This is a genomic window from Sphingomonas sp. P4_D12, assembly GCF_056401895.1.
On record NZ_JBFUIL010000003.1, the window covers coordinates 226,346 to 282,469 of the forward strand.

The 56,124-nt window shown below is 65.0% G+C and carries 56 protein-coding genes and 1 pseudogene (1 of these 57 running past the window's edge); 17 read left to right on the forward strand and 40 right to left on the reverse strand.

Annotated features, from left to right (window positions below):
* Both AC1DSD_RS07020 and tpiA read right to left on the reverse strand, forming a co-directional pair.
* Positions 1-275, reverse strand: partial view of a cupin domain-containing protein gene (locus AC1DSD_RS07020; RefSeq protein ID WP_478029225.1) — the 5' end (the start) only. 283 nt of this gene lie to the left of the window's left edge; the window shows 275 of its 558 coding nt (coding positions 1-275); the start codon lies at positions 273-275; its stop codon lies beyond the left edge, outside the window.
* Positions 272-1,024: a triose-phosphate isomerase gene (gene tpiA / locus AC1DSD_RS07025; protein WP_478029226.1), complete on the reverse strand. Its 753-nt coding sequence runs from the start codon at positions 1,022-1,024 to the stop codon at positions 272-274. Before tpiA ends, AC1DSD_RS07020 begins: the two co-directional genes overlap by 4 nt.
* A gap of 121 nt (positions 1,025-1,145) precedes the next feature.
* On the opposite strand from tpiA, the gene AC1DSD_RS07030 reads away from it, so the two are divergent.
* Both AC1DSD_RS07030 and AC1DSD_RS07035 read left to right on the forward strand, forming a co-directional pair.
* The gene (locus AC1DSD_RS07030; RefSeq protein ID WP_478029227.1) at positions 1,146-3,122 is read left to right on the forward strand and encodes a peptidylprolyl isomerase; all 1,977 of its coding nucleotides are present in this window, start codon (positions 1,146-1,148) and stop codon (positions 3,120-3,122) included.
* Between the two features lie 4 nt (positions 3,123-3,126).
* Positions 3,127-4,635 (forward strand): anthranilate synthase component I family protein, encoded by a 1,509-nt coding sequence (locus AC1DSD_RS07035; RefSeq protein WP_478029228.1) that lies wholly within the window; start codon positions 3,127-3,129, stop codon positions 4,633-4,635.
* Positions 4,636-4,638: 3 nt separating this feature from the next.
* On the opposite strand, the gene AC1DSD_RS07040 is transcribed toward AC1DSD_RS07035, so the two are convergent.
* Positions 4,639-5,061 (reverse strand): hypothetical protein, encoded by a 423-nt coding sequence (locus tag AC1DSD_RS07040; RefSeq protein ID WP_478029229.1) that lies wholly within the window; start codon positions 5,059-5,061, stop codon positions 4,639-4,641.
* Positions 5,062-5,204: 143 nt separating this feature from the next.
* On the opposite strand from AC1DSD_RS07040, the gene AC1DSD_RS07045 reads away from it, so the two are divergent.
* The 4 genes and pseudogenes from AC1DSD_RS07045 to moaC form a co-directional block, all read left to right on the forward strand.
* Entirely contained in the window at positions 5,205-5,789 is a 585-nt protein-coding gene (locus AC1DSD_RS07045) for an anthranilate synthase component II (protein ID WP_066824862.1), read from the forward strand.
* On the forward strand, positions 5,786-6,781 hold the full coding sequence (trpD, locus tag AC1DSD_RS07050; protein ID WP_478029230.1) for an anthranilate phosphoribosyltransferase: 996 nt from the start codon (positions 5,786-5,788) through the stop codon (positions 6,779-6,781). The genes AC1DSD_RS07045 and trpD overlap by 4 nt, the downstream gene beginning before the upstream one ends.
* Positions 6,778-7,566, forward strand: a complete 789-nt coding sequence (gene trpC / locus AC1DSD_RS07055) for an indole-3-glycerol phosphate synthase TrpC (RefSeq protein ID WP_478029231.1) — start codon at positions 6,778-6,780, stop codon at positions 7,564-7,566. The genes trpD and trpC overlap by 4 nt, the downstream gene beginning before the upstream one ends.
* Positions 7,567-7,674: 108 nt before the next feature.
* A pseudogene (moaC, locus tag AC1DSD_RS07060) lies at positions 7,675-7,995 on the forward strand (cyclic pyranopterin monophosphate synthase); the annotation flags it as partial.
* Positions 7,996-8,021: 26 nt separating this feature from the next.
* Here the strand turns inward: moaC and AC1DSD_RS07065 are convergent.
* Positions 8,022-8,447: a hypothetical protein gene (locus AC1DSD_RS07065; protein ID WP_478029232.1), complete on the reverse strand. Its 426-nt coding sequence runs from the start codon at positions 8,445-8,447 to the stop codon at positions 8,022-8,024.
* Positions 8,448-8,643: 196 nt separating this feature from the next.
* On the opposite strand from AC1DSD_RS07065, the gene AC1DSD_RS07070 reads away from it, so the two are divergent.
* From AC1DSD_RS07070 to lexA, 3 genes are all read left to right on the forward strand, one after another.
* The gene (locus AC1DSD_RS07070) at positions 8,644-9,123 is read left to right on the forward strand and encodes a hypothetical protein (protein ID WP_478029233.1); all 480 of its coding nucleotides are present in this window, start codon (positions 8,644-8,646) and stop codon (positions 9,121-9,123) included.
* A gap of 62 nt (positions 9,124-9,185) precedes the next feature.
* Positions 9,186-10,373 (forward strand): molybdopterin molybdotransferase MoeA, encoded by a 1,188-nt coding sequence (locus AC1DSD_RS07075; protein ID WP_478029234.1) that lies wholly within the window; start codon positions 9,186-9,188, stop codon positions 10,371-10,373.
* A gap of 56 nt (positions 10,374-10,429) precedes the next feature.
* Positions 10,430-11,101 (forward strand): transcriptional repressor LexA, encoded by a 672-nt coding sequence (gene lexA, locus AC1DSD_RS07080; RefSeq protein WP_084238460.1) that lies wholly within the window; start codon positions 10,430-10,432, stop codon positions 11,099-11,101.
* On the opposite strand, the gene AC1DSD_RS07085 is transcribed toward lexA, so the two are convergent.
* Positions 10,992-13,328, reverse strand: a complete 2,337-nt coding sequence (locus AC1DSD_RS07085; protein ID WP_478029235.1) for a ComEC/Rec2 family competence protein — start codon at positions 13,326-13,328, stop codon at positions 10,992-10,994. The two genes, lexA and AC1DSD_RS07085, sit on opposite strands and share 110 nt — an antisense overlap.
* A gap of 28 nt (positions 13,329-13,356) precedes the next feature.
* Between AC1DSD_RS07085 and gltX the strand changes: the two genes are divergently transcribed.
* Genes gltX through AC1DSD_RS07100 form a run of 3 tightly spaced genes read left to right on the forward strand, consistent with a single transcriptional unit; the run spans position 13,357 to position 16,270 of the window.
* Positions 13,357-14,790, forward strand: coding sequence for a glutamate--tRNA ligase (gene gltX, locus AC1DSD_RS07090; RefSeq protein ID WP_478029236.1), 1,434 nt, complete (start codon positions 13,357-13,359; stop codon positions 14,788-14,790).
* A gap of 17 nt (positions 14,791-14,807) precedes the next feature.
* The gene (locus tag AC1DSD_RS07095; RefSeq protein WP_478029237.1) at positions 14,808-16,085 is read left to right on the forward strand and encodes a citrate synthase; all 1,278 of its coding nucleotides are present in this window, start codon (positions 14,808-14,810) and stop codon (positions 16,083-16,085) included.
* Positions 16,085-16,270, forward strand: coding sequence for a hypothetical protein (locus tag AC1DSD_RS07100; protein WP_478029238.1), 186 nt, complete (start codon positions 16,085-16,087; stop codon positions 16,268-16,270). Before AC1DSD_RS07095 ends, AC1DSD_RS07100 begins: the two co-directional genes overlap by 1 nt.
* Positions 16,271-16,521: 251 nt before the next feature.
* On the opposite strand, the gene AC1DSD_RS07105 is transcribed toward AC1DSD_RS07100, so the two are convergent.
* From AC1DSD_RS07105 to AC1DSD_RS07120, 4 genes are all read right to left on the reverse strand, one after another.
* Positions 16,522-17,892 carry a sensor histidine kinase gene (locus AC1DSD_RS07105; RefSeq protein WP_478029239.1) on the reverse strand — a complete coding sequence of 457 codons (1,371 nt, stop codon included), beginning with the start codon at positions 17,890-17,892 and terminating at the stop codon, positions 16,522-16,524.
* On the reverse strand, positions 17,889-18,971 hold the full coding sequence (locus AC1DSD_RS07110; RefSeq protein WP_478029240.1) for a DUF2336 domain-containing protein: 1,083 nt from the start codon (positions 18,969-18,971) through the stop codon (positions 17,889-17,891). The genes AC1DSD_RS07105 and AC1DSD_RS07110 overlap by 4 nt, the downstream gene beginning before the upstream one ends.
* Before the next feature lie 66 nt (positions 18,972-19,037).
* Positions 19,038-20,216: a hypothetical protein gene (locus AC1DSD_RS07115; protein WP_478029241.1), complete on the reverse strand. Its 1,179-nt coding sequence runs from the start codon at positions 20,214-20,216 to the stop codon at positions 19,038-19,040.
* A gap of 76 nt (positions 20,217-20,292) precedes the next feature.
* Entirely contained in the window at positions 20,293-20,583 is a 291-nt protein-coding gene (locus tag AC1DSD_RS07120; protein WP_478029242.1) for an Hpt domain-containing protein, read from the reverse strand.
* 81 nt (positions 20,584-20,664) lie between these two features.
* Here AC1DSD_RS07120 and AC1DSD_RS07125 point away from each other — a divergent pair, with 81 nt between their 5' ends.
* Positions 20,665-22,461, forward strand: a complete 1,797-nt coding sequence (locus AC1DSD_RS07125; RefSeq protein ID WP_478029243.1) for a coiled-coil domain-containing protein — start codon at positions 20,665-20,667, stop codon at positions 22,459-22,461.
* Positions 22,462-22,546: 85 nt separating this feature from the next.
* Here AC1DSD_RS07125 and secD read toward each other — a convergent pair whose 3' ends face one another.
* The 28 genes from secD to AC1DSD_RS07265 all read right to left on the reverse strand — a co-directional run bounded on the left by secD (position 22,547) and on the right by AC1DSD_RS07265 (position 50,528).
* Entirely contained in the window at positions 22,547-25,045 is a 2,499-nt protein-coding gene (gene secD, locus AC1DSD_RS07130; RefSeq protein WP_478029244.1) for a protein translocase subunit SecD, read from the reverse strand.
* 861 nt (positions 25,046-25,906) lie between these two features.
* A complete protein-coding gene (locus tag AC1DSD_RS07135; RefSeq protein ID WP_478029245.1) occupies positions 25,907-26,185 on the reverse strand; it encodes a DUF1467 family protein in 279 nt (92 codons plus the stop codon).
* A gap of 9 nt (positions 26,186-26,194) precedes the next feature.
* On the reverse strand, positions 26,195-27,835 hold the full coding sequence (locus AC1DSD_RS07140) for a ribonuclease J (protein WP_478029246.1): 1,641 nt from the start codon (positions 27,833-27,835) through the stop codon (positions 26,195-26,197).
* A 123-nt stretch (positions 27,836-27,958) separates the two neighbouring features.
* Positions 27,959-28,735 carry a type III pantothenate kinase gene (locus AC1DSD_RS07145; RefSeq protein WP_478029247.1) on the reverse strand — a complete coding sequence of 259 codons (777 nt, stop codon included), beginning with the start codon at positions 28,733-28,735 and terminating at the stop codon, positions 27,959-27,961.
* Positions 28,736-28,761: 26 nt separating this feature from the next.
* Positions 28,762-29,457 (reverse strand): biotin--[acetyl-CoA-carboxylase] ligase, encoded by a 696-nt coding sequence (locus AC1DSD_RS07150; RefSeq protein WP_478029530.1) that lies wholly within the window; start codon positions 29,455-29,457, stop codon positions 28,762-28,764.
* A 20-nt stretch (positions 29,458-29,477) separates the two neighbouring features.
* Positions 29,478-30,935: an NADH-quinone oxidoreductase subunit NuoN gene (nuoN, locus tag AC1DSD_RS07155; RefSeq protein ID WP_478029248.1), complete on the reverse strand. Its 1,458-nt coding sequence runs from the start codon at positions 30,933-30,935 to the stop codon at positions 29,478-29,480.
* Entirely contained in the window at positions 30,935-32,452 is a 1,518-nt protein-coding gene (locus AC1DSD_RS07160) for an NADH-quinone oxidoreductase subunit M (RefSeq protein WP_478029249.1), read from the reverse strand. The genes nuoN and AC1DSD_RS07160 overlap by 1 nt, the downstream gene beginning before the upstream one ends.
* Positions 32,449-34,497, reverse strand: a complete 2,049-nt coding sequence (gene nuoL / locus AC1DSD_RS07165) for an NADH-quinone oxidoreductase subunit L (RefSeq protein WP_478029250.1) — start codon at positions 34,495-34,497, stop codon at positions 32,449-32,451. Before nuoL ends, AC1DSD_RS07160 begins: the two co-directional genes overlap by 4 nt.
* 166 nt (positions 34,498-34,663) lie before the next feature.
* Positions 34,664-34,969, reverse strand: a complete 306-nt coding sequence (gene nuoK, locus AC1DSD_RS07170) for an NADH-quinone oxidoreductase subunit NuoK (protein WP_066592512.1) — start codon at positions 34,967-34,969, stop codon at positions 34,664-34,666.
* A 100-nt stretch (positions 34,970-35,069) separates the two neighbouring features.
* Entirely contained in the window at positions 35,070-35,681 is a 612-nt protein-coding gene (locus AC1DSD_RS07175) for an NADH-quinone oxidoreductase subunit J (RefSeq protein WP_478029251.1), read from the reverse strand.
* A gap of 132 nt (positions 35,682-35,813) precedes the next feature.
* Positions 35,814-36,299: an NADH-quinone oxidoreductase subunit NuoI gene (gene nuoI / locus AC1DSD_RS07180; RefSeq protein ID WP_478029252.1), complete on the reverse strand. Its 486-nt coding sequence runs from the start codon at positions 36,297-36,299 to the stop codon at positions 35,814-35,816.
* Positions 36,300-36,684: 385 nt separating this feature from the next.
* Positions 36,685-37,731 carry an NADH-quinone oxidoreductase subunit NuoH gene (gene nuoH / locus AC1DSD_RS07185; protein WP_478029253.1) on the reverse strand — a complete coding sequence of 349 codons (1,047 nt, stop codon included), beginning with the start codon at positions 37,729-37,731 and terminating at the stop codon, positions 36,685-36,687.
* A gap of 4 nt (positions 37,732-37,735) precedes the next feature.
* Positions 37,736-37,891, reverse strand: coding sequence for a hypothetical protein (locus tag AC1DSD_RS07190; RefSeq protein ID WP_478029254.1), 156 nt, complete (start codon positions 37,889-37,891; stop codon positions 37,736-37,738).
* 3 nt (positions 37,892-37,894) lie between these two features.
* Entirely contained in the window at positions 37,895-39,895 is a 2,001-nt protein-coding gene (nuoG, locus tag AC1DSD_RS07195) for an NADH-quinone oxidoreductase subunit NuoG (RefSeq protein WP_478029255.1), read from the reverse strand.
* Between the two features lie 9 nt (positions 39,896-39,904).
* Positions 39,905-40,510, reverse strand: a complete 606-nt coding sequence (locus tag AC1DSD_RS07200; RefSeq protein ID WP_478029256.1) for a hypothetical protein — start codon at positions 40,508-40,510, stop codon at positions 39,905-39,907.
* Positions 40,507-41,811 (reverse strand): NADH-quinone oxidoreductase subunit NuoF, encoded by a 1,305-nt coding sequence (nuoF, locus tag AC1DSD_RS07205; protein WP_478029257.1) that lies wholly within the window; start codon positions 41,809-41,811, stop codon positions 40,507-40,509. Before nuoF ends, AC1DSD_RS07200 begins: the two co-directional genes overlap by 4 nt.
* Complete coding sequence (locus AC1DSD_RS07210; RefSeq protein ID WP_296611198.1) at positions 41,812-41,979, reverse strand: hypothetical protein; 168 nt, start codon at positions 41,977-41,979, stop codon at positions 41,812-41,814. It abuts the gene before it with no gap.
* Positions 41,979-42,644, reverse strand: coding sequence for a complex I 24 kDa subunit family protein (locus AC1DSD_RS07215; RefSeq protein ID WP_478029258.1), 666 nt, complete (start codon positions 42,642-42,644; stop codon positions 41,979-41,981). Before AC1DSD_RS07215 ends, AC1DSD_RS07210 begins: the two co-directional genes overlap by 1 nt.
* Positions 42,637-42,879 (reverse strand): hypothetical protein, encoded by a 243-nt coding sequence (locus AC1DSD_RS07220; protein WP_478029259.1) that lies wholly within the window; start codon positions 42,877-42,879, stop codon positions 42,637-42,639. Before AC1DSD_RS07220 ends, AC1DSD_RS07215 begins: the two co-directional genes overlap by 8 nt.
* Positions 42,876-44,111 (reverse strand): NADH-quinone oxidoreductase subunit D, encoded by a 1,236-nt coding sequence (locus AC1DSD_RS07225; RefSeq protein ID WP_478029260.1) that lies wholly within the window; start codon positions 44,109-44,111, stop codon positions 42,876-42,878. Before AC1DSD_RS07225 ends, AC1DSD_RS07220 begins: the two co-directional genes overlap by 4 nt.
* 117 nt (positions 44,112-44,228) lie before the next feature.
* Positions 44,229-45,134, reverse strand: a complete 906-nt coding sequence (locus tag AC1DSD_RS07230) for an NADH-quinone oxidoreductase subunit C (RefSeq protein ID WP_478029261.1) — start codon at positions 45,132-45,134, stop codon at positions 44,229-44,231.
* Positions 45,135-45,143: 9 nt separating this feature from the next.
* Positions 45,144-45,671 carry a NuoB/complex I 20 kDa subunit family protein gene (locus AC1DSD_RS07235; RefSeq protein WP_478029531.1) on the reverse strand — a complete coding sequence of 176 codons (528 nt, stop codon included), beginning with the start codon at positions 45,669-45,671 and terminating at the stop codon, positions 45,144-45,146.
* 41 nt (positions 45,672-45,712) lie between these two features.
* Positions 45,713-46,087, reverse strand: a complete 375-nt coding sequence (locus tag AC1DSD_RS07240) for an NADH-quinone oxidoreductase subunit A (protein WP_066804807.1) — start codon at positions 46,085-46,087, stop codon at positions 45,713-45,715.
* A gap of 102 nt (positions 46,088-46,189) precedes the next feature.
* The gene (locus AC1DSD_RS07245) at positions 46,190-47,386 is read right to left on the reverse strand and encodes a GGDEF domain-containing protein (protein WP_478029262.1); all 1,197 of its coding nucleotides are present in this window, start codon (positions 47,384-47,386) and stop codon (positions 46,190-46,192) included.
* Between the two features lie 133 nt (positions 47,387-47,519).
* Positions 47,520-48,332 carry an inositol monophosphatase family protein gene (locus tag AC1DSD_RS07250; protein ID WP_478029263.1) on the reverse strand — a complete coding sequence of 271 codons (813 nt, stop codon included), beginning with the start codon at positions 48,330-48,332 and terminating at the stop codon, positions 47,520-47,522.
* A 161-nt stretch (positions 48,333-48,493) separates the two neighbouring features.
* Positions 48,494-49,057: an elongation factor P gene (gene efp, locus AC1DSD_RS07255; protein ID WP_478029264.1), complete on the reverse strand. Its 564-nt coding sequence runs from the start codon at positions 49,055-49,057 to the stop codon at positions 48,494-48,496.
* A 35-nt stretch (positions 49,058-49,092) separates the two neighbouring features.
* Positions 49,093-49,791 (reverse strand): thiamine phosphate synthase, encoded by a 699-nt coding sequence (gene thiE, locus AC1DSD_RS07260; RefSeq protein WP_478029265.1) that lies wholly within the window; start codon positions 49,789-49,791, stop codon positions 49,093-49,095.
* Positions 49,792-49,844: 53 nt separating this feature from the next.
* Complete coding sequence (locus AC1DSD_RS07265; protein WP_478029266.1) at positions 49,845-50,528, reverse strand: O-methyltransferase; 684 nt, start codon at positions 50,526-50,528, stop codon at positions 49,845-49,847.
* 149 nt (positions 50,529-50,677) lie between these two features.
* On the opposite strand from AC1DSD_RS07265, the gene AC1DSD_RS07270 reads away from it, so the two are divergent.
* The gene (locus AC1DSD_RS07270; protein WP_478029267.1) at positions 50,678-51,151 is read left to right on the forward strand and encodes an SRPBCC domain-containing protein; all 474 of its coding nucleotides are present in this window, start codon (positions 50,678-50,680) and stop codon (positions 51,149-51,151) included.
* A 4-nt stretch (positions 51,152-51,155) separates the two neighbouring features.
* Positions 51,156-51,473 carry an ArsR/SmtB family transcription factor gene (locus AC1DSD_RS07275; protein ID WP_478029268.1) on the forward strand — a complete coding sequence of 106 codons (318 nt, stop codon included), beginning with the start codon at positions 51,156-51,158 and terminating at the stop codon, positions 51,471-51,473.
* Here AC1DSD_RS07275 and AC1DSD_RS07280 read toward each other — a convergent pair.
* Entirely contained in the window at positions 51,470-52,369 is a 900-nt protein-coding gene (locus AC1DSD_RS07280) for a fructose bisphosphate aldolase (RefSeq protein WP_478029269.1), read from the reverse strand. The two genes, AC1DSD_RS07275 and AC1DSD_RS07280, sit on opposite strands and share 4 nt — an antisense overlap.
* Before the next feature lie 218 nt (positions 52,370-52,587).
* Between AC1DSD_RS07280 and AC1DSD_RS07285 the strand changes: the two genes are divergently transcribed.
* Positions 52,588-53,112: a TlpA family protein disulfide reductase gene (locus AC1DSD_RS07285; protein WP_478029270.1), complete on the forward strand. Its 525-nt coding sequence runs from the start codon at positions 52,588-52,590 to the stop codon at positions 53,110-53,112.
* 1 nt (position 53,113) lies between these two features.
* Positions 53,114-53,584, forward strand: coding sequence for a TlpA disulfide reductase family protein (locus AC1DSD_RS07290; protein WP_478029271.1), 471 nt, complete (start codon positions 53,114-53,116; stop codon positions 53,582-53,584).
* Here AC1DSD_RS07290 and AC1DSD_RS07295 read toward each other — a convergent pair.
* A complete protein-coding gene (locus AC1DSD_RS07295) occupies positions 53,581-54,771 on the reverse strand; it encodes a phosphoglycerate kinase (RefSeq protein ID WP_478029272.1) in 1,191 nt (396 codons plus the stop codon). The genes AC1DSD_RS07290 and AC1DSD_RS07295 overlap by 4 nt on opposite strands.
* A 124-nt stretch (positions 54,772-54,895) precedes the next feature.
* Entirely contained in the window at positions 54,896-55,903 is a 1,008-nt protein-coding gene (gene gap / locus AC1DSD_RS07300; RefSeq protein ID WP_478029273.1) for a type I glyceraldehyde-3-phosphate dehydrogenase, read from the reverse strand.
* Positions 55,904-56,124: the final 221 nt, after the last annotated feature.

A 56,124-nucleotide genomic window follows, 5' to 3' on the forward strand; every position in this document is an offset into this window, starting at 1 on the left:
TGTTCCGGCGTCGCGTCGCCGATCGGCGGGAAGTCGATCACGCGCAGCACGGTGCCGCTGCTCGGCGGCAGCACGCCGCGATGCTCGGCAATGTCATCTGGCGCGTCGATCGCGCCCGGTGCCGCATGCGTCCGCCACATATTGGTGCTGCGATAGGTCGAGCCGGGCAAGACGAACTCGGCTGGGCTGGCGCCGTCCTCGGCGATGTACGAGCGCCCGTCCGCGTCAATCGCGGTGACAACGCGGCGTGGCGCCGGTAGCGGCGTATCGCTCATGCTGACAGAGCCTTGGCGGCCTGGATGATCGGGACGAACTTGTCCGCGGTCAGGCTGGCGCCTCCGACCAGGGCGCCGTCGACATTGTCGAGCGCGAGGATCTCGCCGGCATTCGTTCCGGTCACCGATCCCCCGTAGAGAATCCGCACGTCGAGCGCCGGGTCGCCGATCATCTGGCGCAACTTGGCTCGCGCGATCGCATGCATCGCCGCGATCTCCTCCATCGTCGGCGTGCGGCCGGTACCGATCGCCCAGCGCGGCTCATAGGCAAGCGTCAGCCAGTCGGCACGCGCATCGTCGGGCAAGGATTTCTCGATCTGCGCTTGGACCACGCGTTCGGCGCGGCCCGCGTCACGCTCGGCCTGGGTTTCGCCGACGCAGAGGATGACGCCCAATCCGTGACGGTGCGCCGCCGAGGACTTCATATAGGCGTCGTGGCTAGTCTCGTGCTGGTCGCCGCGGCGTTCGGAATGGCCGACAATGGTGAAGACAGCACCGGCTTCCTTGACCATCGGGGCTGAGATGCAGCCAGTATGCGCGCCGCTATCCGCCTCGTGCACGTCCTCCGCCCCGATCGCGAGGGAAGGCAGGCGTGCATGCGCAGGCGCGATCAGGGTAGCCGGGACGGCAACCGCAACATCCACTCCCGGCGCCGCGGCGGCGGCGGCCGCGATGCCGTCGAGCTCGGCGAGCGTCGCCAGGCTGCCGTTCATTTTCCAATTGCCCGCGATCAGCTTGCGCCGTGTCATGTTTCCTCCCGCTTTCGCTCCCCGATAGCGCTCGCGGTGGCACGTGCAAGCGTTGCGCTTGATGCATGGCTCGGCGGACCCTAAAGCGGCGGCTCGTTTTCAGGACCAACGATCGGCCCCCATGCTCACTTTCATTCGCAAGATCATCTTTTCGCGCATCGGCGCGCTCGTCACGCTGATCATCGTCGGCCTGATCGGCGTGGCGTTCGGGCTGGGCGACGTCACCGGCCTGCGGTCGAACGCGCTGGGCGGGCAAAACGCCGCGACCGCCGCGACCGTTGGCAACGATACTGTCTCGGTGACCGATCTGCGCAATGCCACCGACGGCATGCTCAACATGTACCGCAATCAGGCGCCGCAGCTCACCATGGCGGAGTTCATCAGTCGCGGCGGATTCGATGGCCCGCTCGAAAGCCGGCTGACCTCGATGGCGATGGAGCAATTCGGCCACAGCCAGGGCATCCGCGTCGGTAAGTCGTTGATCGACAATCAGATCGCGAATATCCCCGGCGTCCGCGGGCTCGACGGCAAGTTCGACAAGGACAATTACAACCGCTTGCTGGCGATGCTGAAGTCCAACGACCAGCAATTCCACGATCAGATGGGCCACGACCTGATGACCCAATTGATGCTCGGTCCGATCGCGGCGAACGCGACCGACAAGCTGAAGGGTCCCGCGGGCGTCGCAACCTCCTACGCGTCGATGCTGCTCGAAAAGCGCAACGGCACCGTCGCCTTCGTCGATACCAAGAAAATGCCCGCCGGCGCGCCGGTCACCGACGCCGAAGCGAACGCATATTACACCCGCAACCTTGCGCGCTATACGATTCCCGAGCGCCGCTCGGCCCGCTATGCGCTGATCACGCTCGACGAGCTCAAGAAGCGCGCCACCCCGACCGACGACGAAATCGCCAAGGCCTATCAGGCGCAAAAGGCGAAGTTCGACGCGGGCGAGAACCGGTCGCTGAAGCAGGTCGTGTTGCAGGACCAGAAAGCGGCGGCCGATCTCGCGGCCAAAGTTCGCGCCGGCACGGCGATCGAGGCCGCGGCCAAGGCGCTGGGGCTTGAGGCCGCAGCGGTCAACGACGTCAACAAGACCGCTTATGCCGGCCAGGCGACGCCCGCTTTGGCCGACCAGGTGTTCGGCGCCGCGCAAGGGGCGGTGATCGGTCCGGTCAAGACGCCGCTCGGCTGGGTGGTCGCGCATCTCGACAAGATCACCAAGGTCGCGGGCAAAACGCTCGACCAGGCCAAGCCCGAGCTGGTCAAGGAACTCACCGACCAGAAACTGGCGGCCATTGCGCAGACCCTTCGCGACCAGATCGAGGATGCGATCACCAATCGCCAGACGCTCGATCAGATCGCAGCCAAGCTCAACCTGACCGTCCAGGCGACGACGCCGCTGACCGTCAATGGCACCGATCCGACAGCGGCGACTCCGGTCAAGCCCGATCCCAATCAGACGACGCTCTATCAGCTCGCCTTCCAGTCCGAGGCCGACGACGATCCCCAGTTGGTGCCGTACGGCCAGGACGGCAGCTTCGCGGTTGCCAAGCTCGACAAGGTCATTCCGGCCGCCCCACAGCCGCTGGCGACGATTGCCGACCAGGTGAAGAAGGACGTCGTCATCGACCGCCAGGTCAAGGCGGCGCGCGACGTCGCCAACGCGATCACCGGCAAAGTCAACAAAGGCGTCCCGCTCGCCCAGGCGATGGCCGAATCGGGCATCAAGCTCGATGCGACCAAGCCGATGTCGGCCAATCGCGCCCAGCTGTTCGCGACCAAGCAGCCGCCTGCCCCGCTCGTCTTGCTGTTCAGCAAGCCCAAGGGCAGCGCGTCGCTGGTCGAGGCGCCGTACAAGGGTGGCTGGTTCGTCATCGTCGTGGACTCGATCGACAAGGGCAATGCCGCCGGCAACGCCCAGTTGATCGACAAGATGCGCGGCGATCTCGGCGCGAGCATGGGCGACGAATATCGCCAGCAATTCGCCAGCGCTGTGCGCAACAAGGTCGGCGTAAAGAAGAACGACGCCGCAATTACCGCGCTGCGCCGCGACCTGCTCGGTCAGGGCAGCGACGGCGGCGACCAGCCGCAATAAGGCGATGATCGAAGGAGCCGATGCCGCGCTGACCGCGCTCGCGGCCGAACGTCCGGCCCTCGTCTGGCGGCGTCAGGTCGCTGACACCGAGACGCCGGTCGCCGCGGCACTCAAGCTGATCGAGCCCGGGCGGGGCGACTTTCTGCTCGAATCGGTCGAGGGCGGCGCGGTGCGCGGACGTCACAGCCTGTTGGGTCTCGCGCCCGATCTGGTGTTCCGCGCGGACGGCGAGCGCGCGGCGATCAACCGCCATTGGCTGACCGATCGCGCCGCGTTCGAGCCCTGCGCGGATCCCACGCTGGCGGCGTTCCGCTCACTCGTCGCCTCGTGCCGGATGGAAGACGTTCCGCCCGAACTGCCGCGCGCGCTCGCCTGTCTGGTCGGCTATTTCGGCTATGAGACCGTTGGACTGGTCGAGGACTTGCCCCGCCCCGCAGATCCCGGGCTCGGCCTGCCCGATATGATCTTCGTGCGGCCGACCACGGTGCTGATCTTCGACCGGCTGGCCGATCAATTGTTTCTGGTTGCGCCGCTCTGGCCCGATAGCGGGCTCACGCCCGAGGCAGCGCTGGCTCTTGCCGAGGAGCGGATCGATGGCGTCGCCGCCAAGCTGGCGAACGCACCGATCCCGGCGGCGCCGCGCGGCGACCCGAGTGATGTCGCGCTGACCCCGGTGCTGCCGGACGGCGCGTATCGCGACATGGTATTGAAGGCGAAGGACTATATCGCGGCGGGCGATATCTTTCAGGTCGTCCTGGCGCAGCGTTTCACCGCGCCCTTCGCACTGCCACCGATCGAGCTCTACCGCGCGCTTCGCCGGGTCAACCCCTCGCCGTTCCTCTATTTCCTCGATTTGCCCGACTTCGCGCTGTCAGGCTCCAGTCCCGAAATCCTGGTGCGCGTGCGCGACGGTGAAGTGACGATCCGCCCGATCGCCGGCACGCGCCCGCGCGGCAAATCGGCGACCGAGGACGAAGAGAATCGCCGCTCGCTGCTCGCTGATCCCAAGGAACGGGCCGAGCATCTGATGCTGCTCGATCTCGGCCGCAACGACGCCGGCCGCGTCGCCTCGCCGGGCACGGTCAAGGTCACCGACAGCTATACGATCGAGATGTACAGCCATGTGATGCACATCGTGTCGAACGTGGTCGCCGAACTCGACGGCAGCAAGGACGCGGTCGATGCGCTGTTCGCGGGATTCCCCGCCGGGACGGTATCAGGCGCGCCCAAGGTTCGCGCTTGCCAGGTGATCGCCGAGCTCGAGCACGAGGCGCGCGGCGCTTATGCCGGCGGGGTCGGCTATTTCTCGCCCGACGGATCGATGGATTCGTGCATCGTGCTGAGGACGGCGGTGGTCAAGGACGGCGTCATGCATGTCCAGGCCGGTGCCGGCATCGTCGCCGACAGCGATCCGGTCTACGAACAGCGCGAGTGCGAGGCGAAAGCGGGCGCGCTGCTCGCCGCCGCCCGCGAGGCGATCGCCCGGGCGGGCGACGCTCGCTTTGGGCAATAGGCTCTACTGGTCGTCCGACTGGCCGTTGGCCTTGGCGCGGCGCTCGGCCGCCCAGGCCCGCGCTGCCGACCGCGCGCAGCCAGTTTGACCGCCCGACCCGACCGGCGAGCAGGTATCGGGCAGGCCCGCGGCCTCGCGGCTGGTCTGCTCATCGGCCGCAACGCGATTGACCCAACTCTGCCGCGCGGGCGGGATCGGTCCGGCGCCGCGCAGCGCCTTGGGGATGCGATAGGGATCGTCGACCGTCGTGCACACGACGATCTCGTCTCCGGTAGACGGCGGACATTTCTGGTCGGGTTCCACGACCACCGAGCGAATCCGTTTGACGGGCTGGCCGGTATCGGCCTGCTTATCGGACTTGTCCTGCGCCATTGCGCCCATGGGCACGGCAAGCAAGGCCAGGGCTGCGAACGCGGTACGGATCATCGGTGCGACCTTTCTTTGGGCACTTCAACGCCCCCCAGATAGGATCGATCCCGTATCATTCCAGCGCTTGGCAGGCCGAAACACGGCGAAACGAGGGCGCAACGACGATTGTCGCGGTGCAGCGAACGCGCTAGCGGGCGGCAATGATTTTGGTGATCGACAATTACGACAGCTTCACCTGGAACCTGGTCCATTATCTGATGGAACTCGGACAGGATGTTCAGGTCGTGCGCAACGACGCGTTGACCGCGCGCGACGCCTTGGCAAGCAACGCCGAGGCGTTCCTGATCTCGCCCGGCCCCTGCACGCCCAACGAAGCGGGAGTCAGCCTGGATCTGGTCGCCGCCGCCGCCGACGCCGGACGGCCGCTGCTCGGCGTGTGCCTGGGGCATCAGTCGATCGGCCAGCATTTCGGCGGGCATGTCGTTCGCGGCGGGCTGATGCACGGCAAGACGTCGGCGATCACCCATGACGGGACCGGGTTGTTCAAGGGCGTGCCCTCGCCATTCCAGGCGACCCGCTATCATTCGCTGGTGGTCGAGGATGTCCCGGCCGAACTGATCGTCAATGCCCGCGCCGAGGATGGCTTCGTGATGGGGTTCCGTCACGCAACCTTGCCAATCCATGGCGTGCAATTCCATCCCGAGAGCATCGCCACCGAACATGGGCATCAACTTCTCGCCAATTTCCTCGAGCTTGCCGGGCTGAAGGCGAAGGCGCTGGCGTGACCAGCTTTGTGCCGCTGCCCGATCCATCGGCTCCGTTGTCGCGCGAATCGGCGGCACAGGCATTCGCCGACATTCTCGACGCCAAGACGTCCGAAGACGCGATCGCCGAGTTCTTGATCGCACTGACCGACCGTGGCGAGACTAGCATCGAGATCGCCGAGGCCGCGCGTGCCCTGCGTGCCCGGCTGATCCCGATCGACGCGCCGACCAATGCGATCGACGTCTGCGGCACCGGCGGCGATGGCCATCACACGCTCAACGTCTCGACCGCCGTCAGCTTAGTGGTCGCTGCCAGCGGTGTACCCGTCGCCAAACACGGCAACCGTGCCGCCAGCTCCAAGGCAGGCGCCGCCGACACGCTGGAGGTGCTGGGGCTCGACATGGAACGTGCCGGGGCGCTCGCCCAGGCGACGCTCAACGATCTCGGCATCTGCTTCCTGTTCGCCGCCAACCATCATCCGGCGATGAAGCGCATCACCCCGATCCGCCGCCGGATCGGACGGCGCACGATCTTCAACCTGATGGGTCCGCTCGCCAACCCGGCGCACGTCACGCGCCAGCTGATCGGCATCGCGCGGCCCGATTACACCGACACCTATGCCGAGGCGCTCGAGCAGCTCGGCACCGAAGCGGCGCTGGTCGTGTCGGGCGAGGAAGGGCTGGACGAGGTGTCCGGCGCCGGTCCGACCGTCGCGGTCAGCGTCGGCCGATTGTCGTTGCCCGCGCATATCACCCCCGAGGATGCCGGCCTGCCGCGCCATCCAATCGCGGCGATCCATGGCGGCGACCCCGCCTATAACGCCGCGGCGCTGCGCCGATTGCTCCAGGGCGAGCACGGCGCGTATCGCGACGCGGTGCTGATCAACGCCGCTGCCGCGTTGGTCGTCGCAGGCGCCGCCGACACGCTCACCGAAGGCGCCGAGGAAGCTGCGGAGACGATCGACAAGGGTCTTGCCAACGCGCTGCTCGATTGCTGGATCGCCTATAAATGACCAATATCCTCGACCGTATTCTCGAAACCAAGCGCGCCGAAGTGGCGGCGAAGAAAGCGACCACCTCGCTCGCCAGCCTGGAAGCGATGATCAGCCGCCGCGACACGCCGCGCGGGTTCAGAAAGGCGCTCGACAAGAAGGCGAAGAGCGGCCCGGCATTGATCGCCGAGGTCAAGAAAGCGAGCCCGTCCAAGGGCGTGATCCGTGAGGACTTCGATCCGCCGGCACACGCGCTCGCCTATCTCAAGGGCGGTGCCACTTGCCTGTCGGTGCTGACCGACGAGCAATATTTCCAGGGCGACGATTCCTATCTCGCATTGATCCACGAGACCGTGCCGCTGCCGCTGCTGCGCAAGGACTTCATGATCGATCCGTGGCAGGCGCATGAAAGCCGTGCGCTCGGCGCCGACGCGATCCTGATCATCGTCGCCGCGCTCGACGATGCGCGGATGGCCGAGATCGAGGCCGCGGCGATCGATTGCGGGCTCGACGTTCTGGTCGAGGTCCATGACGAGAAGGAACTCGATCGGGCGCTCAAGCTAAAGTCGCGACTGATCGGCGTGAACAATCGCGACCTGCGCGATTTCTCGATCAGCTTCGCTGGTACTTATGAATTGGTCGGCAAGGCGCCGGCGGGATGCACCTTCGTCGCCGAAAGCGGCCTCACCTCGCGCGCCGATCTCGAAGCCATGCGCGCACATGGCGTCAACTGCTTCCTAGTCGGCGAGAGCCTGATGCGGGCGGAGAATATCGCCGCGGCGACCAAGGAGCTGCTGGGGGCCTAATCTCCCCTCCCGCTTGCGAGAGGGGAAGCTTGGGCCGGCCGTCCCCCGGACGGCCTGAAGCAAGCCGGGGGCTTGCTTCACCCAAGCTTGGGAGGGCATGTCTCGATAATGCCCGAGGCCGACACTCCCTCCCCTAACCCCTCCCGCGAGCGGGAGGGGAATCTTACCCACCTCGACGAAACCGGCGCGGCGCGAATGGTCGACGTTTCCGGCAAGCTGGAAACCGAGCGCCGAGCGATCGCAACCGGACGCATATCGATGTCTCGTGAAGCGGCAGCCGCGATCGGCGCGGGCGACGTTCCTAAAGGCGACGTGCTCGCCGCCGCACGGATCGCCGGCATCATGGCCGCCAAGCGCACCGGCGAGCTGATCCCGCTGTGCCACCCACTCCCGATCACCAGCGCCGCCATCGACCTTTCGGTCGATGGCGGCAAGTCGGGCGACTGGCAGGCGCCCTAGTCGAGCGGCATCGTTATCGCGATCCAGGCGATATAGCCGGCCACCACGACGAACATCAGCCCGCAGCATCCGCCTTTGACGTCGCGCGGCGTGTCCTTCGCATCCGCCGCGCGCGCGCCGAAGAACTCGAGCCCGACCGAGAACAGGACCAGACCGCACAACCCCAATACCGCGCCCCAAAACAGGCGCCACAGCCAGCCGCCGATCCAGTTCAATGTCGCGCCATGCGCATCGAACCACGCGCTCAACTCGGACGGCGAGATGCCGAACATCCAGGCGACGGCGAAGACGATGCAGAGCAGAAGGAACAGGAACGTCCACAACGTCCCCGCGCCGCGGAACATCTGCCCCGAGCCGGCGAACGGCCAGACGATCCGCGCCAATGTCCAAAGCCACCGGAAAAAACCCGCGATGAAGCCCATCAGCCAAATCCCCCATCCTGTGTCATAGCACGAAAGGCCAGCCGGCCTGCTCTCCGAGACTCGCGGCAAGTCGGGGTGACCGGCGGAAGCCCTGAACGACCGGACTATTCCGGAAGATCACAGCGTCTTGTCCGGCGCGCGTTGACCACCCGTCTCGCCAGGCTCACGCTTGCGTGCATTCCGAGGGGGGAAGCCAATGAAAAAACTGTTTCTGCTGCCGCTTGCGGTATTGTTGATCGCGCCGATTACGGCCGCCGCGCCCGCCGCCGATAGCGAACTGACCAAACCGATTCGTCAGTTCATCGACGGCTTCAACACCGGCGACACCAAATCGGCTTATGCCGCTTACGTGCAGGGCGACGTGTCGATCATCGACGAATTCGCGCCGCACCTCTGGATTGGCCCCAAGGCGCCGCAGCTATGGGCGGCCGATTACGACAAGCACGCGAAAGCGACCGGAATATCCGACGGATCGGTCAAATATGGCGCCCCGACACGCCGCGAAATCGACGGTGCCAGGGCCTATGTCATCATTCCGACGGTCTATGCCTACCGGGAAAAGGGCGCGCGGATTGCCGAGGAAGGCGAGATGACCTTCGTGCTGTCAAAGGGCAAAGCGGGCTGGAAGATCAAGGCCTGGACCTGGTCGGGCGTCAAGCCGCATCCGGCGGGCTGACGGGGTKCGCCGCGCGGCGAACCGCTGGCGAAAGCGCCACGGGCTGTGGCATGGCGTCAAGGATGACCTCGCTGCTTCTCGTCGCCGATGCCCAGGCGCGCCTGTTTGCGATGGCACCACGCGTCGCGACCGAGCGTATGCCACTGACCTCGGCAGCCGGGCGTTGGACCGCCGAGCCCGTCATCGCCCTGCGTGCGCAGCCCGGCGCCGATCTGTCGTCGATGGATGGTTATGCGATCCGGTTCGACGACTTGCCCGGCCCCTGGCGCGTGATCGGCGAAAGCGCGGCGGGGCGCGCCTTTGGCGGTGCGACGGAGCGCGGCGAGGCGGTGCGGATATTCACCGGCGCGGCGATGCCCGCGGGCGCCGACAGCGTGCTTGTCCAGGAAGAGGCCGAGCGCGCCGGCGGCAAGCTGCTCCTCGCCGGCGAGGGACCACCGCGCCGCGGCATGAGCGTGCGGCGCAAGGGTCTCGATTTCGAGCGGGGCGCGGTGCTGATCGGCGCCGGTATGCGCCTGACACCGGCCGCCATCGCGCTCGCGGCGACCGGCGGGCATGGTGCGCTCAACATCAATCGCCGCCTGCGCATCGCCATCCTGGCGACGGGCGACGAGCTCATTGCGCCCGGCACGGCCAGCGACGATCCGCTGGCACTCCCTGAAGGCAATAGCGCGATGCTGGCGGCGATGCTCGCCGATCTGCCGGTCGACGTGACTGTAGCAGGGATCCTCCCCGACCGGCTCGACGCGCTCGTCGCGGCGTTCTCCGGCGCGAATGCCGATATTATCGTCACGACTGGCGGCGCCTCGGTCGGCGATCACGATCTGGTACGCCCGGCGCTCGAAGCGGCAGGTGGAGAGGTGGATTTCTGGCGCATCGCGATCCGGCCGGGCAAGCCGATGCTCGCGGGGCGCCTCGGCGAGGCGATAATGCTGGGTCTGCCAGGCAACCCCGTATCGGCATTCGTCACCGCCACCTTGTTCCTGCGGCCATTGATCGCCGCGATGGCCGGCGCGGCGAATCCGTTGCCGCGGATGCTCCGCGCGGAACTCGCCGACCCGCTTCCCGCCAACGACCACCGCCAGGATTATCTGCGCGGAACGTTAGTCGACGGCCGCGTCTCGGCCGCCGCCATGCAGGACAGTTCGATGCTCGCCACACTGGCGCGCGCGACGTGTCTGATCGTGCGGCCGCCGCACGCGCCGCCAGCCGCGATCGGCGATACTGTGGACATCTTGCCGCTCGCTTGACTTGATCCGCAACGTTCCGTAAAAGTTCCGCGTCTGTTCTGGACGGAGGAACGTCGATGCTCACCAAGAAGCAGCATGAGCTGATCTGCTTCATCAACGATCGCTTGAACGAAACCGGCGTGTCGCCGTCGTTCGAGGAGATGAAGGAGGCGCTCGACCTCAAGTCGAAGTCCGGCGTGCATCGCCTGATCTCGGCGCTCGAGGAGCGGCAGTTCCTACGGCGCCTGCCCAATCGGGCACGCGCACTCGAAGTGCTCAAGATGCCGGAACGTGCCGACAGCAAGCGTGCCGTGGCCGCCCAGCCCAAGCCGAACAATTTCCGACCCGCTCCCGAACCCGCCAACGACGTGATCGAGATCCCGTTGCACGGCCGGATCGCGGCCGGCGTGCCGATCGAAGCGTTCGAGGGATCGTCGATGCTCCCCGTCCCCGCCGCCTTGCTCGGCAGCGGCGAGCATTACGCGCTGGAAGTCGCCGGTGACTCGATGGTCGAGGCCGGCATTCTCGACGGCGATTACGCGCTGATCCGCCGCACCGACGTGGCACGCGACGGGGAAATCGTCGTCGCGCTGATCGAGGAAAGCGAAGCGACACTCAAATATTTCCGCCGCGAAGGTGCTATGGTGCGGCTCGATCCGGCCAATCGCGCTTACGATCCGCAGCGTTACGCTCCTCAGCAGGTGCGGATCCAGGGCCGCCTCGCCGGCCTGTTGCGCCGTTACGATTAGAACGCGAACCCGACATAACCCAAGGGTGACGATCACCAGGCTGGCGGACGGTGACGATCCGTCCGCTGGCCAGGCTGATCGCCATTCCGCCAGTGCGGCGCAGGAACGGCGCATCGAGCTTGAGCCAAATCGGCCGGCACGCTGAGGGCAACCGCCGGTCGCTGACGACGATGTCCGCCGCGCGGCACGCGGCGATCAACTGGTCGGACGGCAATTGGTACAGGCTGCGCGTCGCGAGGACGCGGAATATCCGTCCTCCGGATTGCACCAGAGCGAGGCAGGCGTCCGGCGTGCATTGGGCGAAGGGCTGATCGGACAGCAGCATCGCCTCCCCATCCACCCCGGCATTCTGAGTCATCGTGTCGCGCGTATAATCCCCTGCCTTGTCGCGCAGGATCGCGACGCCGCCATTGGGCGTGCGCACCGCGAGATGCTGGCCGTCGCCCGAGATCAGCAGATCGGGTGCCGGGATCGCCAGCGCCCAGGCCGCGCCCATCGCCATCGGCGCAAGACCGGCAAGACGGATTCGCGAGCGCCACAGCATCAGCCATAACAATCCCAGGATCATCAGCCCGAACGCGCCGGCCGGCATGCCGGGCAGCATCGCCACCGACCCCGGCGCTTTGGCCGCAGTACGCGCGATCCACAGCAAGAGGTTGAGCGCGTGCGTGGTCACCCACCAGAACGGCGCGCCCAGGCCGATCGCGTCGGCCGCCAGCGCCAGCGCCTCGGCCGGCATGATGACGAAGGTGGTCAGCGGGATCGCGACGATATTGGCGACGACGCCATACATGCCCTCTTTGTGGAAATGGTACAGCGCGATCGGCGCCAGCGCGGCTTCGATCACCAGGCCGGTCAGCAGCAACGATCCGATTTCGCGCGCGATACGGCGCCACCAGGCCTCGTCGCGTTTCTCGAATAATTGCTTGACGCGCGGTTGCTCGTGGAACGCGATCAGCGATCCGACCGCGGCGAAGCTGAGCTGGAAGCTCGGCCCCGCCAGTGCCTCGGGCCAGATCAGCAGGACGATGAAGGCGCCGGCCGCGACCAGCCGCAAAGTGATCGCCTCGCGGCCCATGGCAAGCGCCACCAACACCAGCAAGGCGGCGATGCACGACCGCGCGGTCGGCACCTGGCTTCCCGTAAGCAGAGTGTATCCAATCGCCGCGACTGCACCGGCGCCCGCGGCGACCACCGGAATCCGCACCCGCAGCGCCAGCCATGGCCATAAGGCGAGCAGCCGCGTGACCGCCCAGATCGTCGCGACAACCACGGCGGTGATATGCAGCCCGCTGACCGACAAGAGATGCGCAAGCCCGGACCGCCGCATCGCGTCGGCATCCTCCAGCGAGATCGCGCCCTCGTCGCCCGCGGCCAGTGCAGCGGCAATTCCGCCAGCGCTGCCCTCGACCTTGCTCTGGATATGCGCCGCCAGTGCCGCGCGCAGGCCGTTCGACTCCTTGCCCGGCGCGAGCACCTTGACCGGCGCGTTCCCCTTGCCCGTCGCGCCAAGTCCGGCGAACCACGCCACTTGCCGGAAATCGTAGGCGCCAGGCACCGTAGCCTCGTTTGGCGGCATCAGCCGGGTCTGCAGCTTGATGATCGCGCCAGGTCCAAGGCCGGCAGGCACGTCCGTATTCGCGATATTCACTCGCACGTGCGGCGGCAGCACGAGCGGCGGCCTCGGCCGATCGTGGCATCGCCGCCCTCCGCCACCATAAGGCGCGCCGCCTTCCCTGCTGCAGTTCGGGCGTTTCGGACTGGCGACCGCATGCGCAGCGATCGGCGTCAAGCTCACCCGGACAAGGTCGCGGGCCGGCAGCGGCTCGATACCCTCGACCCGCCCGGTCAGCATGACGATCGCCGGCCGTGCCAGGACAGGTTGTGCGACATAGGTAGCGCGCCACCAAGCCAGCCCGAGCCCCATGGCCGCCAGGGCGGCCGCCAATGCCACCGCGCGGCTGGCACGTCCGCCTCGCCCGATCGCGATCGCTGCCAGCGCGATGCCGGCCAGCGCGAGCATGGCGGCGGTCCATTGCATCGGATCGTCGAGCACGAACCACAAAGCAATGCCGCCGCCCAAGGCCACCGGCAGCCATAACGGGAGTTGATCGCGTTCCGCTTCCAACCCATGTTCGAGTGCATGGCGCGCACGCGTACATCGTGCCGCCAGCGTTTGAAGCGGTCGGAACCGCGTGCTAGGGCGCGCGGCGGCGACGGTCGCCATCAGTCATCCAGCCTGGGAGCATGCGCGGTTGAGCGCCAGTTCTGACTCCGGGGCGCCCGCAGGCGCACCCGTCACCAACGTCGTCACCCGGTTCGCGCCTTCGCCGACCGGCTTTCTGCATATTGGCGGCGCGCGCACCGCGTTGTTCAATCTGCTGTTCGCGCGACACCACGGGGGCAAGTTCCTCCTGCGCATCGAGGATACCGATCGCGCGCGATCGACGCAGCCCGCAATCGACGCCATTTTGGCGGGAATGCGCTGGCTCGACCTAGAATGGGACGGGCCCGAAATCTATCAATTCTCGCGCGCCGCTCGCCATGCCGAGGTCGCCTATGAAATGGTCGAAAAGGGAGCGGCCTATCGCTGCTACCTCACCCAGGACGAGCTCGCCCAGATGCGCGCCGAGGCCGAAGCCGCGAAGAAGCCGCTCCGGATCCGCTCGCCGTGGCGCGACCGCGTGCCCAACGACCCGCAAGCGCCGCACGTCATTCGCCTGAAGGCGCCGACCGAGGGCGCGACCACGATCCACGATCGCGTCCAGGGCGAGGTCACCGTCCAGAATAGCGAGATCGACGACCTCGTCCTGCTGCGCTCAGACGGCACGCCGACCTATATGCTGGCGGTGGTGGTCGACGACAACGACATGGGGGTGACGCACGTCATCCGCGGCGACGACCATCTCAACAACGCGTTTCGCCAGTTGCCGATCTATCGCGCGATGGGCTGGGCCGAGCCGATCTACGCGCACATTCCGCTGATCCATGGCGCGGACGGCGCCAAGCTATCGAAGCGCCATGGCGCGCTGGCGGTCGATGTCTATCGCGACGACATGGGCCTGTTGCCCGAAGCGGTCGACAATTACCTGTTGCGGCTTGGCTGGGGGCATGGCGATGACGAGATCATCAGCCGCGCCCAGGCGATCGAATGGTTCGACCTCGACGGCGTCGGAAAATCACCAAGTCGGTTCGATTTGAAGAAGCTCGAGAACCTGAACGGCCATTATATCCGCGAAGCCGACGACGCTCGTCTCGCCGACCTCGTCGCCCCGCGAATCCCGCTGGAATTGACCCCGCCGCAGCGCGAACTGTTGCGCCGCACCATGCCGTTTCTCAAGCCGCGCGCCGCCAACCTGATTGAGTTGGCCGAGGGCAGCATGTTCCTTTTCCACGCCCGACCGCTGCCGATGGACGCAGATGCAGCATTGCTGCTTCAGGGTGAGGCACCCACCTTGCTCGCGCGCCTTCACACGGCGCTTGACGCCGTCGTGGACTGGGATACGGAGGCGCTCGAAAACGCGGTTCGGCAAGTCGCCGAAGACGCCGGGGTCAAGCTCGGCCAGGTCGCGCAGCCGCTCCGCGCGGCGCTGACCGGCAAGCGCACTTCCCCCGGCATTTTCGATGTGCTCGCCGTCCTCGGCCGCGAAGAAAGCCTGGGCCGCATATCCGACCGGATGGCAGCCTGAATTCGAAGGAACGTTATATGGCCGACACGAACACCCTCAAGTTCGGGAATCACGACTATCCGGTGATGTCCGGTTCGGTCGGCCCCCAGGTGGTCGATATCCGCAAGCTGTACAGCGAAACGGGTATGTTCACTTATGACCCGGGCTTCACCTCGACTGCCAGCTGCGAATCGGCGCTGACCTATATCGACGGCGACGAGGGCATTTTGCTCCATCGCGGTTATCCGATCGGTCAGCTCGCCGAACAATCGAGCTTCATGGAAGTCAGCTACCTGCTGTTGAACGGCGAATTGCCGTCGAAGGACGAGCTCAACGAATTCACCCACACGATCACGCGCCACACCATGCTGCACGAGCAGCTCGCGACCTTCTATCGCGGGTTCCGCCGCGACGCGCATCCGATGGCGATCATGTGCGGGGTGGTCGGCGCGCTGTCGGCTTTCTATCACGATTCGACCGACATCAACGATCCGCACCAGCGGATGATCGCGTCGCACCGCCTGATCGCCAAGATGCCGACGATCGCGGCGATGGCGTACAAATACAGCGTCGGGCAGCCGTTCCTCTATCCCGATAACTCTTTGAGCTATACGGGTAATTTCCTGCGCATGACGTTCGGCGTGCCGGCCGAGCCCTATGAGGTGAACCCGATCGTCGAGCGCGCGCTCGACCGCATCTTCATCCTCCATGCCGATCACGAGCAGAATGCATCGACCTCGACCGTCCGCCTGGCCGGGTCATCGGGCGCCAATCCGTTCGCGTGCATCGCGGCCGGCATCGCCTGCCTGTGGGGTCCGGCGCATGGTGGTGCCAATGAGGCCGCGCTCAACATGTTGCGCGAGATCGGAACGCCCGATCGCATCCCGGAATTCATCGCCCGCGCGAAGGACAAGAACGACCCGTTCCGGCTGATGGGCTTCGGCCATCGCGTCTACAAGAATTACGACCCGCGCGCGACGGTGATGCAGAAGACGGTGCGGGAGGTGTTCGACGCGCTCAAGGTCAGCGACCCCGTGTTCGAGGTCGCGCTGCAGCTCGAGCATATGGCGCTCAACGATCCTTATTTCGTCGAGAAGAAGCTGTTCCCGAACGTCGATTTCTATTCGGGCGTTATCCTGTCGGCGATCGGTTTCCCGACGACGATGTTCACCGCGTTGTTCGCGCTTGCCCGCACCGTCGGCTGGGTCGCACAGTGGAACGAGATGATCAGCGATCCGGCGCAGAAGATCGGCCGTCCCCGCCAGCTCTACACCGGCCCGACGCAGCGCGATTATACCCCTATCGGCCAGCGCTGATGCGCTTCCTGCTCCAAGTCTTCGGTGCGCTGTGCATCGCGATGGGGCTGCTGTGGGTGGGCCAGGGCCTCGGCCTGGTCCACTGGCCGGCATCGAGCTTCATGCTCGACATGCGCATCTGGGCGCTCTGGGGGGCGCTGCTCGCGGCGGGTGGTATCGTGCTGGTATGGATCGGGCGGCGCTAGAGTCGCGCCTGCTTAGTTCGTCCGCGAGAGCTGGTCGGTAAGAGTTCTCGCACAAAGACACCAAGGCACGAAGATTTGGTTCGCGCAGAGGCGCAGAGGACGCTGAGGTGTATCGCGCGGCCGCGTCAGCAGCCTTTCATTCCCCGGCAACGAGAAAGCGCGCTTTAGCGCGCATAATCTCCGCGCACTCTGCGCCTCTGCGCGAAATTACTCTTCTTTGCGCCTTCGTGGCCTTTCGCGCCTCCGCGGCGCTAGGCACCAGCCCCAGGCAGGGTCAGCATGAAGCGCGCGCCCTGCCCCAGCGCCGAATCGACAGTCAGATCGCCGCCCATCGCGCGCGCCAGCCGCCGCGCGATATAGAGACCCAGCCCGCTCCCGCCCGGCTCACTGGGATCGACTCGTTCGAATTTTTCGAAGATGCGCGCCTGATCCTCGGGCGCGATGCCCTTACCCTGATCCGCGACGATGATCACCGCCGCGCCGCGATCGCGATGGGTGCGAATCCAGACCATGCCGCCATCGGGCGAATAGCGCACTGCATTGCCGATCAGATTGACCAGGATCTGCAACACGCGCTTGAACTCGCCGGTCGCGGGCGCGCGGTCGATGTCCTGCGGCGCGTCGATCTTGACGCCGCGTTCCGCCGCGCGGACGCCGAGCAAGCCGGCCGCGCGCCGCCCGATATCGGCGAGGTCGATCGGTTCCGCCGCTGGGGCGAAGTCGGGCCGCTCGACCGCCTGCAGATCGACCAGATCGTCGACCAGCCCGAGCAGATGCCGTCCGGCGCTGGCGATGTCCGACGCATAATCCGCATAATCGCGCCGGATCGGCCCCTCCGTCTGGGCATGGATGCTGTCGGCATTGGCGATGATGCGCCCGAGCGGCGTGCGCAATGCGCGATCGAGCCGCGCGCTGAACGCATCGAGCGGATCGCTGGCACGATCGTCCGGAGGTTGCGGCAGCTCGCGCGTTTCCACCCTGACCGCGCCGATATAGCCCGCGAACAGGCCCTCCGCGTTGAGCGTGGGATTAGCTGACAAGGTCACGGTTTGCCCGGTCGCGCGCACCGTCGCCGCCTGCCCCTCGAACGGCTGATGCACCGTCAGCACACCGAGCATCGGCATCGCGCCTTCGGCATCCATCTCCAGCGCGAACAAGGACGCGAGCGGTTTGCCGAGTGCGCTTTCAGGCGTCACCCCGAACCGCTCGGCCCCCGCGGCTACTGTCGTCAACCGCAAGGTCGCATCGGTTTCCCACCACCAATCGGCGCCTTGCAGCAACAGATCGCGGTCGCGCCGCGCCGGGTCCACCGGCGGTGTCCAAGGCGCACGCAGCTTCCAGCCACTCAGCTCCAGGCGCACGCCGTCGTCGACCGGATCGGCGCGCACCCACAATTCGACCTCATCGGGTCCGTCGGCGACCAGCACTTGGCGCGCGACCGTGATCCCCAACCGCTGGGCCAGCCGCGCGAGCATGGCGACCTGCGGCACGGCGAACGGTTCCCCGAGCGCACCGCCGGCACGAATGTTGAGATCGCCGAGTCGCGGCCCGGCGTCTACCAGGCGGCCATCGCGATCGACGAAGCCGTGAACGGGCGGCAAGCCTGCGTCGACCGCGCTCATCGACGCTTCTCCAGATCTGCCATCGCCGTGCGAAAATCGGGATGGAGCCGGAGCGGCGCAAGCGCTCCACGCGCCTCGTCGGGCGTGACCGCAGCGATCGCTGCCAATTGATCGGCAAAGGCTTCGACGTCGCGGCGCGGGTCGGCTTCGCACAGGCTGAGACCGATCCGGGCGACCGTCGCCCGGTCGAGCCCGGCCCCGCGTAGCACCAGCCATAATTGCTCGCCGCCATCCAGCACGATCTGCCGCATCGTCGCATAGTCGATGCCCAGGGTATGCCCGAGCAATGCGATGACCAGCGCCACTCGCCGATCCCCCAGCGCATGCCTCAGCACCGTCGCCAGCTCCGCGGGTTGCGGATCGATCGTGGCGGCGAGTCGCATCGCCGCGCTTTCCAGACGGTCGCCTTCGTCATGGTCGGCGAGCGCATGCAACGCCGCCTCGACGATCATGCGATCTGCATTGCTCGGCCCCAATTGTTCGCGAATCGCCGCCGCTACCCACCAGACCAACCTGTGATGCAGCTCGGCCGGAAGTTCGGTCCGCTCCAGCCGATTGCTGTCGATCAGCCCGCGACGCCGGCTTTCGGCGGCCATCATGGTCAGCGCCGCATCCGCGACCCAGGCGTCGGCACTTCCGGCCAACCGCGCGAGCAGGCTGGCCGAGCCGATCTCATCGGGCGGCAAGGCAGGCAACAGGTCGACCAGCAGATCCTGCCGGGTCCGCGCGATCAATTCGCGCATCAGGTCGAAATCGCGCAGCAATCCGCTGCCGACCAGGCGGTCGAGCACCGGCGCACCACTGTTGATCCGCTGGATCAATGCCGGATCCACGCCGGCTAAGAGTGTGGCGGCGCGCTGGCGGAGATCGTGTTCGACCACCGCGACCATCGCAGTCAGCGTCGCCGCGAGCGCCGCGCGCGTCCGGTCGTCGAGCCGCGAATCGTCGGGAAGGAAGAAGTCGTCGATTGCCTCGGCCAGGCGGCGGTCGACATGACGCGCCGCTGCCGCCGCGCGCGCAAGCAGCGTGCTGGCGCTCGCACGGGCGCCATCGTCCCAATCGCCTTGGTCGATCGACATGATTTTGTTGTACGATTGTGTCGTTAAAGCGAGGTTAGCCAGAACTCACCGATTTCGCAGGCGGAATTAACCGCCGATACGCGAGCGTAAAGCTTCTACCGCGAAGCCGAGCGTGACCCCGGCATAGCTCGCGGCCGCCGCCAATCCCCAGACCGGATATCCGATCAGCACCGCCGGCAGCAGGATCAGCGGATAGGCAGCCGGGACTGCCCACCACCACGGTCTGGTCACCACTCCTGCCGCGCGTTCCGCCAGCGCTCCGGCCAGAACCGTCGTCAACGCGAGCAGCGGTGGCGTTGCGCTGGCGGCGAGAAACCCGACCCGCTGCCCCAACAGCAAGGTCGCCAATGCGACCGCCGCGGGCGTGCTCCAGCGCAATATCCTGCCGAGCGCCCGCTCGTCGCGCAGCCATGCCAGCACATCGGCGAGCGCGAGAAGCGCGAGGGCCAGCACGATCGCCGCCATGCCCGAGGCCGTCCAGCCGATCGCGATCGCGGCAAGTCCGCCGACGCCGAACACGCCGCCCACTCCCGCCAGCGCGACCGGAGGCACGCCGCGCGCAACCAACGGTGGCAGCGCCAGTTTGGCGAGCGGCGCGACCAGGAAGCGGTCGACCCAGTTCGTCCGGGTGCCGAGCGCCGCGACCAGCGCGGCCCGGCCCTTCGCCGCCAGTGCACGCGAATCGCGCTGGACGCCATGGCCCTCGCGCACCGCCGTTTCGGGCAATGGCAATTGCTCGGCGCCGCGTTGCGCGATCACCCGCAAGAGCGAAGAGGCGAAATCATAGTCCGCAGGCAACTTCACGACATCGGCGATGCGCTGGGGATCGATCGTGGCGATTCCCGCCCACACCGCGCTGGGACCGATCCGTTCGAGTTCGTCACCCGTCGAGGCCACCAGCAACGTGTCGCGATCGCGATCGCGCATCGCCTCGACCATGACGCTGGTCGTCATCAACCCATCCGCCAGCCACATCACGCGCGCAAGCGGATGCAACTTGGCGAGCACTTCGGCGGGGCCGCGCACCGCGTCGACCGCGATGCCGCGCCGGCCGAGGCGATTGATCGCGCCGAGCAATTCGGGAGTCAGGCGCGAAACGACGACGATGATCTGCGACGCCCCAGCGGCGATCAGCAGCCGCGCCTGGAATTCGATCAGCGTCACGCCCCCGACCGGCAGCGTCGCCGCCAGCGTATCGTGGCGATCGGACGCGTCGGCTGTGGCAAACAGGAGCCCGGCAAGCATCCGGGGCTGTTAAGCCTCGCACTCGGCTATCGCAAGGATCGTGATTGCCCGCCGGATTTGGCGGCGGGCCGTACGGCTAGAGCCGAGCCACCGCGCGCCGCAAAGTTCGCACGACATCGGCATTGCCGGGCGCGCTTGCCGCTTCGGACGCCAGGCTCATCAGGCGCACCGCGCCGAAACTCGCCGCCAGTCCCTTGAGACGCGCAGTCGCGAGGCGCCAGGCATCGTCGCTTTCGGCCGCCTGGATCGCGTCGATCGTCTTTTCCGCGCTGTCGACAAATGCTGCACGCAATTCGGCAATCAGCCCCGGTTCGTCACCGACTGCCGCAGCAAGGGTCGCATCGATTGCACCGGGATCATAAGCCATGACCCAACCTAGCCCTAAGGGCTTTAACGGAACGTTGCGCAATCGCTTTGAAATGGTCGGTTTTATGATAAACAAAGCGTCATGAACGGGGGGTCCAAGATCATCGACTTGCACGTCAGCGACGTTGAATACGCCGCGGCGGATGAGCCGTTGCAGCTGACCGAGCCTTACGAAGGCGAGGTTTTCGAGCAACCTGAGGAACTGGAGGAGCGGTCGGGAGCGACAAAGTGGCGCATCCTGGCTGGCCTGGCGTTCGTGTCGGCGGCAGCATGGATCGGCTTCTTCGCTTGGTATGCCTGGCCCGCCATGCAGGCTGCACCCTCGCCGACCGTGCTGGCCGAACTGGCTACCGGCCTGACCGCACCGTTGGCGCTGATCGCAATTCTCTGGCTGGTCGCGCGGCGTTCAAGCCGGATCGAAGCGCGCCGCTTCAACGACACGGCGCGATCGATGCGCGCCGAGGCAGAGCACCTCCAGGCCGTCATCGACGTCATGGCGCAGACGATCGACTCCAATCGCGAGAAGCTGGCCGACCAGGTCACGGTGATGATGGCGACCGCCAGCGCGGCGTCGGATCGCCTGAGCGAAGCGTCGTCAGTGCTCGACAGCCACTTTTCCAAGGCCGAGACCGATGCTGCCCGCATCGACAAGGCGGCCGCCAATCTGGAGGCCAATCTCCAGATCATGCTGGCGACGCTCCCCCACGCCCATGACCAGACCACGACGCTGGCTGGCCAGATCGAAACGATCGGCCTGACCGCAAGCGAGCGCGCGGCAGCGCTCGATGCCCAGGTCGTCGCACTCGGCGAACGTGCGCGCGAAGTCGACAGCCATACCAGCGGCGCGGCGGAACGCTTGTCCGCGCATATCGCGCGCATGGAAGCGACCAGCGAGACGGCGGGGACCCGGCTCGAACAAGTCACCAGCGCGATGTCCGAAGCGGTCGACGGCCTACTCGATCGCACCGCCAGCGCAGTGGATGAGGCGCGCAAGGGCATCGCCGCCCAGGGCGACGCCATGCTCGCGATGCTGTCCACCAATCAGGCCGCGCTCGATCGCACCGCCACCGACAGCACCACCGCGCTGGCCGATCGCATCGCCGGGATCGAAGCGGTGGCCAATCACGTTGCCGCGACTCTTGCCGCCGGACAGGAGCAGGTCGACGCGCTGACCCGATCGATCGATGACACCAGCGGCGCCGCGCATCGTTTCGCCGGAGAGGCGGCACCGCAATTGCTCGAAACGCTGATGCGCATCCGCGACACCGCCAATGCCGCCGCCGAGCATGCGCGCGAGGCGATGGCCCGAATCGCGCCCGACGCCGCCGACGCGCTGGAAGCGGCGGCATCGCAGGCCGTCGAGCGCGGCCTGGCAACAATCGCGCAAGCCACCGAGACAGCCGCGGCATCGGCGACCGACGCGTCGGACAAGCTCAACCGCCAGATGCTGGCGATCGCCGAGGCGTCGAGCCTGATCGAGGCGCGGCTGGCGGATACCGAGGAAGCGAACGGTTTCGCGCGACGCGTGTCGCTGTTGATCGAATCGCTCAACTCGGCAGCGATCGACCTCACCAGCATCTATTCGTCCGAAGTCCCCGATTCGTCCTGGATGGCCTATCTCAAGGGCAATCGCGGTGCGTTCGCGCGGCGCGCGGTCAAGCTGCTCGATGCCGGCGAGATGCGGGCGGTACTCGAGGCCTATGACAATGACGACACGGTGCGCGAGCAGGTCAATCGCTACATCCACGATTTCGAAGCAATGCTGCGTGGCATCCTGGCGCAACGCGACGGCGCGGCGATCGGCGTGACGCTATTGTCGTCGGACATGGGCAAGCTCTACGTCGCGCTGGCTCAGGCGATCGAGCGGCTACGGACTTAAATCAGTCGCGGCCCCTTTCTGGGAGGGGAGACCCAGCACAGGCCTAGCCGGGAGCGGTACGGCTCCCGGCTGGCTCATTCTAAACCTACGTCGAGGCAGACGTGTTGCTGGTGTTCGGGCGCTTCGCCCACTTGTCTCGCTGTTCCGATAAAGTGAGCAGTAGCGGTGCGGCGATGAAGATGGACGAGCTTGTCGCCAGAAAAAGCCCGAACAGGAGCGTCATTGCGAATTGCTGGAGTGCTGGCCCGCCAAACACAGCCAATGGCGCCGTTGCCAGGAATAGCGCCAGCGACGTTCCGATCGTGCGGGACAGTGTCTCATTGATCGAGAGGTCAACGATCTCCCGAAGCGGCCTGTGCCGCATAGCGCGCATGTTCTCGCGGACCCGATCATAGACAACCACCTTGTCGTTGATCGAGAAGCCCATGATCGTCAGAATGGCCGCGATCGAGGTCATGTTGAACTCGAAGCCGGTTAGCGCGAAGAAGCCGATTGTCTTAGTAAGGTCCAAGAACATCGTCGCGACCGCGCCTAGTGCGAACGGCCATTCGAAGCGGACCGCAATATAGGCGAACATTGCGATTGCGGCGATGCCGAGCCCCCAGATGGCGCTGCTGAACAGCTCGTTTCCAATCGTGGCACCCACCACGTCAACCTTACGAACCTCGGCGCCCGGCGCAACTTGCCCGAGCATATGCTCGACCTTGGCGACTGCGGCCGCCTCCGCCTTAGGCCCTCCTTCTTGGCTTCCGAGGCGAAGAAGAACGTCATTGGGTCCGCCGAAGGATTGTACCTGGACCGGTCCAAGGCCCAGCTCGCTGGCTTGGCTACGCAACCCGGCTAAGTCAGCCTCGCCCGGCATCCGCGCCTCGACCGCGACGCCGCCGGAGAAGTCGATCCCCATCTTCAGCCCCGGCGAGACAGCTAGCGCGACAGAAGCCAGGCTGATCAGCGCCGACGCGATGAGCCCCGCGTGGCGCGCACGCATGAACGCAAAACGCGTCTTACTTGGCAGAAAGTGGAGCCGCGTGCCCATCCTTAGCCGCTTCGGTCGCACTCGATCGAGGTGGCGCGCGGTCAGGTACCGCACGAATACGAGCGCGGTGAACATCGAAATGAGGATGCCGAGGCTTATGGTGATCGCGAAGCCCTTGATCGCACCCGCGCCCAGCCCGAGCAGCACAAGCATCTTGAGAAGAGTTGTCAGGTTCGCGTCGAGCACGGTCGTATAAGCACGCCGAAACCCGCCTTCGATCGAAGCGCGCGCGCTCTTGCCTTTCGCCAGTTCCTCGCGCGTGCGTTCGTTCACCAGAATGTTGGCGTCCACGGCCATGCCGAGCGCCAGCAACAGGCCAGCGATGCCAGGCAGCGTTAGAGTAGCGTTCATCAACGCCAAGCCGGCAATAGTGAGTGCGAGGTTGGCGATAAGCGCCGCCGCCGCGTACACGCCGAACCGACCATAGAGCGCGATTACAAAGCTGATCACGAGCGACAAGCCGACCACGATGGAGATAAGGCCCGCGTGGACTGCGTCCGCTCCCAGGCTGGCGCCCACCGATCGCTCCTCAATCACAGCGAGCGGTGCCGGCAGCGCGCCCGCACGGAGCAGCACTGCCAGGTCCTTGGCTCCTTCAGCGTCAAAGCCACCGCTGATTTGACCCCGTCCGCCGATAATAGGCTCTCGGATTACCGGCGCACTGATCACCTTATCGTCGAGCACGATCGCAAATGGCTCCCCGACGTGTCTGGTGCTGGTTCGGGCGAACTGGCGCGCGCCAACACCGTCGAGCGCGAAGTCGACCGCCCACCCGCCCGTCTGCTGGTCAGGGCGTGGTGTAGCGTCAACGAGGTTGGCACCGTCGACTTCGACATGGTTGAGAACAGGGATGGTAGCACCGGCATTGTCCATCATCGGAAGGCGGCGTACGCCGGCACTGGCGGCTTCCGCCCCGTTCGCTACCAGGCGGAACGTCATTTTCGCGGTCGAGCCGAGCAGCGTACGCAGGCGGCCGGGATTGCTGACCCCCGGCAGCTCTACGAGAATGCGGGCCACGCCCTGCTTCGCGACAACCGGTTCGTTGGTGCCCGTCTCGTCGATGCGACGGCGAATGATCGCGATCGCCTGTTCGACGGCCTTCGATAGGAGCGTTGCCTGGCCCGTGTCGGTGTAAGAGACGGCGAGGCCGCCAGGCACATTGGCAAGTTGGAGCGCGGGGCGGCCTGCAGAGTCGGTGCCAAACTCAGCCACGGTGTCGGCCAGCGCTCTGGCACCGGTGTCCGGTGTGGCGAGGTCAATCAAGACGCGGCCGCCTGTCACCTTGGTGCTTGCCACAACGCCGGCTTTCTTGAGCGCCGCGGCGGCCTGTTCGCGGACGCTCTCGAGCCTCTCGTTGATCAGAGCGGCGCGGTCGAGTTCGAGAAGCATGTAGGATCCGCCCTGGAGGTCCAGGCCGAGGTTTACATGAGGTTGCGGGTACCAGGCTGGCAGGCGGCCAGCAGGAGTAAAGCTGGGGATGCTGAGCAAAATGCCAATAAGGCAAATGCACAGGATTACCCCCGCCTTCAGACGGGAGAAATGTAGCATTGTCGATCCTCGTTTGCAGTCGTGAAGAGACAGGCGCGCAAGCACGGGCGCACCTTCAGGCTGCGCATCTCAGGCGCAGCGAGGCTGCTTCAGACTAACGGAGGGCCGGTAGCGGGGTGAGCGCGGACTGAGCGCTTCGCGAAGCCTAGTACGGCGAGCGGAACGGGGGAGAGGCGCGACGGCTCTGGGTTGCCGGGACGCGCCAGCTCGGCCGGCGGTAGCGCGCTCCCCCCGCCCTGGTGCGGGTCGGAACGATCGGCTTCCTCATTGGGGGCAAGCGCACGGTCACTGAGCGTGAAAGGTCTCGCCGCGGCCTCGCGAACGGCGAGACCCTGCCCATGTCCGTGCGCCGAGCTTGGTCCGCCGAGCGCGCCCAAGCTCAGCAACGCCGCGAACAGCGTTTGCAGAACGGCCAGGACGACGGACGGCGAGATCAGATTTGGGCACCCCTGCACGTGCGCTGACGTGAGTCGCGGCGCACACTCGTCCGGAAAAATTGAAGCCTATAGCCGCATTTCAACGAGAACAAGGCGAAGGTCGCAAGCCTCCTGATTGCGGACATGAGCTTAGGGTCCGCAACCGCCCAAGCCGTTCCAACTAGCATGAGCGTAGCACGGCTGCCGAATTAAAGGGCTTACGGCAAGCAATTCTGGCTTTTGCGCTGACGGCGGTTCGCGGGTTCAGCTTTCCCGAAACGTATTCCCAATTGCCCTTTCCAGAAATTTCCGTTCGAAGATAGAAAGGCGGGAAAGTTCGCGCTGAACGAATGGCTGCGTCCCCATTGCTCGGTTTGCTCACCTGAACGTCGGGAAATGGGGCGCTTGCCGACGGACCGCTATTTCATGAGCCTAAGGCCTTAGCTCAGCTCATTCTGTTCGACGGATTGACGAAGTCGAGCATGTCCGGCGTGACCCAGCCGTAGATGTAATTGAGCACGAACAGCGCCCACAGGATTGTCGCCACGATCGTGACGCGCAACGCGAGGCGCTTGATGCTGAATTCGTGCGGCGCGCTTTCGGCCTGACCGGGGACGTAGTCGCCGCCGGCCTCCTGCGTGGTGCGCACCCCGAACGGCAAGACGAGGAACACCGAAAACGCCCAGAACAGGAAATAGATCGCGAGCAGCGAGGTCCAACGCATATCAGATCCTTACGCCTCGATCACCAGAACATCGACGACCGGCTTCTTGCCGGTCCAACGCGTCGCCACGCGGCGGACGCCGAGACGGAGACTTTCGCGCAATGTCGGCAGGTCGCCGCGATGCTTTTTCACCACTTCAGCGGCGGCATCGATCGCCTCGTCGATGAACGCCTCGCGATCCTCTTCGACGGGAATGCCCTGCAGCCCGACTCGTGGCACGCCGATCAAGCGATTCCTGCCGTCGATTGCGACCGCGACCGACATCTGGCCATAGGTCGCGACGCGGCGGCGCTCGTTCATCGTCGCGCCGTCGGCGGGCAGAATGACATCGCCGTCGAGCATCAGCCGGCCGACCGTGGCATGACCCAGCTTTTCGGGCTTGCCGGGCGCGAGGCGAACGATGTCGCCGTCGCTCTGGACCAGCGCCTGCGGGATGCCCTTGGACAGGCCGAACCGCGCCTGCTCCATCATATGGCGCATCTCGCCATGGACGGGCACGAGCAATTGCGGACGGATCCAGCCGTACATCGCCTCGAGCTCCGGGCGTCCCGGATGGCCGGAGACATGGACATGCTCCTGCCGCTCGGTGACCATTTCGACGCCAGCAGCGGCGAGCTGGTTCTGGATGCGGCCGATCGCGAGTTCGTTGCCCGGGATCTGCTTGGACGAGAAGACGACGGTGTCGCCCGCGACGAGCTTGATCGGGTGGTTGCCGTCGGCGATGCGGCCGAGCGCGGCGCGCGGTTCGCCTTGCCCGCCGGTCGCCACCACCAGAACATCGCGGCCGGGCAGCGCCATCGCGGCTTCGGGCGAGATCGGATCGGGGAAACTCTTGAGATAACCGTTAGCGCGCGCCACGGTCAGGATGCGGTCGAGCGAGCGGCCCTGGACGCAAATCTTGCGCCTCGTCGCCTTGGCCACTTCGCCTAAAGTCTGGAGGCGCGCGGCGTTCGACGCAAAGGTTGTGACGACCACCCTGCCCCTCGCCTTCTTGACCGCGTCGATCAGCCCGTCGCGCACGCTTGATTCGGTACCCGACGCCTGCGGGTTGAAGACATTGGTCGAATCGCAGACGAGCGCGAGCACGCCCTCGTCGCCAACCGCAGCAAGCTGTTCGGGAGTAGACGGCCTGCCGAGCACCGCATCGCTGCTGTCGAGCTTCCAGTCGCCGGTGTGGAATATCTTGCCGTATGGCGTCTCGATCAGCAGCGCGCTTGCTTCGGGGATCGAATGCGCGAGCGGGACGAAGCGGAACTTGAACGGCCCGATCTCGACCACCTTGTTCGGATCCACCACGTTGAGCTCGACGCGGTCCTGGACGCCTTCTTCCTCGAGCTTGCCGCGGATCAGCCCGGCGGTGAACTTGCTGGCAAAGAGCGGCGCGCCGAGATCGTCGGCGAGATAGGGCAGAGCACCGATATGATCCTCATGCCCGTGCGTCAGCACGACGCCGACCAGGTTGGCGCGCTGTTCCTCGATGAACTGGAGATCGGGCAGAATGATCTCGACGCCCGGATAAGCGGGGTCGGCGAAGGTCACCCCCATGTCGACCATCAGCCATTTGCCCTGACAACCATAGAGGTTGACGTTCATGCCGATTTCGCCCGATCCGCCGAGCGCGACGAAGAGCAGTTCCTTACCTGGTGTCACTTCAATTCCTAATCGTTATTCATTCTAGTCATCCCAGCGAAAGCCGGGATCTCAAGCCTTGTCGCGCCTTCGCCTAAGATCCCGGCCTTCGCCGGGATGACGGATAAGATCGCAAGGTGACGGCTATCGCTGCGCCCGTTCCCACATCATCGCTAGCCCCTGGATGGTCAGATCAGGCTCGATTACGTCGAACACATTGGTATGCTGCTCGAACAGCAGCGCGAGCCCACCTGTCGCGATCACCTTGGCCGGGCGGCCGATCTCCGCCTTCATCCGCGCGACCAGCCCTTCGATCATCGCGATATAGCCCCAATAGATGCCGATATTCATCTGGCTGACGGTATCGCGTCCGATCACGGTCGGATCGGCCGGCGCCTCGATCGCGATCCGCGGCAGCTTGGCGGCGGCGCTGACCAGCGCATCGAGCGACAGATTGATACCCGGTGCGATGATCCCGCCCTTGTACGCGCCGCGAAAATCGATCCAGTCGATCGTGCTGGCGGTGCCGAAATCGATCACGATCAGATCGCCTTCATGCAGCGCATGCGCCGCGATGGCGTTGACCGCGCGGTCGGCGCCCAGGCTCTGCGGCTCCTGCACGTCGATCGCCATACCCCATTCGACCGGTTTCTGCCCGGCGATCAGTGCATCGGTCTTGAAATATTTCTCCGCCAGCCATTGCAGATTATGCGTCGCGCGCGGCACCACGGTCGAGATGATCACGCCGTCGACCTGGCTGCGGTCATAGCCTTCGATGCTCAGCAACTGGGTCAGCCACACGGCATATTCGTCGGCGGTACGGCGGGGGTCGGTGGCGATGCGCCATCGGCCTTTCACCTCGCGGCCATCGAGCAGCGCGAAAACGACATTGGTGTTGCCGGCGTCAATCGCGAGCAGCATGGAATTCAAGCTCCCATCCGGAGAAATCACAGCAGGAACACGTCCGCCGCGTGAATGACACGCCGCGTGCCGTCCGCCAAGCGAAGGATGAGCGCGCCGTCAGGATCGAGACCGTCGAACAGCCCATCGATCGCCTCGCCGTCGGGCAAACGAACGTTGAGCGGCGTGCCGGTCGGATGCGCGTGGGCAACCCAACGGCGACGGATCATGTCAATCCCCTGCCCGCGCCAGCATTCGACCCAACGCGCGAACGCCTCGGCCAGCGTCTCGATAAAGTCTTCCGGTGCGACGGCGGCATTATGAGCAGCGAGGCTGGTTGCGCGGCGATCGGTATCGGTCGGGTAATGCGCCAGATTGACTCCGATCCCGACCACCACGGCATCGACCGCGCGCTCGAGCAGGATGCCCGACACTTTGGCGCCATGGATCAACAGATCGTTGGGCCATTTGAGCAGCGCCACGCCGGGAGCGTAAGCCGAAACGGTTTCTTCGAGAGCGACTGCCGCGACCAAAGTGAGCGTTGCGGTCGGCGGATCGCTCGGGCGGACGCGGACCAGCGTGCTCGCATAGAGATTGCCTGGCGGTGAGATCCAGGACCGACCCATCCGCCCGCGCCCGCCTGTCTGGCGCTCGGCACGCAGCCACACACCCTCTTCCAAGCCGGACGCCGCCAGCGCGATCATGTCGGCGTTGGTCGAGCCGGTTCCCGCCACGGTGCGGATACGGCCGCTTGTATCGGCGATCAGAACAGCGCCTTCGCCGCCGCCATCGTCGCGACACCGAGCGGCTTGAGCGCGAACCAGCCAACCGGCGAGATGAACAGCGCCAGTAGCGTGATCAGACCATATTCGACCAGCGCGTTGCTGCGCTGGAAGGCCGGCGCCGGGCTGTCGAAATACATCACCTTGATGATCCGCAGGTAATAATAGGCGCCGATCACGGAGGCGACGAAGCCGACAACCGCCAGCGGGTACAGGCCCGCGCTTATAGCGGCATTGAACACCGCCAACTTGGCGAAGAAGCCGAGCATCGGCGGAATACCTGCGAGGGAGAACATGAAGACCAACATGGCGAAGGCTAGGCCGGGATGGGATTCCGACATGCCCGCCAGACTATCGATCGTCTCGACCGGATTGCCTTCCGCATCGCGCATCTGGAGCACGATCAGGAATCCGCCAAGCGTCATAGCGATATAGACTGTCAGGTAGAACAGCACCGCCGCCACGCCGGCCTGCGTTCCCGCCGCCAAGCCAACAAGCAGGAAGCCGACATTGTTGATCGACGAATAAGCCAACAGACGCTTGACGTTCTTCTGGCCGATCGCGGCAACCGCGCCGAAGATGATCGAGGCAAGGCTGGCGAAGATCACGATCTGGCGCCATTCGCCGATCGCCGGCCCCATCGCCTCGATCGCGACGCGTACGCCGAGCGCCACCGCGGCAACCTTGGGCGCCGAGGCGAAGAAGGTCGTCACCGGCGTCGGCGCGCCTTCATAAACGTCCGGCGTCCACATGTGGAACGGCACCGCCGACATCTTGAACGCCAGGCCGGCGAACACGAATACCAGGCCGAAGGTCAGCCCGAAATGATGCTGGCCGGGGACGATAGCGGCGTAGCTCCGGGCGATGTCAGTGAAGAGCGTCGTGCCCGAAAAGCCATAGACCAGGCTGATCCCGTACAGCAGGATGCCCGAGGCGAGCGCGCCCAGCACGAAATACTTCAGGCCGGCTTCGGCCGAACGCTGGTCGCGGCGCATGAAGCTGGCGAGGACATAAGCCGCAAGGCTCTGTAGCTCGAGCCCGACATAGAGTGTCAGCAGATCGCCCGCCGACACCATCATCCCCATGCCCGCCGCCGACAACAGGATCAGCACCGGATATTCGGGATGCAGGCTGTCGCCGTCGCCGCGCGCGAAGAAGCGCGGCGCGATCACGATCGAGACGGCGGCGGCGACGTAGATCAGCACCTTGGCGAACGCGGCAAAGGCATCGGCACGATACAGGCCGTCGAACACGACACCAGCATAGGAAGCCGGCCCGGCAAGCGCGATGCCCGCGCCGAGCAGCACCGCCACCGCGGTCCAGCTGACCGCGCGGGTCGAGCCCTGCCCGCCCCAGGCGGCGACCAGCATCAGCGCCAGCGCGCCGACCGACAGGACCAATTCGGGAAGCGTCGCCTGAAGCGAAGCGATCCAATCCATTACGCGTGGCCCTCCCCGGCCTTGACCTGAGGATTTGTGGGCGGCGTCGGCCGAGCATCGCCGGCCGGCCTGGCGCGATCGATCCGCTGGAGCAGAATCTTCACGTCGCTGCGCATCGGCGCGAGGAAGCTCTCGGGATAGACGCCCATCCACAGCACCGCCGCGGCGATCGGCACCAACAGTGTGAGTTCGCGTGGGCTGAGATCGGTCATCGCCCGGACGTCATCGAACTTGATCTCGCCGAACACGACGCGGCGATAGAGGTACAGCATGTAGGCCGCGCCCAGGATGATGCCGGTGGTGCACAGCAAGGTGATCGTCGTCGACACCTTATAGACGCCGACCAGGCTGAGGAATTCGCCGACGAAGTTGCTGGTGCCTGGCAAGCCGACCGACGCCATGGTGAACACCATGAACAGCACCGCATAGCGCGGCATGTTGTTGGCGAGACCGCCATAGCGCGCGATCTCGCGGGTATGCAGCCGGTCGTAGATCACGCCGACGCACAGGAACAACGCGCCCGACACCAGGCCATGGCCCAGCATCACCATCATTCCGCCCTCGATCCCCTGCTGGTTGAAGGCGAACAGGCCGATCGTCACGATCGCCATGTGCGCGACCGACGAATAAGCGATCAGCTTCTTCATGTCGGATTGCACCAAAGCGACCAGCGAGGTGTAGATCACCGCCACCGCCGACAGACCGAACACCAGCCAGGTCAACGAAGCCGACGCTTCCGGGAACATCGGCACCGAAAAGCGCAGGAAGCCGTACCCGCCGAGCTTCAGCAGCACGCCGGCCAGGATCACCGACCCCGCGGTCGGCGCCTGGACGTGCGCGTCGGGAAGCCAGGTATGGACCGGCCACATCGGCATCTTGACTGCGAACGACGCGAAGAACGCCAGCCACAGCCAGGTCTGCGCATGGACTGGGAAATCATGGTTGAGCAGCAACGGGATGCTGGTCGTGTGCGCCTCGTTCACCATCCACAGCATCGCCACCAGCATCAGCAACGAGCCGAGCAACGTGTAGAGGAAGAATTTGTACGCCGCGTAGATGCGGTTGGCGCCGCCCCAGATACCGATGATCAGGAACATCGGGATCAGGCCACCTTCGAAGAAGATGTAGAACAGGAACAGATCCTGCGCCGCGAAGGTGCCGATCATCAACACTTCGGTCAGCAGCATCGCCGCCATATATTCGGGCACGCGCTTCTGGATCGCTTCCCAGCTGGCGCCGATGCAGATCGGCATCAGGAACACCGATAGCTCGATTAGCAGCAAGGCGAAGCCGTCGATGCCGAGCGACCAGCTGAAGCTGCCGAACAGCGGCACATTCTCGACGAACTGCCATTGCGGGCCGCCGATCTGGAACTGGCTCCACAGCACCGCGCCGAGCACGAGGTCGAGCAACGTCGCGATCAGCGCCAGCCAGCGCGCGCCGTTGGCGCTCAGGAACAGGCACGCCACCGCCGCGACGGCGGGAATGGCGAGCATCAGGGACAGGATGCCGCTCATTGCGCGATCGCCCAGGTAACGGCGGCGGTCAGGCCGATCAGCATGACGAAGGCATAAGTGTAGACATATCCGGTTTGCAGACGCCCAGTGACGCGGCTGCCGAGCGATACCACCCAGGCCGAGCCATTCGGCCCAAAGCGGTCGATCAGACCCTCGTCGCCGGCCTTCCAGAACAGGCGGCCGAACGCGAAGGCGGGACGAACGAACAGCAGGTCGTAGAGCTCGTCGAAATACCATTTGTTGTAGACGAAGTCGTACAACAGCCGGAACGTGCCGGTGAACCGCGCGGGGATGTCGGTCCGCCAGATATAGGCCATCCACGCGCCGAGCAGGCCGAGCAGCATCACGATCGTCGCCGACAGCTTGATCAAGACGGGCACCTGGTGCGCCGCATGATAGAGATGCTCGTTGAACGCGATCGCGCCGCGCCAATATTGCTCGCCCGCCTCCGGACTGATGAACTTGCCCTGGAACAGCACGCCCGCCAGCACCGCGCCGGTCGCCAACAGGATCAGCGGGATCAGCATCGACCACGGGCTCTCATGCGGATGGTAGCCGCCGGTGCCGTCGCCATGCGCATGGTCGTGATGAGCATCGTGCGCATGGGCATGATTCTCATGGCCGTGGCCGTGATCGTCATGCAACGAATGCTGGATATGCTCCGACTGCGCCCAGCGCGGCGTGCCCCAGAAAGTCAGGAACATCAGCCGCCACGAATAGAAGCTGGTCAGCAGCGCGGCGAGGATACCGACCCAGAAGGCGCCGGTACCGCGACCCGAGGCATAAGCGAGCTCGAGGATACCGTCCTTCGAATGGAAGCCGGCAAACCCGATCTGCGGCAGGCCGAGCACGCCCGGAATGCCGACGCCGGTGATCGCCAGCGTGCCGATCAGCATCACCCAGAAGGTGACCGGGATTTTCTTCCGCAGGCCGCCATAGAAGCGCATGTCCTGCTCGTGGTGCATCGCATGGATCACCGAGCCGGCACCGAGGAACAGCAAAGCCTTGAAGAAAGCGTGCGTGAACAGATGGAACATCGCCGCGCCGTACGCGCCGCTGCCCGCCGCGAAGAACATATAGCCGAGCTGTGAGCAGGTCGAATAAGCGATGACGCGCTTGATGTCGTTCTGGCACGTACCGATCGTCGCGGCGAAGATGCAGGTCGCGGCGCCGATGAAGACGACGAAGTCGAGCGCGACTTCGCTGGTCTCGAACATCGGCGACAGGCGGCAGACCATGAACACGCCCGCGGTGACCATCGTCGCGGCGTGGATCAGCGCCGACACCGGGGTCGGGCCTTCCATCGCGTCGGGCAACCAGGTGTGGAGCCCGAGCTGCGCCGACTTGCCCATCGCGCCGACGAACAGACACAGGCAGAGCACCGTCATCGTGTCGAAGCGATAGCCGAGGAAGCCGATCGTCGAACCCGCCATGTGCGGCGCCTGCGCCAGGATCTCGGGAATCGAGACGGTGCCGAACACCAGGAAGGTGCCGAAGATGCCGAGCATGAAGCCGAGGTCGCCGACGCGGTTGACGACGAACGCCTTGATCGCGGCGGCGTTGGCGCTCGGCTTCTTGAACCAGAATCCGATCAGCAGATAGCTGGCAAGACCGACGCCTTCCCAGCCGAAGAACATCTGGACCAAATTGTTAGCGGTCACCAGCATCAGCATCGCGAAGGTGAACAGCGACAGATAGGCGAAGAACCGCGGCTGATCCGGATCCTCGTCCATATACCCCCAGGAATAGAGGTGGACGAGCGCCGAGACGCTGGTGATCACCACCAGCATCACCGCGGTCAGCGCGTCGACGCGCAGTGCCCAGGAGACGTCGAGATCACCCGACTTCATCCAGGTGAACACCTGGGTTACCGGATAGGGATCGCCGCCGGTCAGATAATGGATGAAGATCGGCCAGCTGAGCGCGCACGACGCGAACAACGCGCCGGTCGTCAGCACCTTGGCCGGCACATTGCCGATCGCGCGATTGCCGAGCCCGGCAATGATGGCAGCCAGCAGCGGCAGGAAAACGATGAGCTGGATCATGATGCGACACCCGTCACCCCAGCGAAAGAGCGATGGGTCGGCCCGTCCCCCGGACGGGCCTTGAGCATGCGAGGCATGCTCAACCCTTCGCTGGTCTCAAGCGGCAAGAGCATGCCAGACAACAAGGAGATGCCAGCTTTCGCTGGCATGACGGAATAGATCACCATCACCCCTTCATCCGGTTGGCATCGTCGACCGCAATGGTCCCGCGCCCGCGGAAATAGATCACCAGAATGGCAAGCCCGATCGCTGCCTCGCCGGCGGCGACGGTCAGCACGAACATCGCGAATACCTGGCCGACCAGATCGTGCAGATAGGCCGAAAAGGCGACGAAATTGAGATTCACCGCGAGCAGGATGAGCTCGATCGACATCAGCATGATGATCAGATTCTTGCGGTTGGCGATCAGGCCGAGCACGCCCATCCCGAACAGGATGGCGGCCACGACGAGGTAGTGCGTGAGCCCGATCATGCCGTCACGTCATCCCAGCGAAAGCTGGGATCTCCCTGTTGTTGAGCGTGCGCTTGCCGCACGAGACCCCAGCTTTCGCTGGGGTGACGATGGTGGGTTGTCACAATTCCACCCCCTGGCCGACCGGCGGCTGCATGTTGCGCGTCGCGTCCTGCGGACGGCGCGCGACCTGACGGCTGATCTTCTGACCCTTGACCCCGCCACGCGTGCGATGCGTCAGGACGATCGCGCCGATCATCGCGACGAGCAGCACCAGGCCGGCGCCTTCGAACACGAACAGGTAATGCGAATAGAGCAAATGCCCGATCGCTTCGATATTGGACATCTTGTCGGGCGTCGGAGCGATACGCTGGTCGAGCTGCAGCCCGCCCGCGCTCCACGCGCCGACCGCGATGAAGATCTCGCACGCCAGGATCAAAGCGACAAAGGCACCCAGCGCGGCATAGCGAACGAACCCCGCGCGCATCTCGGCGAAGTCGATGTCGAGCATCATCACGACGAACAGGAACAGCACCGCGACCGCGCCGACATAGACGATGACCAGCAGCATCGCGATGAACTCGGCGCCGCACAACAGCATCAGTCCGGCAGCGTTGAAGAAGGCCAGGATCAGCCACAGCACCGAATGAACCGGGTTGCGCGACGTGATCGTCATGAACCCGGAGATCAGCACCACCGCGGCGAACAGATAAAAGGCGATTGCAGCGATCATTATTCCACCGTCGCCCCAGCAAAAGCTGGGGTCTCGCGCAGGATCGCGGGACAAGAGCCGCTTGAGATCCCAGCTTTCGCTGGGATGACGGAAGAGGGGTGAATCATGGTGCGTCCCACTGTTGCGGCGCGCTTAACGATACGGTGCATCGGCGGCAAGGTTCGCGGCGATCGCGCGCTCCCAGCGGTCGCCATTGTCGAGCAGCTTGGCCTTGTCGTAGATCAGCTCCTCGCGCGTTTCGGTCGCGAATTCGAAATTCGGACCCTCGACGATGGCATCGACCGGGCAGGCTTCCTGGCACAGGCCGCAATAGATGCACTTGGTCATGTCGATGTCGTAGCGCGTCGTCCGCCTGCTGCCGTCGTCGCGCGGCTCGGCCTCGATCGTGATCGCCAGCGCCGGGCAGATCGCCTCGCACAGCTTGCACGCAATGCAGCGCTCCTCGCCATTGGGATAGCGACGCAGCGCATGCTCCCCACGGAACCGCGGCGAGATCGGGTTCTTCTCGAACGGATAATTGATCGTCGCCTTCGCCTTCCACATGTAGCGGAAGGTCAGGATGTGGGCCTTGACGAATTCCCACAAGGTGAACGACTTGATGATCTGCGCGGGGGTCATTGGGAGTTCCCGTTTACTGCGGCTGGAGCAGGTTTGACCTGACAGCTCCCGCTGGACGTTGGCTTAAATGTGTATGTGCCATCAGCGGCCTGAAGGGCCCACCCAATCCTGATTTTGAAGCCGACTATGTGTTGCGAAACCCGGGAAATCAGCGTTCCCTGCGCGGTGTCGGATTTCATTCCGACAATCCATTCGGGCGCTGGGGACGCTTCGCCCGAAAAAACCATGCTCGCCGGGGGCGCAGACCCTCTTTCAAGGCTCTTCGCAAGATTGTCCGGAATTGACATGGTGAGCGCAGCAAGCTTTCCGGCCGGCGCGGCAACGCCGTCCGGCGATGCATCCAACCAACAGGACAGCACCATCGCTGCTGCGGCTAGCTGCATACTCACAGCCCCACCCTCGACCACATCAGATAGCCCGACACCAGGAACACCCAGAACAGCGACAGCGGCAGGAATATCTTCCAGCCCAGCCGCATCAGCTGGTCGTAACGGTACCTGGGCACCGTCGCCTTCACCCAGCTGAACAGGAAGAAGAAGAACAGGATCTTGGCGAACAGCCAGAGGATCCCCGGTATCGCATACATCCAGCCGACGTTGAGCGGCGGCAGGTAACCGCCCCAGAACAGCACGGCATTGAGCGCGCACATCAGGATCACGTTGGCATATTCGCCGAGCCAGTAGAGCGCGAAGCTCATCGACGAATATTCGGTCTGATAGCCCGCGACGAGTTCGGACTCCGCCTCGGTCAGGTCGAACGGCGCGCGCTGGGTTTCGGCGAGCGACGAGATGAAGAACACGACCGCCATCGGGAACAGCAACGGGTTGATGAAATTGCCGTTGACCCAGCCCCAGGCGAACCCCTTCTGCGCCTCGACGATCGCGGTGAGGTTGAAGCTGTTCGCCCACAACACGACCGAGATCAGCACGAAGCCGATCGAGACTTCGTAGCTCACCATCTGGGCCGCGGCACGAAGCGCCGAATAGAACGGATATTTCGAGTTAGACGCCCAGCCGGCGATGATGATGCCGTAGACGCCGAGGCTCGACGCCGCGAGGACGTAGAGCAGACCGACGTTGATGTTGGCGAGCACCACGCCCGCCTGGAACGGCACCACTGCCCAGACGATCAGCGCCACCGTGAAGGTGATGATCGGCGCGAGCAGGAACAGTCCCTTGTTCGCCGCCGAGGGGATGATCGTTTCCTGCAGGAAGACCTTGAGGCCGTCCGCGAACGATTGCAGCAGGCCGAGCGGACCGACCACGTTCGGGCCGCGACGCAGCGCCATCGCCGCCCAGATCTTGCGATCGGCATAGATGATCATCGCCACCGCCAGCATCAGCGGCAGCGCGATCACCAGGATGTCGATGATCGTGGCGACGAACCAGGCCCAGCCATAGTCCATGCCGAGATAAGTGAACCAGGAGGTCATGCCGTCACCTCGCCCAGATGATCAGCGCAACGAAGGCGACCAGCAAGAGGACCGAGATGATCGCGCACCCGCGGCGCAGCCAACGCGGACGTTCCGGCAGTTCCGCCGACGGCGCAGCGTCCGCCAGAACTTCCAGAATGGGGCCGATTATATCGTGCATCCATCACTCCGCCGCCTCCGCAAAAGCCTCGCCGTGGAGCAGTTCGGACGAGCATCGCTGCATCGTCGGGCTGGCGCGGCAGATCGCGTTGGTCAGGTAGAAGTCCTTGATCGGATAGGTCACCTCACCCGCGCCCTTGGCGTCGAGCGATGGCGGGTTCCAGTCGAAGCTGATGAGACCGGTCTGACCCAGCGCGGGGACATCGAGCGCCATCTGCGCGCGCAATTCCTCGAAAGTGTCGAACGGCAGCGTCTGGCCGAGCTTTTCCGACAAAGCGCGCAGGATCGTCCAATCCTCGCGCGCATCACCCGGCGGAAACACCGCGCGCTCGCCGCGCTGCACGCGGCCTTCGAGATTGACGAACGTGCCGGCCTTTTCGGCATAGCTCGCACCCGGCAGGACGACGTCGGCTGCCGCCGCGCCCTTGTCGCCATGATGGCCGATATACACCTTGAAGCTCTTGGAAAGCTTCGAGAAATCGACCTCGTCCGCACCCAACAGGAAGACCAGTTTGGGATTGGCCGCGACCACGTCCGCGATCCCGCCCTTTTGCGCATAGCCGAGCATCAGCCCGCCCATCCGCGCCGCGGAGAAATGCAGGACGTTGAAGCCGTTCCACCCGTCCTTCACGACGCCAAGCGTCTTGGCGAGCGCCAGCGCCGCGCCATGAGCGCCCTTGAGCGCCGCGCCGCCGACGACGATCATCGGCCGCTGGGCGTCCTTGAACGCATCCGCCGCCGCCTTGGGCAGCTTGCCGAGCAGCGACAGGTCGTTGCCGAGCCACTCGACCTTGTAGGTCAGGTCGGTTTCGGGCCCGATCGCGAAGACCTTGGCGCCCTTCTTGATCGCTTTGCGGATACGCGTGTTCACCAACGGCGCTTCCCACCGCAAATTGGTGCCGACCAGCAGGATCGCGTCGGCCGTCTCGGCGCCGGCGATCGTCGTGTTGAAATTGACCGCGGCCAGGCTCGATACGTCGTAATCCATGCCGGTCTGGCGGCCTTCGAGCAGCGAACCGCCCATCGCCTTGACCAGCGCCTTGGCGGCGAACAGCGTCTCGCAATCGACCAGGTCGCCGGCGATCGCCGCGACGCTTTTACCGGCCTTCACCGCCGCGATCGCCGCGAACGCTTCGTCCCAGGTCGCCGCGACCAATTTGCCGTCCTTGCGGACATACGGCTTGTCGAGACGCTGGCGGACCAGGCCATCGACCGCGTGGCGAGTCTTGTCGGTCGCCCATTCCTCGTTGACGTCGTCATTGACCCGCGGCAGCGCGCGCAGCACCTGGCGCCCGCGGCTGTCGAGGCGGATGTTGGTGCCGACCGCGTCCATCACGTCGATCGACAGCGTCTTCTTGAGCTCCCACGGCCGCGCCTCGAACGCGTACGGCTTCGAGGTCAGCGCGCCGACCGGGCACAAGTCCACGACATTGCCCGACAATTCGCTCGTCACCGCCTGTTCGAGGTACGAGGTGATCTGCATGTCCTCGCCGCGATAGATCGCGCCGATTTCCTCGACGCCGGCGACTTCCTCGGCGAACCGGATGCAGCGGGTGCACTGGATACACCGGGTCATGACCGTCTTGACGATCGGACCCATATACTTCTCGGTCACCGCGCGCTTGTTCTCGGTGTAGCGCGAGTTGCCGCGGCCATAAGCGATCGACTGATCCTGCAGGTCGCACTCGCCGCCCTGATCGCAGATCGGGCAATCGAGCGGATGGTTGATCAGCAGAAATTCCATCACGCCTTCGCGCGCGTTCTTCACCATCGGCGTGTTGGTGAAAATCTCCTGGTTGTCCGCCGCCGGCAGCGCGCACGACGCCTGGGGCTTGGGCGGCCCCGGCTTCACTTCGACCAGGCACATCCGGCAATTGCCGGCGATCGACAGCCGCTCGTGATAACAGAAACGCGGGATTTCCTTGCCAGCCGCCTCGCACGCCTGGAGCACCGTGGCGCCGGCGGGGACTTCGACCTCGATCCCGTCTACTTTGAGTTTAGGCATGAGCGCCGTTTACCTCGACAACAGGTGATAGAGCGGCTCGGCGACGACCAGTCGCAGATCCTGCCGCTTGAGCTTGAGCGTCTGCCCGGCGGGCAGGCACGCCGCCAGATTTCCGGACAGCTCATTGACCGCCGCCGTTTCGCCTGCGCTGCCCCGAGCGGTGCGCGCCAACGCGAGCGCGCCCTGCGGATTGGCGCGTACGATGCAGTCGCCCAGCGTCCGTACACCGACATTGACCGGATCATAATCGACCGACGCCTTGCTGCTCGACGGCAGAGCGAGGCCCCAACCTTCCTGCCCTACGGCCGCGACGATATCGGGACCCTTACGATCGAGCGTGCCGGCCAAGGCGGCCTCGGCGATCTCCGCACGCTCCCGCCAGGAAAAAGTGCCGGTTGCCCGCTGGTTATTGCTGCATCCGCCATAGAAGACGAGCACTTTTTCGATCACTTTCGCCTCGGCAGGCGAGCCCGGAACGGTTTTCAGCAGAACGCGGACGTCCGCCTTGTCGTTGTCGACTACGCATTCGGCGATCTCGGGACCTGAAGGTGTGTCGACAATCGGCTGCGGAGCAATGGCGGCTCCGACCATCAGCGTTGCGAGCAGAACGATCATTCCGCAGCCTCCTGCATCGACGCCAGATCGCCCCCGTTGCGCTCGGCGATACGGCGCTCGAGTTCGGGGCGGAAATGACGGATCAGGCCCTGGATCGGCCAGGCCGCGGCATCGCCGAGCGCGCAGATGGTGTGGCCTTCGACCTGCTTGGTGACGTTGAACAACGTGTCGATCTCGCCGACATCGGCATCGCCGGTCCGCAGCCGCTCCATCACGCGCCACATCCAGCCGGTGCCTTCGCGGCACGGCGTGCATTGGCCGCAGCTCTCATGCTTGTAGAAATAGCTGATGCGGCTGATCGCGCGGACGATGTCGGTCGACTTGTCCATGACGATGACCGCCGCGGTGCCGAGGCCCGAACCCACTGCCTTGAGTCCGTCGAAATCCATCGGGCAGTCCATGATCTGCGCCGCCGGCACCAGCGGCACCGACGATCCGCCCGGGATCACCGCAAGCAGATTGTCCCAGCCGCCGCGAATGCCGCCGCAATGTTCCTCGATCAGCTGGCGGAACGGGATCGACATGGCGTCCTCGACCACGCACGGCTTGTTCACATGGCCGCTGATCTGGAACAGCTTGGTGCCGCGGTTATTCTCGGCGCCGAAGCTCGCGAACCATTCGGGGCCGCGGCGCAGGATGGTCGGCGCCACCGCGATCGATTCGACGTTATTGACCGTGGTTGGGCAGCCATAGAGGCCGGCGCCGGCCGGGAATGGCGGCTTGAGGCGCGGCTGGCCCTTCTTGCCCTCCAGGCTTTCGAGCATCGCGGTCTCTTCGCCACAGATATACGCGCCGGCACCGCGATGGACGAAGACGTCGAAATCATAGCCCGACCCGCAGGCATTCTTGCCGATCAGCCCGGCGTCATAGGCCTCGGCGACGGCAGCGAAGAGCGTCTCCGCCTCGCGGATATATTCGCCGCGGATATAGATGTACGCGGCGCGCGCGCGCATCGCGAAGCCGGCGACCAAAGCGCCCTCGATCAGCTTGTGCGGATCGTGGCGGATGATCTCGCGGTCCTTGCACGAGCCGGGCTCGGATTCGTCGGCATTGATCACCAGGAAGTTGGGACGGTCAGGCCGCGGCTCCTTGGGCATGAAGCCCCATTTGGTGCCGGTCGGGAACCCTGCCCCGCCGCGCCCGCGCAGGCCCGACGCCTTCATCCGGTCGATGATCGTATCGGCGCCGATCTCGAGCAGTTTCTTGGTATTGTCCCAATCGCCACGCGCCTGCGCCGCCTTCAGCCCCCAGGGCTGGAAGCCGTAGACGTTGGTGAAGATGCGATCCTTGTCCGCGAGCATCTATCGCTTCCCCATCGCATTCTGGACGAAATAGAAGATCACCAGCACCGCGCCGACGACGAGCGCGAGCCCGATCAGCGCGAACGCGACGCGCAGCACTAGGCCCAGGATCACCAGCGCGCCGATGATGGCGAAGACGGCGATGATCGGATTGACGTTACCGCGCATCACCAGCTCCCCCGGTAATCGTGGTTCTCGCTGACCATTTCCTTGAGCGTGGTCGGCCCGCCTTCGGGGCAGCTGGCACGGCGGCCGATCTGCGACCCGACCTGCGGCTGTTCGCCCTTGGCCAGCGCCTCGAGCACCGCGATCGTGCGGTCGTAATCGAGGTCCTCGTAATTGTCGTCGTTGATCTGAACCATCGGCGCATTGGCGCAGACGCCCAGGCATTCGACTTCGCTCAAGGTGAACAGGCCGTCGGCGGTGGTCTGACCCTTGGTCATCCCCTTCGCCTTGCACGCCTTGAGCACGTCGTCCGATCCCGCCAGCATGCACGGCGTCGTGCCGCAGACCTGGACGTGATAGCGGCCGACCGGCGCCATGTTGAACATCGTGTAGAAGGTCGCGACCTCGTAGACGCGCATATACGGCACGCCGATCTGCTTGGCGACGAACTCGATTACCGGGACCGGCAGCCAGCCCTGCGTCTTGGTGTCGGCACCGACCTGGCGCTGGGCGAGGTCGAGCAGCGGCAGCGACGCCGATTGCTCGCGGCCCGGCGGATAGCGGCCAATGATTTCCTTCGCCTTGGCGGCATTTTCTGCCGTCCACGCGAAATCACCCCAGCGCGCGCGGGTCTCTGCTTCGTCGGGGATTTGGGGTGCTTCAGCCATTAGAACCGGTTCCCGCGCCAATCGAATGCGCTATAAATATTATCAATGCTACCGCGACGCAGATCACCAATGGCAAAACTCGAAACTTTTCGTCCAAATCTTTCCGGCGCATAGCAAAGGCAAGAATAACGCCAACGACGACGATCGCGATCGGAGCGCCGATGGCAAGCGCGGCCTCTGTCGATTTCGCGGTCTGGGCTTCTATCGCGGCCGACTCTGCGGAAGACAGATTCACCGGTCGCACTCCCCGAACACGATGTCGAGCGCGCCGAGGATCGCGGTGGTGTCGGCGAGCATGTGGCCCTTCGACATGAAGTCCATCGCCTGCAAATGGCTGAACGCGGTGGGGCGGATCTTGCAGCGGTACGGCTTGTTCGATCCGTCGGCGACCAGATAGACGCCGAACTCGCCCTTGGGGCTTTCGGTCGCGACATAGACGTCGCCGGCGGGAACGCGATAGCCTTCGGTGAACAGCTTGAAGTGGTGGATCAGCGCTTCCATCGACTGCTTCATCTCGGCGCGCTTGGGCGGCACCACTTTGCGGTCGTCGCTGGCGATCGGGCCGTTCGGCATTTCGTTGAGGCACTGCTTCATGATCCGCGCCGACTGGCGGACTTCTTCGACGCGCACCATGAAACGGTCGTAGCAGTCGCCGCGCGTGCCGACGGGGACATCGAAGTCCATCTTGGCATAGGCATCATAAGGCTGCGACTTGCGCAGATCCCAGGGAATGCCCGAACCGCGGATCATCGGGCCGGAGAAGCCCCAGCGCACCGCGTCCTCGCGGCTGACCACTGCGATATCGACGTTACGCTGCTTGAAGATACGATTGTCGGCGACCAGACTGATCGCATCCTCGAACAGGCGCGGCAGGCGCGTGTCGAGCCAGTCGGCGATATCGGTGAGCAGCTTGAGCGGCACGTCCTGATGGACGCCGCCGACGCGGAAATAATTGGAGTGCATCCGCGCGCCCGAGGCACGCTCGAAGAAATTGAGGCAATCCTCGCGGATCTCGAACAGCCACAGGTTCGGCGTCATCGCGCCTACATCCATCACATGCGACCCGAGGTTGAGCATGTGATTGGAAATGCGGGTCAATTCGGCGAAGAACACGCGCAGATATTGCGCCCTGATCGGCACTTCGAGATCGAGCAACTTTTCCGCCGCGAGCACGAAACTGTGCTCCATGCACAGCGGCGAGCAATAATCGAGCCGGTCGAAATAGGGCAAAGCCTGGGCGTAGGTCTTGTATTCGATCAGCTTCTCGGTGCCGCGATGGAGCAGCCCGATATGCGGATCGACCCGCTCGATGATCTCGCCATCGAGCTCCATCACCAGGCGCAACACACCGTGCGCCGCCGGGTGCTGCGGCCCGAAATTGATCGTGTAATTCTGGATCGTGACGTCGCCGACGGTCGGATCCTCCGCGTCGGTCACGCCCAGCATCTTGTCGAGCGTATCAGCCACAACAAATCTCCGTCATCCCCGCGAAAGCGGGGACCCAGCTCGCGCGCACAAGGCTTGGCGCAACGGCTGGGAGATGGGTTCCCGCTCTCGCGGGAATGACGATGAGAGAAGCGCCGATCATTTCTTGGGCTCCGGTGTCTTCTTGGCGCGGCTCGGCTTGGCCGGCGCGTCGGCGGTCGGCGCATCGGGCTTCACGCGCGGCTTGGCGGCGACCTTGCGGGCGGTCGGTGCCGAGGCGGCCGCGGGTGCTGCGGCGACATCGGCCGCCTTGGTCCGCGGCTTGCGCGCGGGCTTGGGCTTGGCGTCGGGCTCGGCCTTGCCCGCTCCGGTGTCGGCGGGCGTTTCGGTCGCCTTGGGCGTCGCCGGTGCAGGCGCTGGCGCCGGTGGCGATGGCGGAGGTGGCGCAGCGGCGGCCTTCTCGTCACCCGGCAGGATGTACTCGGCGCCTTCCCACGGGCTCATGAAATCGAACGTGCGGAAATCCTGCGCCAGCTTGACCGGCTCATAGACGACGCGCTTGGACTCTTCCGAATAACGCAGCTCGACATAGCCGGTCAGCGGGAAGTCCTTGCGCTGCGGATGGCCGACAAAGCCGTAATCGGTCAGGATGCGGCGCAGGTCCGGATTGCCCTCGAACAGCACGCCGTACATGTCGTACACTTCGCGCTCGAGCCAACCGGCGACCGGCCAGATTCCCGTCACCGACGGGACCGGCTTGACCTCGTCGGTCTGGACATGGACGCGGATGCGGTGGTTGCGGGTCAGCGAAAGCAGGCAATAGACCACCTCGAACCGGTCGGGCCGGTCGGGATAATCGACCCCGGCGATCTCCATCAGCTGCTGATATTCGAGGCCGGGCGTGTCGCGCAGCAGGGTCATCGTCTCGACTAGGCTGTCGCGATCGACGGTGAACGATACTTCGTACGCGGCTTCGAGGCTCGACAGTATACGGCCGCCGAGCGTTTTCTCGGCCGCGTCGATCACGCCATCATTGGGCGCATAAGCGGGAGCGGAAGACTTCACGTCAGCCCCTCACCGCTCGATCGTGCCGGCGCGGCGGATCTTCCGCTGCAGCTGCATGATGCCGTAGAGCAATGCTTCTGCAGTCGGCGGGCAGCCCGGCACATAGATGTCGACCGGCACGATGCGGTCGCAGCCGCGCACAACGCTGTAGCTGTAATGATAATAGCCGCCGCCATTGGCGCAGCTGCCCATCGAGATGACGTATTTGGGCTCCGACATCTGGTCGTAGACCTTGCGCAGCGCCGGGGCCATCTTGTTGCACAAGGTACCGGCGACGATCATCACATCCGACTGGCGCGGGCTCGCGCGCGGCGCGGCGCCGAAGCGCTCGAGGTCGTAGCGCGGCATGTTGACGTGGATCATCTCGACCGCGCAGCACGCCAGGCCGAACGTCATCCACCACAGCGAGCCGGTGCGCGCCCATTGGAACAGCTCTTCGGCGCCGACGACGAGGAAGCCCTTGTCCTGCAGCTCGCCGTTCAGGCCGTCGAAGAAACCCTGGTCAGGCGGAATGACCGCCTGACCGCTGGTGCTCATCGGCAGCTCGACCGGGCCCGAATGTCCGATAATCGAAGGGGTCATTCCCAATCCAACGCTCCCTTCTTCCAGGCATAGACAAGGCCAAGCGCGAGTTCGGCGATGAAGATCATCATGCTGATCCACGCGGTCCAGCCGAGCGAGAACACGCTCACTGCCCAGGGGTAAATGAACGCCGCTTCCAGATCGAACACGATGAACAAGATGGCGATCAGGTAGAACCGGACGTCGAACTGGCTGCGCGGGTCCTCGAACGCGGGGAAGCCGCATTCATACTCGCTGAGCTTTTCCGGATTCGGCTGGTGCGTGCCGGTAAAACGGGACGCGATCATCGGCAGGAACACGAACGCGCTGGACAGCGCGATCGCGACGCCGAGGAACAGCAGGATCGGCAGATATTGTGACAGATCGACCACTATTGTCTCTCGCAGGTGCGAAACGTTGCGGCGTCTCTAGGACGGCACCTAGAGTCGGGCAAGGCCTCGAACCCGTGAGAATGATTCGCAATTAGCGGGAGATTAGGCGGCGGCGGCGACGCTGTCGGCCGCGGCGAGCTCGTAACGGTTTCGTCCGGCCATTTTTGCGCGATACAGTGCGGCGTCGGCGGCGATGGTCAGTTCGTGGATTGAGCGGCCGGGCGCCGGATGGATCGCCGCGACGCCAAGGCTGATCGTGACCTTTTCGGGCAGCGCGAAGCCGGGATCGTCGCTGCACGTCGCGACCATCACGCGGACGCGTTCGGCGATCGAAGCGGCACCGGCGCGATCGACCCCAGGCAGGATCAGCATGAATTCCTCGCCGCCATGGCGCGCGGCGAGGTCGATCGGGCCGCGAAGGCCCGCCTGGAGCATCTCGGCAACCGCCTTCAGGCAGCGATCGCCTTCGCTATGGCCGTGCGCGTCGTTGAAGCACTTGAAGTGATCGACGTCGATCGCGACGACCGCCAGCGGCCCGCCGGACCGCAGCGCCCGCTCCCATTCGTCGGCGAGCCGGCTGTCGCGCTGACGGCGATTGGCCAGACCGGTCAGTGGATCGGTGCGGCTGACGCGTTCGAGCGCGTCGCACGCCTGTTCGAGCGCCTTGCCGCGCGCGCCGAGCGATTCGACCAGCGCCTGGTTGGCGGCTGCTAGGCGATGCGCGTGGAGTACTTGTCCCGCGAGCCGGCGGCTGACGCTGAGCAGCACGACCGTCATCACCGTGGCGGCGCCGGCCAGCGGCCAATGGCCGGGCCGATCGCCGGCGACGAATCCCAGCGCCGCGGCGACCATCACCGGTATCTCGAATGCGGCGTACATCGGCCAATAAGCGACATGCGCGATCGACAGCGTCAGGCCGCTCAGCGCAACGCAAACCGCGAACATGACCTCACTATCGGTGCCGGTCGCGACGATCAGTCCCAGCGCGCCACCCCATAGCAGTCCCGATGCCGCGGAGAACACGGTGAGCGACCTCGCCCAGTGCCGACTGGGGACATTGGCAAAACGACCCGATTTATAGGCCATGGTCGCGACGGTTCGCGCCCCGATGACGATCACGCTGGCGAGCACCCAGATCAGCAGCCAAATCGTATTGCCCTGCTGCCAGAAAAGGCCGGCCATCATCGTCGAGCCGAGCAGGTCCATGCCGATCATCGCCACCGCAATCGAATAGATCGCCTCGATCCGCGTCTTCAGGAATACGTCATCCCTGGACGTCGAAGAGGGCGTCGAAACCATGCGCTCGCATAGTCCCGCTGTCGTTAAGGTCAGGTTATGTAATTTGCCGAGATACTCATAATGGAACCGAAACAATCGGTGCGAGCAGTGACCGGCGCGGCTGCCGCGAACAGCAGGATCGCCGGCCAGCGCATCAGCGCAAGGCGCCGGCGACCAGCTTGTGCAGTTTGGAATGAAGCACGTCATTGCCGGCGAGGAACTCGTTGCGCTCCATCGTGCGGTCGCCACCGCGGAAATCGGTGACGAAGCCGCCGGCTTCCTTGACCAGCAACACACCCGCCGCGACGTCCCAGGGCTGCAGGTCGGATTCCCAGAACCCGTCGAACCGTCCTGCCGCGACCCAGGCGAGATCTAGCGCGGCCGAGCCGAGCCGGCGGATGCCGGCAACTTCGGGCGCCACCGCGCCGAAGATGCGGCTCCACTGCGCGAAATTGCCATGGCCCAGGAATGGGATGCCGGTCGCGATCAGCGCGTCGGGCAGATCGCGTCGCGACGAGACGCGCAACCGGGCATCCTGCAGCCAGGCGCCCTTGCCCTTTTCCGCCCAGAAGCTCTCGTCGGTCAGCGGCTGATAGACCAGAGCGGTCGTGATCTCACGCTTGCCGTTCGCCATCGGCTCCTCGACCGCGATCGAGATCGCGAAATGCGGGATGCCGTGGAGGAAGTTCGAGGTGCCGTCGAGTGGATCGATGATGAAGCGCGGCTTGTTCGGATCGCCGGCGATCTCGCCGCCTTCCTCGGCCAGGATCGACCAGTCAGGCCGCGCCCTGCGCAGTTCCTCGACCAATGTCTCCTCGGCGCGCTTGTCGGCCATCGACACGAAATCGGCCGGCCCCTTGCGGCTGACCTGGAGGTGCTGGACCTCGTTGAAGTCGCGACGCAGGCGCGGCGCCGCCTTGCGCGCGGCGCGCTCGATGACGGTGAAAATGCCGGAATGGGAAGGCAATCTATCGCTCCAAAATCACCCCTCTCCCGCGTGCGGGAGAGGGAGGGGCCCGCCGCCGAAGGCGGTGGGAGGGTGAGGGTCTTCTTTCTTCGACGTCAGGACTGAAGAAGGAAGAAGACCCTCACCCAAACCCTCTCCCGCACGCGGGAGAGGGCTTCAAATCAGTCCGCCCTGCGGACGTAGGTCTGCTCATACACATCGACAACTATCCGGGTTCCCGCGGCAATATGCGGCGGGACCATGATGCGGACGCCATTGTCGAGGATTGCCGGCTTGTAGCTCGACGATGCGGTCTGGCCCTTCACCACCGCATCGGCCTCGACAATCGTCGCCTCGATCGTGTCGGGCAGCTGGACGCTGATCGGATCGTCGTCGTGAAGTTCCATCACCACGTCCATGCCGTCCTGCAGGAACGCGGCGGCGTCGCCCAGCAGGTCGCGCGGCAAGGTGGTTTGCTCGTACGTGTCCTTGTCCATGAACACCAGGCTATCGCCCTCGGCGAACAGGAACTGGAAGTCCTTGGTGTCGAGGCGGACGCGCTCGACGGTCTCGGCCGAGCGGAAGCGGACATTGTTCTTGCGGCCATCGCGCAGGTTCTTCAGCTCGACCTGCATATACGCCCCACCCTTGCCGGGCTGGGTGTGCTGAATCTTGACGGCGCGCCAGATGCCGCCTTCATATTCGATGATATTGCCGGGACGAATGTCCACGCCACTGATCTTCATGCGATGTACCTGCTGGAAAGAGCGAAACCGCGCCTTTAGCCAGCCGGCCCCGATCCGGCAAGCACCGCGCCGAATGTGCGCACCGCCGCCGCCTCGTCATCGCCCCACACCGCGCTCGATACCGCGAGGAAATCGGCGCCCGCCGTCACCAATGGCGCCGCATTTGCCGGCGTGATCCCGCCGATCGCGACGCAGGGCAATTCGAACAGGGCCGACCACCAGCTGAGGATCACCGGTTCGGGCCGATGCTTCACGTCCTTGGTCGGGGTCGGATAGAAGGCACCGAACGCGACATAGTCCGCACCAGCATCCCCCGCTTCCATCGCCAAATGCCGGCTGTCGTGACACGTCACGCCGATCTGAACGTCGGGCCCGAGCACCAACCGCGCCTCGCGCGGATCGCCATCTTCCTGGCCGAGATGGACGCCGTCGGCGCCGAGCCGTTTCGCCAGCGAGACGCTGTCATTGACGATGAACGCAACCTCGCGATCGGCGCAAATACGCTGGAGCGGCTCGGCCAGCCGGGCGGCCTCGTGCTGGTCGACGTCTTTCACGCGAAACTGGAACGCCGCCACCGGCCCGGCATCAAGCGCGCGCGCCAGGCGGTCCGGAAAAGCGCCGCCGACGTCGAGCGGCGAAATCAGATAGAGCTGGCAAGGCGGCCGTCGCACATCACGTTTGAACGAGGTCGCGAAATTCGGATCGAGCGGGCCGAGCGGGTCTTCAGTGTCCATCCGCCGCCCCTAAGCCGTGTCCTTCCGACCGGCAACCACTCCCCTTCTCAGTTTCAATCGACCACCGCGATCAGGAAGCCGTCCCATTTCTTGATGCCGACCGTCTGCACCGCGGTCGCGGTCAGTCGCGGTTCGCGACCGACCTCCTCGAACAGTCTGCGCGTTCCCTGGATGCGCTCGTCGCCGCTCGCCGCATCGAGCACCCCGCCCTCGCGGATCACGTTGTCGACCACGATCGTGGTGCCGGGGCGCGACATGGCGAGCGCGGCGCGGACATAAGCGGGGTTGTTCTGCTTGTCGGCATCGATGAACACGAAATCGAACGGAGCCTCGTTGGCCGCGATCATCGCCTGGAGCGAGTCGAGCGCCGGACCGGTGCGGATATCGACACGGTCGCCGAGCCCAGCTTTGGCAACGTTATTGCGCGCAACGTCCGCATGATGCGGATCGATCTCCAGCGAGATCAGCTTGCCGTCGGCGGGCAGCGCGCGCGCCAGCTCGATGGTCGAATAGCCGCCGAGCGTGCCGATTTCGAGAATGCGCCGCGCGCCCGCCATCCGCGCGAACAGATGGAGCATCCGGCCCTGCGCGGGCGACACATCGATGTCCGGCAATCCGCCGGCAGCATTGGCCGCGAGCGCCGCCGAAAGCGCGGGGTCGTCGCCGAGCAGACGATCCGCGATAAAGGCGTCGACGGCGCTCCAGCCCGGATTTTGCTCTCCGACTCGCTCGACCATGGCAATCCTCCCGACTGAGGCGGCGCTTGCCGCGCAGCGCCCTTTTCTCCCTCGGCCATGCTGCGTCAATGCGACAATAGTGAAGTCGTGACTTGACTAATTATCGGCAGGCGAATATTGAAGCCACGACTTCACTAAAGGAGCGAGTTATGCCGGACGGACATGTCACTCACGCCACCTTCACGATCGAGCGCAGCTACAAGGCGGACCCCGCCAGGGTGTTCGAAGCGCTCAGCAAACCCGCCATCAAGCGCCAATGGTATGCGGCGAACGATCAATCCGAACTCGTCGCCTTCGAGAGCGACTTCCGCCCCGGCGGGTCGCAACATCTCGGCTACAGATTTGGCGACAACAGCCCCTTTCCCGGCGTGTCGCTAACCGACGACAGTATTTTCCAGGCGATCGTCCAGGGCAGCCGGATCGTTACGACCGGCATGATGGCGATCGGCGGGGCGCCGATGTCGGTGTCGCTGACGACGTTCGAGCTCATCCCCAATGGCGAGGGCACCGATCTGGTCTGCACCAATCAGGTAGCCTTCTTCGAAAATGCCGACGGCCCGGTGATGCGCGAGCATGGCTGGCGCGTCCTGCTCGACAAATTGGGCGAGGTGATCGAAGGCTGAGCGGGTGACGCCCGATCTCGACCGATTGTTCCAGGCTCTGGGGGACCCGACCCGCCGCGCGATCGTCGATCGCCTGGCGGAAGGGCCGGCATCGGTCTCTCGGCTCGCCGAGCCATTGAGCGTCACGGTAACCGCGATCGCCCAGCATTTGCAGGTGCTCGAGCAATGCGGCGTGGTGCGCACCGAAAAGGTCGGGCGCGTGCGGACGGCATCTTTGGTGCCGGACGGCCTGACGCCGGTCGAACGCTGGGCGCGCGAGCGGCGGTCGATGCTCGAAAAACGGCTCGATCGTCTCGCCGAGATCCTCGGCGAAGGCGATTAGGCCGCGACTTTGTCGACCGATGCGTCGTAAATCTCGTCGATCGCCTCGGCCAGCGCGCGGTCGAATTCCTCGTCGCTCATCTGGTGACGCAAATCCTCGAGCAGCGCGCGGCTGAAGCTCGCGATAATGCCCCGATTCTTCGCCAGCTCGGCGCAGGCATCGGTCCGGTTATACCCGCCCGACAGCGCGACAACGTGCAGCACCCGCTGATGCTCGACCAACGGCAGGAACAGGCCGGGTTCGGCGGGCAGCGACAGCTTGAGCATTACCTTGTCGTCGCCCGGCATGGCGTCGAGCGCCTTGAGAATCTCCTCGAGCAGGATCGCATCGGCCTCCGCACGCTCCGGGCTCTTGATGTTCACCTCGGGCTCGATGATCGGCATCAGGCCGTGGCTCAGCACTTGCCGCGCGATCTCGAACTGCTGTGCGACGATCGCGGCAATGCCTTCGCGGTTGGCGAGATTGACGACCGACCGCTCCTTGGTCCCGAACATGCCGAGCCCGCGCGCACGCTCGAGCAAAGCGTCAAGCCCCGGCATCGGCTTCATCAGCTGGACGCCATTGACCTCCGCCTCCAGGCCCTTGTCGATCTTGATGAACGGCACGACGCCAATATCGTGGAGCGCCTGGGGCACCGGCTTGCCATTGGCCTGGCCATCCATGGTGCGCTCGAACAGGATCGCGGCGATCACCTTTCCGCTGGCAAAGGCCGGCGCGGTGATGATCCGCACGCGCATCTGGTGGATCAGATCGAACATCTCTTCATCGCTCGACCACGCGCCTTCCTCGATGCCATAGCCTTTGAGCGCCTTGGGGGTCGACCCGCCGCTCTGGTCGAGCGCGGCGATGAAGCCGTGTCCGGTGGCAATCTTGGCGGTCATTTCAGCGGTCTGCATGGTCGTTTCCCGTCTGTGCATACGTATGTGTGGCGGCTGTTAGACAGCGTCCGGCGGCTCCGCAATGGGCCGATGATCGCTGTAACCGGTTAGATGCCTTCCACCCGTCCAAAGCCGTCCTGATGCGCCCAAACAATGTCTCCTTTTTGGAGCTTTCGCCCAATTGACCTGCTGCGGCGGCGCGCTCACGTTGGTATCGGGTCGACAAGGGGGTAGTTATGGGGCGGATCGCAAGCACAGCGAGGATGATCGTCACGGCGGCGGCGCTCGCCACTGCGACAATCGGCATGCCGGTTGCCGCGGGCGAAAAAATGAAGGTCGGCGAGCCCGCGCCCGATTTCACGCTTACCTTGATCGACGGGACCAAGGTCACGCGCGACGAGCTCCGCGGGAAGGTCGTCGTGCTCAATTTCTGGGCGACGTGGTGCGTGCCGTGCCGCACCGAATTGCCGACACTTGATGCTTATTACAACCAGCGCAAGGAGGCGGGGCTCCGCGTATTCGCGGTGACGACCGAGGATTCGCTACCCGCCTATCAGCTCAAGCAGTTGTTCTCGGTTATGCACATCCAGCCGGTCCGCAAGGTCAAGGGACCGTATGACGTGATAGGCAACGGCGTCCCGACCAATATCGTGATCGGGCGCGACGGCCGCGTGCGCTACGCCAAGGCCGGCGCTTTCGATCTCGATATGCTGAACCAACTCCTCGTGCCGCTGCTGCGCGAGCCTGCGCCCACGACCTAACATGCGCCTGTTCCGGCAGATATCCACGCTGTTCACGGCCGCCGCGCTGGCGACGCCTGCGATCGCCGGAGCACCCGGCTTGCCCGGCGCGATGACGCTGACCGGTGGGCAGCGCTTGACGCTCGGCGACCTGCGTGGGCGCGTCGTTGTGATCAATTATTGGGCGAGCTGGTGCGTGCCCTGCCGGACTGAGATCCCTCTCCTCGCCCGCTATTATCGCCAGCATCTGTCGCAGGGCCTGGTCGTGATAGGCATTTCGGTCGATCCAGGCGCCAACGGCAAGGGTCAGGCGACGGCGACTTCGATCCCCTACCCCCAGGCGACCTGGGTCGCGGGCGCCGACATCGCGGTTTCGGCGGTGCCGATGAGCTATGTGATCGATCGCCACGGCCGCGTCCGCTATGAGAAAGCCGCCGCCTTCACCGCGCGGAGCCTGGACGCCGTCGTCAACCCGCTACTTGTCGAGCGTTAGGAGCTTAACGCCTTAACACCCGGAAGTTCCTTGCCTTCCATCCATTCGAGGAAGGCCCCGCCCGCGGTCGACACAAAGGTCATGTCGCCGGCGACACCCGCCTGGTTGAGCGCGGCGACGGTATCGCCGCCGCCGGCTACCGACACCAGCGAGCCTTCACGCGTCAGCGCCGCTACCGTCTTCGCCAGCGTCATCGTCGCCACGTCGAATGGAGGTGTTTCGAACGCGCCGAGCGGGCCGTTCCACACCAGCGTGCGGCAATTCTTGAGTACATCGCCCAGCGCCTCGGTCGCCGCCGGACCGATGTCGAGAATCATCTCGTCGCTCGCGACTTCATGGACGTTGACCGTGCGCGTTTCAGGGTTCGGCCTGAACTCCTTCGCGACCACCACGTCATAGGGCAGATGGATCGTGCAACCGGCGGTCTCAGCCGCGTCGAAAATCTCTTCCGCCGTGCCAGTCAGATCATGCTCGGCCAGGCTCTTGCCGACATCGACGCCGCGCGCGGCGAGAAACGTATTGGCCATGCCGCCGCCGATGATCAGATGATCGACTTTGGTGACCAGATGCTTGAGCACGTCGAGCTTGCTCGAAACCTTGGCCCCGCCGACCACGGCTGCGACCGGATGCTCGGGATCGCCCAGTGCCTTGTCGAGCGCGTCGAGCTCGGCTTCCATCTGTCGGCCCGCGAATGACGGCAACCGGTGCGCCAGCCCTTCGGTCGAGGCGTGCGCGCGGTGTGCGGCGGAGAAGGCGTCGTTGACGTAATAATCGCCGAGCGCGGCCAGCCGCTCGATCGTCTCGGGCGCGTTCTTTTCCTCGCCTGGATCGAAGCGCGTATTCTCGAGGATCGCAACATCGCCGTCTTTGAGCGTCGCGATCGCCTCGGCCGCGCCCTCGTCGTCGATGAAGCGCACCGGCCGGCCGAGCACTTGCTCGAACGGGCGGGTGACGAGCGCCAGACTCATCCCGGGATTACGCTGGCCCTTGGGCCGCCCGAAATGCGCGAGGATCAGGACCTTGGCGCCCCTGTCGGCAAGTTCGGCAACGGTCGGTACCGCGGCGCGCAGCCGGGTATCGTCTGTGACCTGGCCATCGGCCATCGGCACGTTGAGATCCTCACGGACCAGCACGCGCTTGCCCGCGATGTCGCCCATGTCGTCAAGCGTCTTGAAATTGCGCGCCATGTCCGAGTTCCTGTCGAAACTCCCCTCCCGCTTGCGGGAGGGGTTGGGGGAGGGTCTGTCAACGTCTGCCGTGGGAAGGAACACGCCCTCCCCTAGCCCCTCCCGCAAGCGGGAGGGGGATAAGTCAGATCAACCCCGCCATCACCTTGGCGGTGTCGACCATGCGGTTCGAGAAGCCCCATTCATTGTCGTACCAGCTGAGGACGCGAACCAGCTTGCCTTCGAGCACCGTGGTTTCGAGGCTGTCGACGGTCGACGAAGCGGGCGAGCCCATCAGGTCGATCGATACGAGCGGCTCGTCGGTGTAATCGAGCACGCCCTTGAGCTTGCCTTCCGACGCGGCCTTGAGCGCGGCGTTGATCTCTTCCTTGGTCACGTCGCGCTTGGGCGTGAAGGTCAGGTCGATCAGCGACACGTCGGGAACGGGTACGCGGATCGCCGAGCCGTCGAGCTTGCCCTTCAATTCGGGCAGCACCTCAGCGACCGCGCGGGCGGCGCCCGTGGTGGTCGGGATCATCGACATCGCCGCCGCCCGGGCGCGGCGCAGATCGGAATGGATCTGGTCGAGGATCTTCTGGTCGTTGGTATACGCATGGACCGTGGTCATCAGGCCGCGCTCGATGCCGAATTCGTCGTTGAGCACCTTTGCGACCGGCGCGAGGCAATTGGTCGTGCACGACGCGTTCGACACGATATTGTGGTCGGCGGTCAGCTTGTCGTGATTGACGCCATAGACGACGGTCAGGTCGACATTCTTGCCGGGAGCCGAGATCAGCACCTTCTTGGCGCCGGCATCGATATGCTTCTGGCAAGCGTCACGATCGGTGAAGAAGCCGGTGCATTCGAGCACCAGGTCGACGCCCAATTCCTTGTGCGGCAGGTTCGCCGGATCGCGTTCGGCGGTGACGCGGATATGCTTGCCGTCGATCACCATGTCCTGCCCTTCGGCATGGACCTCGCCCGGCCACTTTCCGTGCACCGAGTCGCGCTTGAACAGCCAGGCATTGGCCTTGGCATCACCGAGATCGTTGATCGCCACCAGGTCGAGCCCGGTATCGCCTTGCGCGAGCATCGCACGCGCTACCAGACGTCCAATCCGTCCGAACCCGTTGATCGCAACCTTCACCGCCATGTCGTTTCGCTCCTTGAGCTGCTGATGCCGGCACGCGCGAATGGGGCCGGTCGGTCGCGGCTGCCTTTGGGGATGCCGGGGCGGCGCGTCAACCGTCAGGGCCGCGTATTTGCTCCCGGATCGGCCGCAATGGCGCCGATCACAACGTCATCGACTAGCTCGTCGCGGTGCGACGCATTGGCTTGAGGCGATCGCTGGCGGCGAGCCCGAGCCCTTTGCGC

Bases quoted from the DNA above. Each gene is read 5' to 3' on its own strand.
- trpC (WP_478029231.1), top strand. From the start codon at position 6,778: ATGACCAATATCCTCGACCGTATTCTCGAAACCAAGCGCGCCGAAGTG.
- AC1DSD_RS07070 (WP_478029233.1), top strand. From the start codon at position 8,644: ATGAAAAAACTGTTTCTGCTGCCGCTTGCGGTATTGTTGATCGCGCCG.
- AC1DSD_RS07265 (WP_478029266.1), bottom strand. From the start codon at position 50,528: ATGGTCGAGCGAGTCGGAGAGCAAAATCCGGGCTGGAGCGCCGTCGAC.
- secD (WP_478029244.1), bottom strand. From the start codon at position 25,045: ATGCTACATTTCTCCCGTCTGAAGGCGGGGGTAATCCTGTGCATTTGC.
- AC1DSD_RS07110 (WP_478029240.1), bottom strand. From the start codon at position 18,971: ATGTCGATCGACCAAGGCGATTGGGACGATGGCGCCCGTGCGAGCGCC.
- tpiA (WP_478029226.1), bottom strand. From the start codon at position 1,024: ATGACACGGCGCAAGCTGATCGCGGGCAATTGGAAAATGAACGGCAGC.
- AC1DSD_RS07160 (WP_478029249.1), bottom strand. From the start codon at position 32,452: ATGAGCGGCATCCTGTCCCTGATGCTCGCCATTCCCGCCGTCGCGGCG.
- AC1DSD_RS07065 (WP_478029232.1), bottom strand. From the start codon at position 8,447: ATGGGCTTCATCGCGGGTTTTTTCCGGTGGCTTTGGACATTGGCGCGG.
- AC1DSD_RS07105 (WP_478029239.1), bottom strand. From the start codon at position 17,892: ATGAGCGCGGTCGACGCAGGCTTGCCGCCCGTTCACGGCTTCGTCGAT.
- AC1DSD_RS07290 (WP_478029271.1), top strand. From the start codon at position 53,114: ATGCGCCTGTTCCGGCAGATATCCACGCTGTTCACGGCCGCCGCGCTG.
- AC1DSD_RS07210 (WP_296611198.1), bottom strand. From the start codon at position 41,979: ATGCGCGGTAACGTCAATCCGATCATCGCCGTCTTCGCCATCATCGGC.
- AC1DSD_RS07085 (WP_478029235.1), bottom strand. From the start codon at position 13,328: ATGGCGACCGTCGCCGCCGCGCGCCCTAGCACGCGGTTCCGACCGCTT.
- AC1DSD_RS07100 (WP_478029238.1), top strand. From the start codon at position 16,085: ATGCGCTTCCTGCTCCAAGTCTTCGGTGCGCTGTGCATCGCGATGGGG.
- AC1DSD_RS07145 (WP_478029247.1), bottom strand. From the start codon at position 28,735: ATGCTGCTCGCGATTGACGCCGGCAACACCAATGTCGTTTTCGCGCTG.
- nuoN (WP_478029248.1), bottom strand. From the start codon at position 30,935: ATGGATTGGATCGCTTCGCTTCAGGCGACGCTTCCCGAATTGGTCCTG.
- lexA (WP_084238460.1), top strand. From the start codon at position 10,430: ATGCTCACCAAGAAGCAGCATGAGCTGATCTGCTTCATCAACGATCGC.
- nuoH (WP_478029253.1), bottom strand. From the start codon at position 37,731: ATGACCTCCTGGTTCACTTATCTCGGCATGGACTATGGCTGGGCCTGG.
- efp (WP_478029264.1), bottom strand. From the start codon at position 49,057: ATGAAGATCAGTGGCGTGGACATTCGTCCCGGCAATATCATCGAATAT.
- AC1DSD_RS07295 (WP_478029272.1), bottom strand. From the start codon at position 54,771: ATGGCGCGCAATTTCAAGACGCTTGACGACATGGGCGACATCGCGGGC.
- AC1DSD_RS07285 (WP_478029270.1), top strand. From the start codon at position 52,588: ATGGGGCGGATCGCAAGCACAGCGAGGATGATCGTCACGGCGGCGGCG.
- AC1DSD_RS07075 (WP_478029234.1), top strand. From the start codon at position 9,186: ATGACCTCGCTGCTTCTCGTCGCCGATGCCCAGGCGCGCCTGTTTGCG.
- AC1DSD_RS07280 (WP_478029269.1), bottom strand. From the start codon at position 52,369: ATGCAGACCGCTGAAATGACCGCCAAGATTGCCACCGGACACGGCTTC.
- thiE (WP_478029265.1), bottom strand. From the start codon at position 49,791: ATGGACACTGAAGACCCGCTCGGCCCGCTCGATCCGAATTTCGCGACC.
- nuoI (WP_478029252.1), bottom strand. From the start codon at position 36,299: ATGACCCCCGCGCAGATCATCAAGTCGTTCACCTTGTGGGAATTCGTC.
- AC1DSD_RS07045 (WP_066824862.1), top strand. From the start codon at position 5,205: ATGATTTTGGTGATCGACAATTACGACAGCTTCACCTGGAACCTGGTC.
- AC1DSD_RS07095 (WP_478029237.1), top strand. From the start codon at position 14,808: ATGGCCGACACGAACACCCTCAAGTTCGGGAATCACGACTATCCGGTG.
- AC1DSD_RS07175 (WP_478029251.1), bottom strand. From the start codon at position 35,681: ATGATCGCTGCAATCGCCTTTTATCTGTTCGCCGCGGTGGTGCTGATC.
- AC1DSD_RS07135 (WP_478029245.1), bottom strand. From the start codon at position 26,185: ATGCGTTGGACCTCGCTGCTCGCGATCTATTTCCTGTTCTGGGCGTTT.
- AC1DSD_RS07245 (WP_478029262.1), bottom strand. From the start codon at position 47,386: ATGGTTTCGACGCCCTCTTCGACGTCCAGGGATGACGTATTCCTGAAG.
- gap (WP_478029273.1), bottom strand. From the start codon at position 55,903: ATGGCGGTGAAGGTTGCGATCAACGGGTTCGGACGGATTGGACGTCTG.
- nuoK (WP_066592512.1), bottom strand. From the start codon at position 34,969: ATGATCGGGCTCACGCACTACCTCGTCGTGGCCGCCATCCTGTTCGGG.
- AC1DSD_RS07125 (WP_478029243.1), top strand. From the start codon at position 20,665: ATGAACGGGGGGTCCAAGATCATCGACTTGCACGTCAGCGACGTTGAA.
- AC1DSD_RS07035 (WP_478029228.1), top strand. From the start codon at position 3,127: ATGATCGAAGGAGCCGATGCCGCGCTGACCGCGCTCGCGGCCGAACGT.
- nuoL (WP_478029250.1), bottom strand. From the start codon at position 34,497: ATGATCCAGCTCATCGTTTTCCTGCCGCTGCTGGCTGCCATCATTGCC.
- AC1DSD_RS07120 (WP_478029242.1), bottom strand. From the start codon at position 20,583: ATGGCTTATGATCCCGGTGCAATCGATGCGACCCTTGCTGCGGCAGTC.
- nuoG (WP_478029255.1), bottom strand. From the start codon at position 39,895: ATGCCTAAACTCAAAGTAGACGGGATCGAGGTCGAAGTCCCCGCCGGC.
- AC1DSD_RS07200 (WP_478029256.1), bottom strand. From the start codon at position 40,510: ATGATCGTTCTGCTCGCAACGCTGATGGTCGGAGCCGCCATTGCTCCG.
- AC1DSD_RS07030 (WP_478029227.1), top strand. From the start codon at position 1,146: ATGCTCACTTTCATTCGCAAGATCATCTTTTCGCGCATCGGCGCGCTC.
- AC1DSD_RS07215 (WP_478029258.1), bottom strand. From the start codon at position 42,644: ATGGCTGAAGCACCCCAAATCCCCGACGAAGCAGAGACCCGCGCGCGC.
- AC1DSD_RS07190 (WP_478029254.1), bottom strand. From the start codon at position 37,891: ATGCACGATATAATCGGCCCCATTCTGGAAGTTCTGGCGGACGCTGCG.
- AC1DSD_RS07235 (WP_478029531.1), bottom strand. From the start codon at position 45,671: ATGAGCACCAGCGGTCAGGCGGTCATTCCGCCTGACCAGGGTTTCTTC.
- AC1DSD_RS07040 (WP_478029229.1), bottom strand. From the start codon at position 5,061: ATGATCCGTACCGCGTTCGCAGCCCTGGCCTTGCTTGCCGTGCCCATG.
- AC1DSD_RS07270 (WP_478029267.1), top strand. From the start codon at position 50,678: ATGCCGGACGGACATGTCACTCACGCCACCTTCACGATCGAGCGCAGC.
- nuoF (WP_478029257.1), bottom strand. From the start codon at position 41,811: ATGCTCGCGGACAAGGATCGCATCTTCACCAACGTCTACGGCTTCCAG.
- AC1DSD_RS07115 (WP_478029241.1), bottom strand. From the start codon at position 20,216: ATGCTTGCCGGGCTCCTGTTTGCCACAGCCGACGCGTCCGATCGCCAC.